The organism is Paractinoplanes ferrugineus (assembly GCF_016862195.1).
Taxonomy (GTDB): domain Bacteria; phylum Actinomycetota; class Actinomycetes; order Mycobacteriales; family Micromonosporaceae; genus Actinoplanes; species Actinoplanes ferrugineus.
Map to the genome: position 1 here is coordinate 1 of NZ_BOMM01000004.1, position 57,119 is coordinate 57,119.

Genomic DNA, 57,119 nt, shown 5'->3' on the forward strand with positions numbered 1-57,119 from the left:
GGCTCATGCCGCCCCGCCCTTACCACTAGGAGTGGCCGTGTCCCTCACCCAGCTCCGGCCGCCGCCGCAGCAAGCGTCGCCCCCGGCCAAACCGAGCCCGGCCAAGCTGTGGCTCTACCGGTTCGACATCAAGGCGACGCCGTACGTCTTCATCGCCCCGTTCTTCATCATCTTCGCGATCTTCGGGTTGTTCCCGATCGTCTACAACGGGGTCGTCTCGTTGCGGACCTGGCGGCTGACCGAGCCGGAGAAGGACGGATGGGCGGGCTTCGGGAACTTCAGCCGCCTTCTCTCCGACTCCGACTTCTGGAACGCTCTCTACAACACCCTCGGCATCTTCATCCTGTCGACGGTGCCGCAGTTGCTCGCCGCGCTGATCATCGCCAACCTGCTCAACCGCAAGCTGCGCGGGCAGACGTTCTGGCGGATCGGCATCCTGCTGCCCTACCTGACCCCGGTGGTCGCGTCGACGCTGGTCTTCGCGGTGTTCTTCGCCCGGGACAACGGCATGGCGAACTGGTTCCTCTCGCTCGTCGGTTACGGCCAGGAGCAGCCGATCGACTGGCGGGCGTCCAAGTGGAGCAGCTGGATCGCCATCGCCACGATGGTCAACTGGAAGTGGATCGGCTACAACGCGTTGCTCTATCTGTCCGCGATGCAGGCCATTCCCAAGGACGTGTACGAGGCGGCCGCCGTCGACGGTGCCGGACCGTGGCGGCAGCTGTGGCGCATCACCGTCCCGATGATCCAGCCGGTGGTGGTGTTCACCGTGATCCTGTCGACCATCGGCGGCCTCCAGCTGTTCAACGAGCCGATGATGTTCGACGAGAACCCGCAGTCGGCCGGCGGTGGCTCGGCGCACCAGTTCCAGACCATCGCCCAGCTGATCTACAAGGTCGGCTGGAAGGACCTCAACCTCGGGTACGCGGCCGCGATCTCGTGGGCGTTGTTCATCATCATTCTGATCGTCGCCGCGATCAACGCCATGCTCACCAAGCGCATCGGAGGGGACCGGTGACCACGTTCGTGACCCGGGCGCCGCAGGAGACCCGCGGCAGTTGGAAGACGTACCTCGGCCTGGTTCTGGTCCTGGTCTTCTCGGCCTTTCCCGTGTACTGGATGTTCGTCATCGCGACGAGCACCGACGCGGCCGTCTCGCAGATCCCGCCGTCGGTGATCCCCGGCGGCGAGCTGATGAACAACCTGCGCGAAGTCTTCACGATGAACGAGGTCTACTTCACCGCCTCGTTGATCAACAGCTTCATCGTGTCTTCGGTGATCACCCTGTCGACGCTGTTCTTCTGCTCGCTGGCCGGGTTCGCCTTCGCGAAACTGCACTTCCCGGCGCGTAACGCGCTGATGTTCGTGGTGATCCTGACCCTTACCGTGCCCAACCAGCTCGGCGTGGTGGCCCTCTACATCCTGATGGGCAAGCTCGGCTGGAACGGCACTCTGCTCGCGGTCATCGCCCCGGGTCTGGTCAGCGCGTTCGGCGTCTTCTACATGCGGCAGTTCATCGCCCACGCGGTGCCGGACGAGCTGGTCGAGGCGGCCCGGATCGACGGCGCGATGACCCTGCGGGTCTATTGGAGCATCGTGCTTCCGGCGATCCGGCCCGCGCTCGCCGTGCTCGGCCTGCTGACCTTCGTGATGGCGTGGAACGACTTCCAGTGGCCGCTGATCACGCTGAACGGCACCGAGTTCCCCACCTCGATGGTCGCGCTCAGTGACCTGGCCAGCGGTAACTATGTGATCTACCGCCGGGTGCTGGCCGGCGCGTTCGTGGCTACGGTTCCGCTTATCGTTCTGCTCCTTCTCGGTGGCCGGCAGATCGTTCGCGGGATCATGGAAGGCGCTGTCAAGTCCTGATCTTCGGGGCTGACCAGGTCAAAGGGAGAACTGTGAAACACCTGCACGAAGGCTGGACGATCGCCGGTGGCGAGATCACCGACCTGCCGGCGACCGTGCCCGGGTGCGTGCACACCGCGCTGCTCGCCGCCGGCCGGATCGAGGACCCGTACCTCGACGAGAACGAGACGAAGCTGGCCTGGATCGGGCGCACGTCGTGGGAGTACTCGACGACGTTCACGCCCGACCTCGACGCACCCCGGATCGATCTTGTCTGCGCCGGCCTCGACACGGTGGCCTCGGTCGAGCTGAACGGTGCTCCGGTCGGCCGGACCGCGAACATGCACCGGGGCTACCGCTTCGACGTGCGGCCACTCCTGCGGGCGGGTGCCAACTCCCTGAAGATCAAATTCGACAGCCCTTACGCGTACGCCGAGGAAGTGCGCGCGGATCTCGGGGAGCGGCCCAACGCGTACCCCGAGCCGTTCAACTTCATTCGGAAGCAGGCCTGCAATTTCGGCTGGGACTGGGGCCCGACGCTTGTCACGTCGGGCATCTGGCAGCCGATCGGGCTGCACTCCTGGTCGGTGGCCCGGTTCGCCGAGGTCCGCCCGCAGGTGACGGTGGCGCCCGACGGTACCGGCCGGGTCGAGGTGCGGGTGCGACTCGAACGGGCGGCCGAGGAACCGGTGACGATCACCGCCTCGGTCGCCGGTCGTCGCGCCCAGGCCACCGTCGACGGCATCGAGGCGCTGCTGATCCTCACCGTCGACGAGCCCGCCCTGTGGTGGCCGCGCGGTCTCGGCGACCAGGCCCGTTACGACCTGGACGTGGTGCTGTCGTCGGCGGCGGGCGAGCTCGACTCCTGGTCCCGCAAGATCGGCTTTCGCTCGGTGCGCGTCGACACCACCGGCGACGCGTTCACGCTGCACATCAACAACACCCCGATTTTCGTACGTGGGGTGAACTGGATCCCCGACGACGTGTTCGCGGACCGGATCGTCGCCTCCCGGCTGCGCGAGCGGTTCGTCCAGGCGGCCGACGCGAACGTCAACTACCTGCGCGTCTGGGGCGGCGGCCGGTACGAGTCGGAGGACTTCTACGACCTCGCCGACGAGATGGGTTTCCTGGTCGGGCAGGACTTCCTGTTCGCCTGCGCCGCGTACCCCGAGGAAGAGCCGCTGCGCGGCGAGGTCGAGGCCGAGGCCCGCGAGAACGTGGTGCGCCTCAGCTCGCACCCCAGCCTCGTCATGTGGACCGGCAACAACGAGAACATCTGGGGCCACGAGGACTGGAACTGGAAGGCGCCGCTGGCCGGCCGCACGTGGGGGGCCGGCTACTACTTCGACCTGCTGCCCCGCCTGATGGCCGAGCTCGACCCGGCCCGCTTCTACTGGCCCGGCAGCCCGTACTCCGGTGATTCGAAACGGCACCCCAACGACCCGGTGGCCGGCACCACGCACATCTGGGACGTGTGGAACACCGACGACTACACGAAGTACGCGGCCTACCGCCCCCGCTTCGTGGCCGAGTTCGGCTTCCAGGCCCCACCGACCTACGCGACGTTGAAGCGCGCCCTCTCGGACGACCCGCTGGCGCCCGACTCGCCCGGCATGGCGCACCACCAGAAGGCGATCGGCGGCGACCAGAAACTCGAACGCGGCCTCGCCAACCACCTGCCGGCACCGCGCGACTTCGACGACTGGCACTACCTGACCCAGCTCAACCAGGCGCGCGCGGTGTCCTTCGGCATCAGGCATTTCCGCTCGCTCCGTCCACTGTGCATGGGCAGCATCATGTGGCAGCTCAACGACTGCTGGCCGGTGACCTCCTGGGCGGCCATCGACGGCGACGGGCGCAAGAAGCCGCTGTGGTACGCGATGCGCGACGCCTACGCCGACCACCTGTTGACGTTGCAGCCCCGTACGGCCGAGGCCCCGAAAGCCGGCGGCCCCGACCCGGTGGCACCCGGCGCGGTTTTCGTGGCCGAGGGTGCCCCCGCCCTGGTGGCCGTGAACGACGGCGGCACCCCCTGGGTCGTCGCCGCCACGGTCACCCGGCGCAGCCTGTCCGGCCATGTCCTGGCCGCCTCGTTCCTGAACGCGACGGTCGCCCCCGGCAGCGCGGTGACGATCCCGCTTCCGGTCGACCTGACCACCCCCGAGGACCCGACCCGCGAGCTGCTTCTGGCCGAATCCGGCTCGGAACGCTCGTTCTTCCTCTTCGCCGCGGACAAGGACATCGACTGGCCGGCGCCAAACTTCACCACGCGGGTGACGACCGAGGGAAAGTCCACAAAGGTCGCGGTGACCGCCACGTCGATCCTGCGGTCGCTGACCCTCTTCCCGGACCGCCTCGACCCGTCTGCCTCCCCGGACCGGGCCGACGTGACCCTGCTCCCCGGCGAAACCGTCACTTTCACCGTCACCTCGGAGGAGTCCCTCGACGAAAAGGCGTTGGTCGGCCGTCCCGTCCTGAGGTGCGTCAACGACCTGACCTGAGGCACCCCGAGCCGAAGCCGACCCGGGGGTCAGGTGTTCGGCGAAGCGTGGACCGGTGGCCGGCCGCCCAGCAGAATGTCGTGGTCGGTGCGGTCACCGGTCATCTCCACCCGGCTGGCCACCGGGGCGTGGCCGCTCGCCGCGATCGTGTAGACCCCCGGGGGCAGATCCCGCATCTCGTACCGTCCGTCGCCGTCGGTGGTGGTCGAACCGGAGACCTCGCCCAGCTCGTTCACCGCGACCACCGACGCCTCGGGGATCGGCCGCCCCGACGAGGCCGCCCGGACCGTGCCGGTCAAGGTTCCGCCGATGGTCAGGACCAGATCGGCCGGACGCGTACGGCCCGCCGAGATGATTCTGGTGGCCGGCCGGGCATGCTCGGCCGTCGCCGTGAGCAGGTAGTCGGCCGGTTCCAGCCCCGCCAGCCGATAGCGACCCTCGGAGTCGGTGCGCGCTGTCGCCACCACTGTGCCCGCCAGATCGGTGAGCGTCACCGGCGCGCCGACCACCGGCCGGCCGCGGCGATCAGTGATGCGACCCACGACGTGGCTGGCCCCGGCCAGCGACAGCACCCGGCGGATCTCCCCGGAGCCGGCGTTCACCAGCACCGCCGCCGGCTGGTGGTCCACCGCCGCGCAGATCAGCATGAACGTGCCGCCGTGCGGCAGCTCCAGCCGGAACTCGCCGTCCGGCTCAGTGATGGTGTGCGCGACGTGCCCACCCTCGAAGTCGGCCACCGTCACTGTCGCCCCGGCCAGCACGTCCCCGTCGGGCCCGTCGATCCGCCCGCTGATCACCGGCCCGGGAACAGCGCGCTGCTGGGCTTGCGGCGGCACCGCAGCCGCCGCCGCTCGCGAAGCCGCCCCAGCACGCGCCGAAAAGAATGATCCAGGCCCGGACCGCGACGCGGATGCCGCACCGGTGAACGGTGTGGACCCGGCTTGCGGCGCCGAGGCGGCGACAGCGGCGTCGGGCTGCGCGGCGACGGCGGCGTCGGGCTGCGCGGCGACGGCGGCGTCGGGCTGCGCGGCGACGGGCGAGTGGGGCTGGCCGGAGGCGGCGGCGTTGGGCGGGGCGGAGACGGGCGGGTTGGGTGGGGCGGAGGCGAAGGCGGCGGGGGTGCGCGGTGCGGGGGCGGGGTATGGCGCGGAGGCCGCAGCGGTGGAGGCGGGCCCGGAGAGCGAGGCGGACGGCGCGGGGGTTGAGCGGGCGGAATCCGCTGCGGCGGAGTGGGTTTCAGCGGCGGTGACGGGCGCCGGGGCGAAGTCTGCCGGGGTTGCGTCGCTGTCGGTGGCCGGGACTGTGGCCGCCCCGATGGGTGTGGGTAATTGGGCGGGTGTGGGTGGTTGGGCGGGTGTGGGTGGCTGGGCGGGTGTGGGTGGTTGAGCCGGGGACGGCGGTGCGGTGGGGGCGTCGGGGTGGGTGGCTTTGTGGGGCTGGGCGCGCAGGGGGGCGTTCGGCAGGAGCAGGAACAGGACGAAAGCTACGACCAGGATGGCGGCGGCGAGCAGGAAGATGTGGTCCATCGCTGTCGAGAAGCCGGACTGGAACGGGCGGGCCAGTGCGGGGGACGCCTTCGCCAGGAAGGAAGTGTCGTCGAGCGAGGTGTGGCCGCCGCTGTGCAGGGTGTCCAGCAACGGCTTGTTGGCGGGTAGGGCGGCCAGGGCCGGGTCGGTGGTGGCGCGGCGGGCGGCGTCGGTGGCGAAGGCGTCGGCGATCCGGTCGCCGACCGTACCGAACAGGATGGAAAGGAAGATCGCGGTGCCGGCGGTGGCGCCCATCTGGCGGAAGAACGTGGCGGAGGCGGTGGCAACGCCGATCTCGCTGGGGGCCATCGCGTTCTGCACGGCCAGGGTGATCGGCTGGAGCACGAAACCGAGGCCGAGGCCGAAGAGGCCCATGAAGACGCCGGTGCGCCAGAACGGGGTGTCGACGCCGAGGGTGGCCAGAAGCAGCAGACCGAAGACCATCAGAAGGGCACCGACCATGGGGTACGGCTGGTAGCGCCCGGTCCGGCTGATGAGCTGCCCGGACCCCAGCGAGCCGACCATGATGCCGGCGGTCAGCGGCAGGAGTTGCAGGCCCGACTCGGTGGGCGTGGCCCCGCGCACGATCTGCAGATAGAGGGGGAGCAGCGCGAGTCCGCCGAACATCCCCATCCCGATCACGAAACCGCCGGCCGAGGTCAGCGCGAACGTGCGGTTGCGGAAGAAGCGCAGGGGGATCAGCGCCTCCTCCTTCATGTGCGCCTCGGCGACCAGGAAGGCGAGCAGGCCGACCAGGCCGACGGCGAAGCAGGCGATCGAGCGCAGGTCGGTCCAGCCCCAGGTGCGGCCCTGTTCGGCCACGGTGAGCAGCGGTACGAGGCAGACGCAGATGGTGGCCGCGCCCCACCAGTCGATGCGGTGGTCGCGCCGGTTGTGCGGCAGCTTCAGGACGCGGGCCACGACGAACAGGGCGACGGCGCCGATCGGCACGTTCACCAGGAACACCCAGCGCCAGCCGGCGATGCCGAGGATCTGGTCGGCGCCGGCGAAGAAGCCGCCGATGACCGGGCCGAGAACGCTCGACATGCCGAAGACGCCGAGGAAGTAGCCCTGGTAGCGAGGACGGTCGCGAGCGGGAACGACGTCCGCGATGATCGCCAGGGCGAGGGAGAACAGGCCGCCGGCGCCGAGTCCCTGCAGCGCCCGGCAGCCGGCGAGGGTGTACATCGAGGTGGCGAACGAGCAGGCGGCCGACCCGACGACGAAGATCGCGATGGCGGCCAGGAAGAAGCGCTTGCGGCCGTAGATGTCGGAGAGCTTGCCGTACAGCGGGGTCGAGATGGTCGCGGTGATCAGGTATGCCGTGGTCACCCAGGCCTGCATCGACAGCCCGTGCAGGTCGTCGCCGATGGTGCGGATCGCCGACGCCACGATCGTCTGGTCGAGGGCCGCGAGGAACATGCCGAGCATCAGTCCGGCGAGCACCTCGAGAATCTGGCGATGACTTAGTTGGGGTGCTTCATCAACGCTCACCACCACGCAACGAGCCATCCCGCCGGAAGTTGCCCGGCGGGAACGAACTTCCCGCCGGGCGGCCGGCTCAGCTGGTGTACGCGCCGGCGTCGAGGTCGGCCAGCAGGCTCGGACCGGTCGGGTTCCAGCCCAGGGCGTGCCGGGTGTGGTCGCTGGACACCGGCATGTCCATCGCGAAGAACCGGGCCAGCCACTCGAAGTGCTCGTCGGCGACGGGCTTCACCGGGAGGTCGAGGGCCTGGCCGATCGCCTCGGCGATCTCCTTGGTGGTGACGCCCTGGTCGGCGACCGCGTGCCAGGACGTGCCGGCCGGGGCCTGTTCGACGATGAGCCGGACCAGGACCGCGGCGTCCGACACGTGGACGGCGGACCAGCGGTTGGTGCCGGTGCCGGGGTAGCCGCTGACCCCGGTGCGGCGGGCGATGTCGACGAGGGCGGCGGTGAAGCCGTAGTCGCCGCGGCCGTGCACGGTGGGGGCGAACCGGACGACCGTCGCGCGGACGCCCCGGTCGGCGTAGGAGAGGCAGGCCGCCGCGTTGGCCATCCGCGGGTAGGCATCCGGGTCGGGGCGGTCCTGCTCGGTGGCCACCCGGCCGGTGGCCAGGCCGGCCACGCCGGACGCGATCACGAACGGCTTGCCGCTGCCCTCGAGGGCTTGGCCGAGCGCGTCGATCGCGGCCCGGTCGGTGCGGGCGCCCTCGGCGATCCCGGCGGGGGAGAAGTCGTGTTTGTAGCCGAGGTGGATCACGCCGTCGGAGTCGGCGGCGGCGGCCCGCAGGCCGTCGAGGTCGTCGAGGTCGCCCCGGCGGACCTCGGCGCCGGCCGCCTCGAGTTTGGCGGCGGAGGCGTCCGAGCGGGCGAGACCCACGACCTGGTGGCCGGCCCGCAGAAGCTCGGCGACGGTGGCGGAGCCGATCCAGCCGGAAGCGCCGGTGACGAAGATGCGCATGATGGGGTCCTTCCGTGATGTCACTTAATGACATCACTGACGCTAGCACAGGTGATGTCACTTGATGACATGACTAGAATCATCCCGTGGCTAGATGGCAGGAAGGTGCGGCGGGTCGCCTCCAGGGGGCGGCACTGCGGCTCTACGCGGAGCGCGGCTATGAGCAGACGACGGTGGCCGAGATCGCGAGCGAGGTCGGCCTGACCGCGCGCACGTTCTTCCGCTACTTCGCCGACAAGCGCGAGGTGCTCTTCGCGGGCTCGGCGCAGCTGCGCGACGGGATGGCCGCCGCGGTTGCCGGGGCGCCGGCGACGGCCGGGCCGATGGCGGCGGTCTCGGCCGGTCTGGAGGCGTCGCTGGCCTTCCTCGGGGGAGACCACGCGCACTCGAGCGCCCGGCACTCGGTCATCACGGCCAACGCCGAACTGCGCGAACGAGAGCTGATCAAGATGGCGTCGCTGGCCGAAGCCATGGCCGAGGCGCTGTGCCGGCGGGGCGTGCCGGCCGCCGACGCGAGCCTGGCCGCCGAGGCCGGCACGGTGGTGTTCCGGGTGGCGTTCGAGCAGTGGGTGACCGGCCCGCCGGACGCCTCACTGCCGGACCTGATGCACGCGACGCTCGCCCGGCTGACCGAGGTGACCGCGCCCCGCTGACCGGGGTTCCGCCGCCCGGGTTTCCGCCGCCCGGGTTCTGCGGGCCGGGTTCCGCGGGCCGGGTTCTGCGGACCGGCAGCGGCGCCGGGCCGGCAGCGGGCCGACGGCCGTGGCCACGCACCCGGCCAGTGCGTGGCCACGGAACTGTCGTTTCTGCGGTTGTGGGCGTTTATGCCCGTATCATTCAGGCACTTTGCGGTAGGCGCCGTCGCTGGCGCTGGTGGCCATCGAGGCATAGGCCCGCAGGGCCGCCGACACCGGGCGGACGCGGTTCTCCGGGGTGTACGGCTTGGGGCGGCGTTCCTGTTCGTGGCGACGCTGCGCGAGTGTCTCGTCGTCGACGTTCAGCGAGATGCCCCGGCCGGGGATGTCGATGGTGATCTCGTCGCCGGTCTCGATGAGCGCGATCAGGCCGCCGGAGGCCGCCTCCGGCGAGACGTGGCCGATCGACAGGCCGCTGGTGCCGCCGGAGAACCGGCCGTCGGTGATCAGGGCGCAGGCCTTGCCCAGGCCACGGCCCTTGAGGAAGCTCGTGGGGTAGAGCATCTCCTGCATGCCGGGGCCGCCGCGCGGGCCCTCGTAGCGGATCACCACGACGTCGCCCTCGACCACCTGCTTGCCGAGGATGCCGTCGACGGCGGCGTCCTGGGACTCGAAGACCCGGGCCGGGCCGGTGAACTTCCAGAGCGTTTCGTCGACGCCCGCCGTCTTGACCACGCAGCCGTCGGGGGCGAGGTTGCCGAAGAGGATCGCCAGGCCGCCGTCGACCGTGTAGGCGTGGTCCATGCTGCGGATGCAGCCGTTCTCGCCGTCGGTGTCGAGCGTCGCCCAGCGGTTGCTGGTGCTGAACGGCTGGGTGGTGCGGACGCCGCCGGGGGCCGCGTGGAAGAGTTCCAGCGCCTCCTCGGACGGCGAGCCGCCGCGGATGTCCCACTCGCCGAGCCAGCCGGCCAGGTCGGGCGAGTGGATCGAGCGCACATCGGTGTTGAGCACGCCGCCGCGGTAGAGCTCGCCGAGCAGGGCGGGGATGCCACCGGCCCGGTGCACGTCCTCCATGTGGTATTTCGGGCTGTTCGGGGCGACCTTCGACAGGCACGGGACCCGCCGGGAGATGGCATCCATGTCGGCCACGCTGAAGTCGAGCTCGGCCTCGCGGGCCGCCGCCAGCAGGTGCAGCACCGTGTTGGTGGAGCCGCCCATCGCCACGTCGAGCGCCACCGCGTTCTCGAACGCGCTGCGGTTGGCGATGTTGCGCGGGAGCACGCTCTCGTCGTCGTTCTCGTAGTACTGCTTCGCGATGTCGACGATCAGGGCGCCGGCCTTCTCGAAGAGCGCCCGGCGGGAGGCGTGCGTGGCGAGCGTCGAGCCGTTGCCCGGCAGCGCCAGGCCGATCGCCTCGGTGAGGCAGTTCATCGAGTTGGCGGTGAACATGCCGGAGCAGGAGCCGCAGGTGGGACAGGCCGACCGCTCGATGGTGCCGAGTTGCTCGTCGGTGACGTTCTCGTTCGCGCTGGCGCTCATCGCGTCGACCAGGTCGAGTTTCTCGTGCACGACGCCCTCGATCGCGACCGTCTTGCCGGCCTCCATCGGGCCGCCGGAGACGAAGACCGTCGGGATGTTGAGCCGCAGGGCGGCGATCAGCATGCCGGGCGTGATCTTGTCGCAGTTCGAGATGCAGACCAGGGCGTCGGCGCAGTGCGCGTTGACCATGTATTCGACCGCGTCGGCGATCAGCTCGCGGCTGGGCAGGGAATAGAGCATGCCGCCGTGGCCCATCGCGATGCCGTCGTCGACGGCGATGGTGTTGAACTCGCGGCCGACGCCGCCGGCCGCGGCGATCGAGTCGGCCACGATGCCGCCGAGGTCTTTGAGGTGCACATGACCCGGTACGAACTGGGTGTAGCTGTTGGCGATCGCCACGATGGGCTTGCCGAAGTCGTCGTCGGTCATCCCGGTGGCGCGCCACAAGGCGCGCGCGCCGGCCATGGTCCGACCGTGGGTCGAGGTCCGGGAACGCAGGTCAGGCATCCCCTCAGTGTGCCACTGCGGCTTGCGAGAAAAGCCAGTCGAGTCCACTGCGCGGGATTTCCATTCGGCGCGAGATCGGGCACAGTGTTCCCGTGCAATCACCGTCCGGCGTGGAGCTGGCGGGGCTCGCCGGTCTTCTGATCGCCGTCCCGGCCGTCGCCCTGCTGGGCAATTCCGGTCGCCGGCACACCGGTGCGGCCCGCCGGGCCCACCTCATCCTGGCCCTCGGCGGCGCGCTGGCCACCGCGGCGGCCCTCGCCGGCGTGCTGAGCGCGCTGATCACCGACGCGCCGGTCCCGCGCATGCACCTCGGCTCGGCGGTGGCCCTCGGCACCGCGATCGGCACCCTCACCCTGCTCGTGGGCACCGCCCTGTTGCCGGGCGCGGCGGAAAGCCCGGGCGCGGCCCTGCGCCACCTGCTCGACGGGGTGGTGATCGCGGCGGCGCTCTGGTTCGTCGGCTGGGTGCTGCTCAGCCAGCCGACCCACCTGCTGGGCGGGGCCACCCCGATCGCCTGCCCGGCGATCCTGCTGCCGGCCGGGCTCGCGGTCATCTCCCTGGGCCTGACCGTCGTGCTGGCCCTGCACGCGCACCGGCCCCGGCTGACCACCGTGCGGGTGGCCGGCGGGGTGACCGTGGTGGCCGCCGCGGCGATGGCCGTGGGCGGCGGCATCTGCCAGAACCTCGACGTCGACGTGCTCCTCGGCGCGTTGCTGCTGCCGGGCGGGCTGTTCATGATCGGGCGCGCGGTGAAGGTGGCCGACCGCCCGGTCGAGGTGGTCGGCGACGTCAGCGAGCGCGGCACGGCGTACGCGGTGGTGCCGATGTTCGCCATGGTCGTCGCGCTCGGCTGGCATCTCGCCCGGGGCGGCGAGTTCGACTTCTACGGTTATCTGGGCGCGAGCGTCGAGGGCTTCGCGCTGGTCGCCCGGCAATACCTGGCCCTCGGCGACGTGAAGCGATACACCTTGCGACTGCGGCAGAGCGAGGCCCACTTCCGCGAGCTGGCCCACACCGACCCGCTGACCGGGCTGGCCAACCGGCGCGGCCTGCAGCGGGCGCTCAAGGAGTGCAACGGCCCGGCTGAGCCGCTCGTGCTCGTCGGCATCGATCTCGACGGCTTCAAGACGGTCAACGACATGCGCGGCCACGACGTGGGCGACGCGGTGCTCGTCGAGGTGGGCGAGCGGCTGCGGCGCAACCTGCTGGCCGGTGACGTGGCGGCCCGGCTGGGCGGCGACGAGTTCGCCATCCTGATGCGGGGCACCGCCGAGGAGGCGACCCTCACCGCGCATCGGCTGCTGGCGGTGCTGGGCGAGCCGTACGAGGTGGAGGGCATTTCCATCTTCCTGTCGGCCAGCCTGGGCGTGGCCGACACCGGCGAGCTGATCCGCGACGCCGACCTGGCGCTGCGGTACGCGAAACAGCGCGGCAAGAACCGGGTCGAGCGCTACCAGGCCCGTTACGACGAGCTGCTGCGGCGCCGCGGCACCCTGGAGAGCGAGCTGCGCCACGCGATCGACCGCGAGCAGCTGCGCCTGGTCTTCCAGCCGGTGGTGGCGCTGCCGTCGATGCGGCCGGTCGGCGCCGAGGCGCTGCTGCGCTGGCACCACCCGACGCTCGGTGCGGTACGGCCGGACGAGTTCATCCCGGTGGCCGAGGAGTCCGGCCTGATCAACCGGATCGGCTCGTGGGTGCTCGACAACGCCTGCAAACAGCTCGCCGACTGGCTGAGCAAGGGCCACGACGTCTGGGTGTCGGTGAACCTGTCACCCAAGGAGTTGCACGCCGCCGACTACGCCGGCCAGGTCGCCGACGTGCTGGCCGAGCACGGTGTGCCGGCCCAGCGGCTGGTGCTGGAGGTCACCGAGCACGCCGTCGCCACCGACATGGAGGAGCTGATCGGCCGGCTGACCGAGCTGCGGACCACCGGCGTCCGGATCGCGCTCGACGACTTCGGGGCCGGCTATTCCTCGCTCAGCCAGCTGCGCACCCTGCCGGTCGACATCCTCAAGATCGACCGGCTGCTGGTGGCCGAACCGGAGTCGCGCACCGGCGAGGCCGCCCCCCTCGTCGACGTGGTGGTCCGGCTCGGGCACCGGCTCGGTCTCGAGGTGCTGGCCGAGGGGATCGGCACGCCCGCGCAACGGTCCGCGGTCGAGGAGGCGGGGTGCCGGCTCGGGCAGGGCTCGCTGTTCGGCTGGGGCGTGCCGGCCGAGCATCTGGAGGCTCAGTTGGACGGACTCCGCACCGGCACCCGGCCGGTGCCGCAGCCGCGCAACGAGCCGCCGAAGGGCGCGACCGCACGCAGCCAGGTGGTGACCCTCGGGCCGGGAATGAGGCAGCTCAGGGCTGTTCTGCCGACAGATCCCGCGTTCGGGGCATTGACAGCTGACCAAAATGTGGGATCAGTTGACTCGCCGAGTGAGATGGGGCAACCTTAGGCGCATGTGCTTCGCGTCCCGAGTACTTAGTTGAGCGCACTCCTGCCGTAGCAAGTCGGCAAGGGTGCGCTAGGTCCCGTGCTTCTACAGCACGCGGGCCTTTTTTGTTGCTCTGATTACGACGGACGACTACCGAGAAGGTTCGAATAAGCCATGACGAGACCCACTCCTGAGACGCTTGCCCACCGAGCCAACCCCGCCACCGTCGCGGCCGGCACCCCGGCCTCGGCCGTAGTCGCCCCGGTGCCCACCTCCGGTGCCGGCGCTCTCGTTCGGTCGCTCGAGGCGCTCGGGGTCGAGGTCGTCTTCGGCATCCCGGGCGGGACCATCCTGCCGGCGTACGACCCGCTGTTCGACTCCAAGGTCCGGCACATCCTGGTCCGGCACGAGCAGGGCGCGGGGCACGCCGCCACCGGCTACGCCCAGGCCACCGGCAAGGTCGGGGTCTGCATGGCGACCAGCGGGCCGGGTGCCACCAACCTGGTCACCGCGATCGCCGACGCGTACATGGACTCGGTGCCGATCGTCGCGATCACCGGCCAGGTCTCCCGCTCGGCGATCGGCACGGACGCCTTCCAGGAAGCCGACATCCAGGGCATCACGCTGCCGATCACCAAGCACAACTTCCTGGTGCAGACCCCGGAGGAACTGCCCCGGGTGCTCGCCGAGGCGTTCCACCTGGCGGCCACCGGCCGGCCCGGCCCGGTGCTCGTCGACATCCCCAAGGACGTGCAGCAGGCGCAGACCACGTTCGCCTGGCCGCCGACCCTGGACCTGCCCGGTTACCGGCCGACCCTGCACCCGCACGGCAAGCAGATCCGCGAGGCGGCCCGGCTGATCGCGGCGGCCCGGCGCCCGGTGCTCTACGTCGGCGGCGGCGTGCTGAAGGCCGGTGCCACCGAGGGATTGCGCAAGCTGGCCGAGCTGACCGGCATCCCGGTGGTCACCACGCTGATGGCGCTCGGTGCGTTCCCCGACTCGCATGAGCAGCACCTGGGCATGCCCGGCATGCACGGCACCGTCCCGGCGGTCTACGCGCTGCAGAAGTCGGACCTGCTGATCACCCTGGGCGCCCGCTTCGACGACCGGGTGACCGGCCAGCTGGACTCGTTCGCGCCGGACGCCAAGGTGGTGCACGCCGACATCGACCCGGCCGAGATCGGCAAGAACCGGCACGCCGACGTTCCGATCGTGGGCGACGCGCGGCACGTGATCGACGAGCTGATCGCCGCGGTCTCGGCGTCGGCCGGCGGCAAGGCGCAGTACGAGCCGTGGTGGGCGGCCCTGAACGAGCTGCGGGACCGTTACCCGCTGGGCTACGAGGAGCCGACCGACGGCACCCTGGCCCCGCAGTACGTGATCGAGCGGATCGGCGAGCTGGTCGGCCCGGACGCGATCTACGTGGCCGGCGTCGGTCAGCACCAGATGTGGGCCTCGCAGTTCATCAAGTACGAGAAGCCCGGCACCTGGCTCAACTCGGGCGGCGCCGGAACGATGGGCTACGCGGTCCCGGCCGCGATGGGCGCCAAGGTCGGCCGGCCGGAGACGGCGGTGTGGGCGATCGACGGCGACGGTTGTTTCCAGATGACCAACCAGGAGCTGGCCACCTGCGCCCTGGAGGGCATCCCGGTCAAGATCGCCGTGATCAACAACGGCAACCTGGGCATGGTCCGGCAGTGGCAGACGCTGTTCTACGAGGGCCGCTACTCCAACACCGAGCTGGGCACGCACAAGCACCGCATCCCGGATTTCGTGAAGCTGGCCGAGGCGCTCGGCTGCGTGGGGCTGCGTTGCGAGTCCAAGGACGATGTCGACAAGATCATCAAGCAGGCCATGGAGATCAACGACGCCCCCGTGGTCATCGACTTCACGGTCGGCAAGGACGCCATGGTCTGGCCGATGGTTGCCGCCGGAAAGAGCAATGACGAGATCATGTTCGCCCGCGACGTGCGCCCCGAGTTCGAAGAGGACGACCTCTAGTTGTGGCCGCCCGCACCGAGTGGCAATCAGCCCAAGCTGACAACGGCCTCGCAGACGAGGGCCAGAAGGACATGACCAGGAGGCTCAGATGAACAAGCACACGCTTTCGGTGCTGGTCGAGAACAAGCCCGGTGTGCTGGCCCGGGTCAGTGGGCTGTTCTCCCGGCGTAGCTTCAACATCGATTCGCTGGCGGTGGGCGAGACCGAGAACCCGGACGTCTCCCGCATCACGATCGTGGTCAACGCCGACTCCTCACCCCTGGAGCAGGTGACCAAGCAGCTCAACAAGCTGGTGAACGTGCTGAAGATCGTCGAGCTGGACCCCCAGCAGTCGGTTCAGCGCGAGCTCCTGCTGGTCAAGGTGCGCGCCGACCGTGCGCAGCGCGGCCAGGTCCTCGAGACGGTGGAACTGTTCCGGGCGAAGGTGATCGACGTCGCCCCGGACACCCTCACTATCGAGGCGACGGGTAACCCCGACAAACTGGACGCGTTGCTGCGCGACCTCGAGCCGTACGGCATCAAGGAGATGGTGCAGTCGGGCCTGGTGGCCATCGGCCGCGGCTCCCGCTCCATCACGACCGGCCCGGCGCTCCGCGCCGCCTGATTCACAAAGGAAAGAAATGACCGCGGAAGTTTTTTACGACGACGACGCCGACCTGTCGATCATCCAGGGCAAGAAGGTCGCCGTGATCGGCTACGGCAGCCAGGGCCACGCCCACTCGCTGTCGCTGCGCGACTCGGGCGTCGAGGTGGTCGTCGGTCTGCAGGAGGGCTCGAAGAGCCGGGCCAAGGCCGAGGAGCAGGGCCTCGAGGTCAAGACGCCGGCCGAGGCCTCGGCCTGGGCTGACGTGATCATGGTGTTGGCGCCGGACACCGCCCAGCGCAAGATCTACACCGAGTCGATCGCCCCGAACCTGACCGCCGGCAAGGCGCTCTTCTTCGGCCACGGCCTCAACATCCGGTTCGAGCTCATCAAGCCGCCGGCCGACGTGACCGTCGCGATGGTCGCCCCCAAGGGCCCCGGCCACCTGGTGCGCCGCCAGTACGTGGACGGCAAGGGCGTGCCGTGTCTGGTGGCGGTCGAGCAGGACCCGACGGGCGACGGCCTCGCGCTCGCGCTCTCCTACGCGAAGGCGATCGGTGGGGCCCGCGCCGGCGTCATCAAGACCACCTTCAAGGAAGAGACCGAGACCGACCTGTTCGGCGAGCAGGCCGTGCTCTGCGGCGGCACCGCGGCGCTGGTGCAGACCGGTTTCGAGGTGCTCACCGAGGCCGGTTACGCCCCGGAGATCGCCTACTTCGAGTGCCTGCACGAGCTCAAGCTGATCGTCGACCTGATGTACGAGGGCGGCATCTCCCGGATGCGGTACAGCGTCTCGGACACCGCCGAGTTCGGTGACTACGTCAGCGGCCCGCGGGTCATCAACGCCGAGACCAAGGCCGAGATGAAGCGGATCCTCGCCGACATCCAGTCGGGTGAGTTCACCCGCCAGCTGATCGAGGACGACGACAACGGCCGCCCGCTCATGACCAAGTACCGCGAGCAGGGCGCCAACCACCCGATCGAGGTCACCGGCAAGAAGCTGCGCGACATGATGAGCTGGGTCGACCGGCCCATCACCGAGACCGCCTGACGCTTCCACCGCGGCGCCCGCCTTTGTTACAAAGGCGGGCGCCGACGCATTTTCGAAACGTCCAAGTTACATGCCGCTAACCTGCTTGGTGCCGAAATAGAATTGTGCGTCGTTCAGGCACTTAGGAGTGCTCCGATGCGGGTACATTCCCCGCATGCGACTGGCTGAATCTTTCCGGAGTGAGCGTTTCGGCGCGGTTCGGATTCACGAGCTGCAGCGCGTGATTGAGCTGGACTCGGGCATGTCGGCGGCGGCCGGCAGTCGTATCGTCGGAGCGGATGCTTTGCACGCGGTCGAATCGCAAATGGTAATCGTCGTGCCTTGCATGAATGAGACACGAGGCGTCATCGAGGGCGTGCTCTCCGGCATTCCGCACGACTGCCTGATAGTTCTGGTGTCGAACAGTGACCGCGCCCCGGTCGACCGCTACGAGATCGAGGCGCAGACCGTCGAGCAATACTGCCGGCTGGCCGGGCGCCCGGCGATCACCGTGCATCAGCGCGACCCGGGCGTGGCCGGAGCGTTCAAGGCGGCCGGCCTGCCCGAGCTGATCGACGACTCGGGCCTGGTGCGCAGCGGCAAGGGCGAAGCCATGCTGATCGGCATGGCGCTGGCGGCGATGAGCGGTCGGCGATACATCGGATATGTGGACGCCGACAACTACGTGCCGGGTTCGGTCCACGAATACTGCAAGGTCTACGCGGCCGGCCTGCACCTGGCCGACTCGCCGTACGCGATGGTCCGCATCTCCTGGCACTCGAAGCCGAAGCTGCGCGACAACCGGCTGTTCTTCAGCCGAAAGGGACGCAGCTCGCAGATCACCAACGAGTGGCTGAACCGGTTCCTCGCGGAGTACTCCGGTTTCGGCACGGAAGTGATCGCCACCGGCAATGCCGGCGAGCACGCCATGTCTCTGGACCTGGGCCTCAAACTGCGTCTGGCCGGTGGTTTCGCGGTCGAGCCGTACGAGTACATGGACTTGTTCGAGCAGTTCGGCGGCATTCTCGAGAGCACGAGTGCGGACGTCATGGCCAACTCCGTACCGGTCATGCAGATCGAGACCCGGAACCCGCATTTCCACGACAACAAGGGCGAGGAGCATGTGCAGGGCATGCGGATGCAGGCCCTCAACGTTCTCTATCACTCGCCGGTGACGCTGCCGGCGATCCGGCAGCAGATCCTCGAGTTCATGATCGAGCAGGGCGCGCTCGGGCCCGGCCAGGAGCCGCCACGTGAGCGGATCTACCCCCCGGTCGGCACGCTCGACCTGGACCTTCTCTACGACGCGCTGGACGCCGAGGCGCTCAGCTTCCGACAGCCGGACGGGCTCGCGGCGGCCGGGATGCCGGCTTCGCCACCGGTCGACCGGGCGCGAATTCCTCGGCGCATAATGTGACGCCGGTCACAAATATGTGACAGGACGGCGGGAGTCAGCGGCACGATACGTTCGCGGCACGCGTCGCGAAAACGTATGGAGGCGCATTGACTCCCGTCGTTCTGATCGCCGAGGAACTCGCCCCGTCCGCCATCGATGTCCTTGCCTACGATTTCGACGTCCGCCACGTCGACGGGACCGACCGAGCCGCCCTGCTGACCGCCGTCGCCGCGGCCGACGCGCTCATCATCCGCAGCGCCACCAGCGTCGACGCCGAGGTGTTCGGCGCCGGGCGTCAACTCAAGGTCGTCGCGCGGGCCGGCGTCGGCCTCGACAACGTCGACGTGCCGGCCGCCACCGCCCGCGGGGTCATGGTGGTCAACGCGCCGACAAGCAACATCGTGTCCGCCGCCGAACAAGCCATCGCGCTGCTGCTCGCGGTCGCCCGCAACACGGCCAGCGCCAGCCGGTCGCTCAAGAGCGGCGAGTGGAAGCGCGCCCGCTACACCGGGGTCGAGGTGCAGGGCAAAACCGTCGGCGTGGTCGGGCTTGGCCGCATCGGGGTGCTGTTCGCCCAGCGGATGGCGGCGTTCGGCACCCGGCTGATCGCCTACGACCCGTACATCCAGCCGGCCCGCGCCGCCCAGCTCGGTGTGCGCCTGGTCGGGCTCGAGGAACTGCTGCGCGAAAGCGACTTCATCTCGGTGCACCTGCCGCGTACGCCGGAGACCTTCGGCCTGATCGGCGAGAAGGAGCTCGGCCTGGTCAAGCCGGGCGTCCGCATCGTCAACGCCGCCCGCGGTGGCCTCATCGACGAGCAGGCGCTCGCGGTCGCACTGGCCGAGGGCCGGGTGGCCGGGGCCGGACTCGACGTCTTCGTCACCGAGCCGACCACCGAGTCGCCGCTGTTCGCCTTCGAGAACGTCGTGGTCACCCCGCATCTGGGCGCGTCGACCGCGGAGGCGCAGGACAAGGCCGGGCTGTCGGTGGCGCGCAGCGTCAAACTCGCGCTCCAGGGCGAATTCGTGCCGGACGCGGTGAACGTGCAGGCCGGCGGGGTGGTCGACGAGGACGTACGGCCACTGCTCTCGCTCGCCGAAAAGCTCGGCCGGGTGTTCACCGCGGTGGCCGGCGGGGTCGCCGCCGGCGTCACGGTCGAGGTGCGGGGCGAGATCGTCACCCACGACGTCGGCGTGCTCAAGCTGGCGGCCACGAAAGGGCTGTTCGCGTCGGTGGTGGACGAGCGGGTGACCTATGTGAACGCGCCCCAGCTGGCCGCCGACCGTGGTGTCGACGTCGAGCTCGCGATCAGCGAGGAGCCCTGCGAACACCTCAACCTGGTGACCGTACGAGGTGCGCTGCCGGACGGGCGCCGGGTGAGCGTGGCCGGCACACTCACCGTCACCGGCACCCGGGAGATCTGCCGGCTGACCGGGGTGGACGACTTCGACATCGATCTGACCGCCGACGGGGTGCTGCTCTTCTTCCGCTACAGCGACCGGCCCGGCGTGATCGGCGCGATCGGCACCCTGCTGGGCGAGTCGGGGGTGAACATCGCGGCCATGCAGGTGGCCCGCACCGAGGCGGGCGGTGCGGCGCTGATGACCCTCACACTGGACTCGTCGGTCGACGCCGACCTGCTCACCTCGGTCGCCGAGGCGGTCGGGGCGGCGCGCGGCGCGCTCGTCGACCTACGAAGCGAATGACCGGGTGGGCGGCGGATAGACGGTGCCGTCCTGCAGGTCGAGCAGGTCGAGGTTGAGCTCGGCGGCCAGCCGCTCGATCGTCTCGAGCACCACGTCCGGGCAGTTCTCGTCCAGCCGCATCTCGATGTGGTCGGCCGCGGCGTGCAGCGGAGCGTGCGCCCACGGCGAACCGGGGGCCGAAGCGCGCGGGCCGCGGTCGGGGTAGTTACTGGTCAAGGCATCATAGAAGGCGACGACGCGGGGGTCGGCCGGGCGCTGCGGGTGCTCTCCGCGCGCGCAACGCGCGTTGGCGTCCCGCACCGCGTACGGCGGGTCCGTCTTGTTCATCGCCCAGACCACTAGGTCGAAACTCACCGGCGCATGGTGCCATCACGACGGGCGACACGCGGGAAGAACGGCGCCGACACGCGGGGGATGCGTCTTGCGCGTCTTTAGTCCGCATCGCTAGCGTTGTCCCTGTCGTGCAGTCCGCCGGTGGACTCGTCTTCGGGTGACGTGTCTGCCCCGCGAGCCGTGCGACGGTGAATCCGGCGGGACCGAGCCACGCGTCATCGTCGCATCAGCCCCCGTGATCGTTTGCCGCGATCCGGGGGCTGTTCGCACGTCCTCCACTCCACCCGCCACCCTTGAGCGGACTGAAGGCCGACCAACCGGCCTTTCATCCCTTGGGACCGCGTTACCGTAATCCGGGACGCGGGGCTAGCCTGTCTCGCAACAAACGACGTGAGGGAGCGAAAAGTGAGCGTGGCGCGCATCGCGGTGGTGGCCGGGGACGGCATCGGGACCGAGGTGACCGCGCAGGCCCGAAAGGTGATCGAGGCCGTGCTCCCCGGCACCGAGTTCGACGACTACGACCTCGGCGCCCGCTTCTACAACCGCACCGGCGAGGTGCTGCCGCAGGCCATCGAGGACGAGCTGGCCCGGCACGACGCCATCCTGCTCGGCGCGATCGGCGACCCGAGCGTCCCGCCCGGCGTCCTCGAGCGCGGCCTGCTGCTCAAGCTTCGCTTCGACTTCGACCAATACGTCAACCTGCGCCCCTCCAAGCTGTGGCCGGGCACCACGAGCCCGCTGGCCGGCATCAAGCCCGGCGAGATCGACATGGTGGTGGTCCGGGAGGGCACCGAAGGTCTCTACGTCGGCGCCGGTGGCGTCCTGCACAAGGACACCCCCGCCGAGATCGCCACCGAGGAGAGCCTGAACACCCGGTACGGCGTCGAGCGGGTCATCCGCGACGCGTTCGCCCGCGCCGAGCGCCGCGACCGCCGCCACCTCACCCTGGTGCACAAGACCAACGTCCTGACCAAGGCCGGCAGCCTCTGGGCGCGCACGTTCGCCGCCGTCGCCGCCGAACACCCCGACGTCACCACGGAATACCAGCACGTCGACGCGGCCAGCATGTTCATGGTCAGCAACCCGCAGCGATACGACGTGATCGTGACCGACAACCTCTTCGGTGACATCATCACCGACATCGCCGCGGCCGTGACCGGCGGCATCGGCATGGCAGCCAGCGGCTCGGTCAACCCGGAACGCAAATACCCGTCGACGTTCGAGCCGGTGCACGGCTCGGCGCCGGACATCGCCGGCAAGGGCATCGCCGACCCGGCCGCCGCCATCCTCTCCGCCTCGCTGCTCCTCGAGCACCTGGGCCATGCGGACGAGGCCCGCCGGGTTTCCGAGGCGGTCGCCGCCGAGGTCGCGTCCCGCACGCCGGGCGCCGACCTGCGCACCGCCGAGGTCGGCGACCGGATCGCCACCGCACTCTGAGCGTTGTCTTAACGGCCGTTCGGGGTATCTTCGGGGAACAATTTTCCGCACGCCAGAAAGCAGGTCCCCGACGCCATGAGCGGTGGTGACAACCTCGATTTCGAGATCCGTCCGAACCCCGCACCGGTAGCCGCCGCCGAGCGCGACGCGTTGCTGGTGAACCCCGGGTTCGGCCGCATCTTCACCGACCACATGGCGACGGTGCGCTACGCCGACGGCAAGGGTTGGTACGACGCCCGCGTCGAGGCCCGGGCGCCGATCTCGGTCGACCCCGCGTCGGCGGTGCTGCACTACGCGCAGGAGATCTTCGAAGGCCTCAAGGCGTACAAGATGGCCGACGGTGGCGTGGCGATGTTCCGCCCCGACGCCAACGCGGCCCGGTTCGCCCAGTCGGCCCAGCGGATGGCCATGCCGCAACTGTCGGAGGGCACGTTCCTCCAGTCGCTGCGCGAGATGATCCGGATCGACCAGGAGTGGATCCCGCAGAGCGAAGAAGGCAGCCTCTACCTACGCCCCTTCGCGTACGCGAGTGAGGTCTTCCTCGGGGTGCGCCCCGCGCTCGAATACCTCTACCTGGTGATCGCCTCGCCGGTCGGCGCCTACTTCTCGGGCGGCGTCAAGCCGGTGTCGGTGTGGGTCAGCCCCGACTTCACCCGCGCGGCCCCCGGCGGCACCGGCGCGGCGAAGTGCGGCGGCAACTACGCGGCCGGCTTGTCGGCCCAGGCCGAGGCCATCGAGAACGGCTGCGACCAGGTCGTCTACCTCGACGCGGTGCAGCGCAAATACGTCGACGAGCTGGGCGGCATGAACGTCGTCTTCGTCCTCGACGACGGCAGCCTGGCCACCCCGCCGCTGACCGGCACGATCCTGCCCGGCATCACCCGCGATTCGGTGCTGAAACTGGCCCAGCGAGCGGGCCGCAAGGTGGCGGAGCGACCGGTCAGCATCGACGAGTGGCGCGACGGCGCGGCGTCCGGCCGGATCCGCGAGGCGTTCGCCTGCGGCACGGCCGCGGTGATCACGCCGATCGGCGTGGTCAAGTCCCCGGATTTCGAGTTCACCGTGGCCGATGGCGGTCCCGGCTCGGTGACCATGGGGCTTCGCAAGGAGCTCGTCGATATTCAGCGGGGGCGGGCTGCTGACCCGTTCTCCTGGGTGCATCGGGTGCTCTGAGCGGTGTCTCCTTGCGGTTGGACCTGGCTCGCTCACGGCCTGGCGCATGGTCGGGCTGAGCGGGCCCGCTGCGCTTAGCGGTCTGGCTGCCGCGCTGTGTACGCGGTGGGGGTGGTGGGTCCGGCAGGCCGGGCTGGATGCCAATTGAGCGAACATTCCGCGCCGGTGGCGGCCGTATCCGCGCCTCCGGCTGCCGGCGGCTGCGCCGGGCCGACCAGACCGGGTTTCCTACGGCCCCGAGCCATTGGTCGATGGCGGCGATGGTGCGGGGCGTGGCCGATCACGATCTGTTCTCGCGGGCAGCACCGCCGCACGCCCCGCCCCACCGCACGTCGGTCGGATCATGGCGCCTCGCTGCCACGTCGCGGCGTCGACCCACTACGAAAGCGGGGACAACAGGTGGGCTCGCAGGGCGGTGATTTCGGCGGGGAGCAGGCCGATCTCGCGTACGTAGTTCTCGATCGAGCCGTGCAAGGCCCGCAAGTCGGACAGGAACAGCAGCATGGCAGCGGGCGGGGAGTCGAACATGTGCTCGTTGCCCAGGACCGCTGACGGGTGATTCTCGAGCAGGTAGTCGGTCAGGCGCTTCATCGACGACGTGGTGAGCGCGTAGTCGGCGGCTATGTCCGAGTCGGACACGCCCAGCAGGGACAGGGTGAGCGCGCAGACGGTGCCGGTGCGGTCCTTGCCTGCCATGCAGTGCACGATCACCGGCGCCCGGGACGGGTCGGCGATGATCCGCAGGGAGGCGAGCAGGGCCTCGTGGCCGTCCTCGGCGAAGTTCAGGTAACGGTCGGCGAGCCAGCGTTCGTGGACGACGTCGCTCGAGTGCTCGACCTGTTCCCAGTCGACGTGCTCGAGCACCAGGTTGCGGTAGTCCAGGCCGTAATGTTCGGCCACCCGGCCGTACTTCTCGATCTCGAACGGCCGCCGCAGGTCGATCACCGTGCGCACGCCGAGCTCGGTGAACGCGGCCGCGTCCTGCTCGCCGAGGCGGTGCAGCGCGTCCGAGCGGAACAGCTTGCGCCAGCGCACCGTGCGACCGTCGAGGCCGGCGTACCCGCCGACGTCACGGAAGTTGTAGGTCTTCGAGAAACCGAGATTCCGGGGGTACGAGTCGGCCACCACGAACCCAACCTAGTCTCGAAAGGTGGAACAACGCTTCCCACGAGAGCCGAGAGTGGCATGCTTCATGTCGTGACCCACCCCGTGCTGATTATTGGCACCTAGCGCGCCGGCTGACGATTCGCCGACGTGCTGACCTCCCGCATCCGCGGGGGGTCTTTTTGTTGGGCCAGCCAAACCATCCTCGGAAAGGGATCTCCCCCATGGACTACCAGGTCTTCGACACCACGTTGCGCGACGGCGGGCAACGCGAGGGAATCAGCTACTCGGTCGCCGACAAGCTCGCGGTCGCGAAGCTGCTGGACGAGTTCGGTGTGGGTTTCATCGAGGGTGGCTGGCCCGGCGCCATGCCCAAGGACACCGAGTTCTTCGAACGGGCCAAGACCGAGTTGGACCTCAAGAACGCGCTGCTCGTCGCGTTCGGCGCGACCCGTAAGGCGGGCGTGGCGGTCGAGCAGGACAAGCAGGTCAAGGCGCTGATCGACGCCGAGACACCGGTTGTCTGCGTGGTCGCCAAATCCGACATCCGGCACGTCGAGCGGGCGCTGCGCACCACCGGCGAGGAGAACCTGGCGATGGTCCGGGACACGGTCCGGTTCCTGCGGGCGAACGGCCGGCGGGTGTTCGTGGACTGCGAGCACTTCTTCGACGGTTTCCGCCACGACCCGGCGTACACGGCAAGCGTGGTGCAGGCCGCGTTCGAGGCCGGCGCCGAGCGCGTGGTCATGTGTGACACCAACGGCGGCATGCTCCCGTCGATGATCACCAAGGCGATCGAGGAGGTCGTCGAGCGCACCGGGGTCAGCGCCGACCGGCTCGGCATCCACTGCCAGAACGACACGTCCTGCGCGGTCGCCAACACGATCGCCGCCGTCGAGGCGGGCGTGAAGCACTTCCAGTGCACCGCGAACGGCTACGGCGAGCGCCCCGGCAACGCCGACCTGTTCGCCACGGTCAGCAACGTACAGCTCAAGCTCGGGTTGAACGTCCTACCGGACGGCTGCCTCGAGAAGGCGACGCGGGTCTCCACCGCGCTCGCCGAGATCGCCAACATCGCCCCCGACACCCACCAGGCCTACGTCGGGGCCGCGGCTTTCGCTCACAAGGCGGGGTTGCACGCGAGCGCGATCAAGGTGGATCCGCTGCTCTACAACCACGTCGACCCGTCGGTTGTCGGCAACGACATGCGGATCCTGGTGACCGAGATGGCCGGCCGGGCCAGCATCGAGCTCAAGAGTCGCGAGCTCGGGCTGGACCTGGCCGGCCACCCGGACACCCTGACCACGGTCACCCAGAAGGTGAAGGACCTGGAGGCCGGCGGCTGGTCGTTCGAGGCCGCGGACGCGTCGTTCGAGCTGCTGGTACGCGGTGAACTGCCCGGCGCCGGCTACGTCCGCCCGTTCAACCTGGAGTCCTACCGGGTGCTCGTCGAGCACCGCGAGGACGGTTCGGTGGTGTCCGAGGCGACCGTCAAGGTGCGGGTCCGCGGCGAGCGGGTGATCGCCACCGCCGAGGGCAACGGCCCGGTGAACGCGCTCGACGAGGCGCTGCGGGTCGCGCTCTCGCAGCACTACCCGCAGCTCAAGACCGTCGAACTGACCGACTACAAGGTGCGCATCCTGGAAGGTACGCACGGCACCAACGCCGTCACCCGGGTGCTGTTGGAGAGCGGCGACGGCAACCGCGACTGGACCACCGTCGGCGTCCACGAGAACATCGTCGAGGCGAGCTGGGTCGCCCTCGTCGACGCGCTCACCTACGGCCTCGCCCGGACGACCACCGCGGCCTAGAGCGGCAGCCGCGCGGCGGCGGCGATCAGCGCGATCGCCTCCGCCGCCGGACCCGGGGGCAACTGTCGTCCGTCCCGCAGCCGCAGCGCGACCAGGTCGTCCGCGGCCTCGCGGTCGCCGATCACCCCGAGGTACGGGATCTTGCGCTCGGCGGCCGCGCGGATCCGTGCCCCGATCGACCCGTCGTCGTGCACCTCGGCCCGCAGGCCGGCGTCCATCGCGGCGTCCGCCAGCCGGCGGGCCGCCCCGGCATGCTCGGCGCCGATCGGGAGCACGTCGAGCTGCACCGGGGCGTACCAGGCCGGAAAAGCACCACCGTGCACCTCGATCAGGTGCCCGAAGAGGCGTTCCATCGAGCCGACCAGGCTCTGGTGCACCATCACCGGCCTCTCCCGCCCACCGTCCGCGGCCGCGAACTCCAGCCCGAACTGTCCGGGCTGGTGGAAGTCGACCTGGATGGTGGCGAGGGTCCAGTCGCGGCCGGCCGAGTCCTGGATCTGCACGTCGATCTTCGGCCCGTAGAACGCCGCTTCGCCGGGCGCCTCCGCGTATTCGAGCCCGGCCAGCGCCCCGCGGAGCAGACCCTCGGCGCGTTCCCACATGGCGTCGTCGCCGGCGTACTTGCCGGACGAGCCGCGCAACGACAGGCGGTACGCCGACGGCTCGAAGCCGAGCGCGGCGTGCGCCTTGCGCATCAGCCGGAGCACCGCCTCGACCTCGTCACCGACCTGGTCGAGGGCGCAGAAGTTGTGGGCGTCGTCGAGCTGGATGTGCCGCACCCGGGCCAGGCCGCCGAGCACCCCGGACCGTTCGGCGCGGAACATCGGCCCGATCTCGGCGATCCGCAGCGGCAGGTCACGGTACGACCGCTGGCGGGACTTGAAGATCAGGGCGTGGTGCGGGCACTGGGACGGGCGCAGCACCAGTTCGTCCCCGCCGAGCTGCATGGGCGGGAACATGTCGTCGGCGAAGTTGCGCCAGTGACCCGACATCTCGTACATCTGGCGTTTGCCCAGCGCCGGGGAATGGACGTGCCGGTAGCCGTTGCGGCGCTCCAGCTCGCGAAGATAGGACTCCACGGCGTGCCGGGCGGCCGCGCCGTCCGGCATCCAGAACGGCAGACCGGCGCCGATCAGCGGGTCGGAGTCGAAGAGGTCGAGCGCACGCCCGAGCTTGCGATGGTCGACAGACATGGTGGGGTCTCCCTGCGGAAAGAGGGCGAGACCCCAGCACTCCGGGCATCTCGCCCGGAGTGATCAAGTCAGTGCGGATCAACGCCGGGAACAACCGGCGTCGTCGTCACGAACCTGCGCATCATGCGGCCAGGTTAGGCCGCCCGGAGAGATGGCCGCATCCGAATTAGGCTGGCCCGGTGACGCCCCGCTTGGAGATCGAGTACTGCACCCAGTGCCGCTGGCTGCTGCGCGCCGCGTGGTACGCCCAGGAAGTCCTGACCACGTTCCCGCGCGACCTCGGCGAGGTCGCGCTCGTCCCCGGCATCGGCGGCGTCTTCGAGATCCGCCTGGACGGCGAGACGCTGTGGTCCCGCAAGGCCGACGGCGGCTTCCCCGAGCTGGCCGACCTCAAGCGCCAGGTCCGGGACCGGGTCGCCCCGGACCGCGACCTCGGCCACACCGACCGGGCCGGCTGACCGCACCCACCCCGCGGGCCTCAGGCGGCCGGAACGATCAGCTCGGCGATCAGGGCGCGGTGGTCACTGCCGGGGATGCGGTGCGCGGCCAATTTGCGGGCGCCGATTCGCTCGTCCACCAGAACATGGTCGATCGTGACCCGCGGGATGCCCGGGTGCTCCAGGTACGGCCAGGTGGGGACGAGTCCGCTGCCGGTGGCGTCGCCCGCATCCCGATAGCCGGAACCGACAAGCGCCCGCAACGAACGGTGGTCGAGCGTCGCGTTGAAATCCCCGAGCAGGACGCGGGGCGGTCCACCCGGATCGGGCTTCGGCTCGTCCTTGAGATCGGACTGCCACAGCTTGTTCTCGGCCGGACTCACCGGCGCCCGCGTGTGCACCGACTCGAACACGAGCGGCGCCGCACCCGGGGGCTGAACCGTCCCGTACGCCTGCCGGAAGCCGCCGCCGTTTCGCTTGTCCCCGCCCCCGGAAATCGGAAAGCGTGCGTAAATTCCCGAGCCGGACGCACCGGGCTCGTCGCCCAGCGCAGAATAGGGAAGCAATTTCAGAAGGCCGGCGTTCTCCAGCGCCCGCCGCCCGTTCGGGGTGAACTCTTGCAATGCCAGAACGTCGATCTGCCGATCCTCGACAAGCCGCACAATCGTCGCCGGATCGGCGCCGCCGATTAACATGTTGCTTGTCATGACGTGTAATTCCACCCCACGCGACGGCCCCGAGTCGCCGGTGCGCGCCCGCGGCAACACCACAATCGCATAGGCGAGCACCACGACGAACGCGACCAGCGCGGTGGTCCAGCGCCGCCCCACGACCGCAAGCACGACGGGCACAAGGCTCCAGCCGGCAACGTACGGTGTGAAGGCCATCAGCTGCACGAGCGCTCCCCGCTCCCAGCCCCCGAGCCGAAACACGAGCCACCCCACAGCCGGCACGATCAGCAGCCACAACAGCACACTGACCATCTTGCGCCGCTTTCTCGGTACGCTCATCGGCCGCACCACCGCCGCCGTGCTGACGATCTTCACACTGCCGAGGCTAGCCGCGCGTGGCCCACCCAGCCCTGGTCATCACCACCTCTGCACAACCTCTTCACGCGTCCGGTTCCTCTGCGCTTTTGGTTCCTCTGCGCTTTTGGTTCCTCTGCTGTCGGTCCTCCCGCGCCTGGTCCTCCTCCCGCGCCCGCCCCGCCCCGCGCCGCGCCCGTCCCGCCCCGCGCCGCGTCCCGCCCCGCGCCGCGTCCCGCCCCGCGCCGCCGCGTCTGGTCCTCCTTCCGCGCGGCCGGTTCTGCTCCTGCTGCCGCGCTTCCCATCGCTACCCCCGCTTCCCTGGTTCTCCGCTTCCCTTGTTCTCTGTGTGCCGTTTCTCCGGGCGATGCCGGTTCTCCCGCTGTTGGTTCCTGCTGCTGTGGTCCGCTGCGATCGTTGCCGGCGTCCTTCGCGGGTTGCCGTCGCCTCCTTGGGGCATTTCCTCCTCTTCGCGAGTCTTGCCGACTGTTTTGGGTGTTTCTTCACGAGGCGTTGCCAGCCACTGGGCCCGGCTCGAAAATTGTTCATTGATTCGTCGAACAAATTGCCTCCTTTCTGATTTTGGCATGATCGAAAACATGTCTGGCGATTGTCGGCGCGAGAAAATATAGCCATGCGGCAGCTGCAGCTATTCTCGGTCTCGGCAACCGCCGCCATGCGCGATCGAAGCAAGGCCCGCAATTATTCACCAGCCGGTGAAGCATTCCGCCGTGAGCACGAGCGGCATCGGCGGTGGGGCCTGACTCAGCGCCACGCCCGCAAGCTGTGCCGTTTGCACGGATGCTCCACCGGATGCCGCGCCGTTGGCCTGCACGACGACAGCGAGCGCATCCCTCCCTTGATCTGGGATGACGACATGCTCCCGACCCGCCCGCTGGCGCCCGAATGCCGCGACGCCGCGAGCAGCCATGACCTGCCTTCGCTTGAGGTCCGACCTCGCCCCGCCGAGCAGTTCGCGAGCGCAGACAGTTCCGCGTCGGCAACTCAGGAGCCAGAAGCCGCCCCGACCCGCCGCCCTCGCCCCGCCGGCGCCGCCCTGTCCGACGGGACCCGGGCCGACCACCAAGCGGAAGTTGTAAACCGGGCCAAAGTGGTCAGTCGGCCCGGAACGACGAATCCTGCCGAGGTGGCCCGCCCAGTGGAGGTGGCCGGCCCTGAGGTGGCCGGCCCTGAGGTGGCCGGCCGACCGGAGATGGCTGGTCCTGCCGAGGTGGTCGGCCGAGCGGAGGTGGTCCGCCTTGTGGAGGTGGCCGGCGCTGCCGACGTGGCCGGCCAGGGCGAGGTGGCCGGCCAGGGCGAGGTGGCCGGCCAGGGCGAGGTGGCCGGCCAGGGTGAAGTGGCGAGCCCAGCCGAAGTGGCCTGCCGTACTGAAGTAGCGAGTCATGTGGAAGCGGCCAGCCGGATGGAAGTGGTGAGGCGGCTCCAAGTGGCCGGCCGTGCTGAAGTGGCGAGGCTGCCGAAAGTGGCGAGCCCGCCGAAAGTGGCCAGTTGTGCTGAAGCCGCCAGCCAAGCGGAAGTGGCAAGCCATGTGGAGGTGGAGGGACCGGCGGAGGTAACCAGCCGAGCCGAAATAGCCGGCCGGGTGCAAGTGGCCAGGCAAGTACAGGCCGTTGCCGGCGGGCCAGTGGTAGCCCCGGCGCAGCCGGACCGGCGGGAAGCAGCAGCTGGCGAGGAGTTCGCTGACTCGGTGGAATTGGCCGGTCCGGTGGAGCCGGCCGATGGGGCTGGTCATGCGAGACCAACTGGCCAACCAGAAGCGGTCGGCCAACCAGAAGCGGTCGGCCAACCAGAAGCGGTCGTCGGACTACAGGAAGCGGCCCCTCGTGCAACAAAGGCCACCCGGGCGCCGCCGCCTCGTCCCGCCTTCCCCGGCGGCCGCAAAGCGGCTGACTGGGCGTTTGTTGCTGGCTGGGCGATTGTTGCTGGCCGAACGGGGACGCTGGGCTGGGTGGAGACGCTGGCTGAGGGAAGGCGCCGGACCCGGGCGGAGGCCGTTCCTCTGGCGAGAAGACAGGCAGCCGACCCGAGGCAGCAGGCCGGGTGGGGTCGACCGAGTGGGGGCCCAGCCGAGCCGAGGCAGGGCGGCGGGGTGGGACAGGTGGTCAGGGTCTGCGGCGTCTCGAAGGTCGGCGTCTCGGCGGCGGCTGCTGGTAGGGCGAAGGGCGTCGGTGGCACGGCCTGGCGGGAGAGGAGGTGGGTCTGGCGGCGGCTGGGGGCGCGAAGGGGTCGGTGGCACGGCATCGGCGGGGAGAGGGCGGGGCTCGCGGCGTTATGTCGAAACCGGGGCGGATCGGGGTGTGGCCTGCGGCCGAGATGCGATTACCGGGCTGGCGCGGAGGGGTTACCGACGCGCGAAGGATCAGGGTTCACGGCGGCGCTGGGGCCGGCGAGGCAGCGGGCTAGTCGCCGGGGAAGGAGCGGCGGTTCTTCTTGGTTTCGCCGCGGCGTTTTTTGCTGGCGATGCGGCGTTCCACGGAGCCCTTGGTGGGGCGGGTGGCGCGGCGCAGGCGGGGTGGGGCGGCTACGGCGGCGGCTACGATGCCGCCCAGGCGGGCGGCTGCGGCTTCGCGGTTGCGCAGCTGGGAGCGGTGTTCGGAGGCGACGACGGTCAGCACGCCCTGGACCAGGCGGGGTTCCAGTCGGGAGAGTGCGCGCTCCCGCAGGGCCGGCGGCAGCAGTGGGGAGCCGGCCAGGTCCCAGGACAGTTCGACGCGCGAATCGGTGGTGTTGACACCCTGGCCGCCCGGTCCGCTGGAGCGGGAGAAGCGCCAGGAGAGTTCGGCGGCCGGAATCGTCAGACGGTCGTTGACCCGGACATCCTCAAGCACGCCGCCCAGCATGGCACTCGGGGCGGCAAGACCGCCACGCGGTTATCGATCAAGCGCGGCAGGCGTTGACCCACGAGGCAGTATGGGTGGGTGACGTCCCCAAGTGCGCCGGTTGTCACCACCGGCTATCCGTGGCCAATTGAAACCACGCGACTGGCGAACGGCCTGCGGGTCGTGGTCAGTGCGGACCGGAGCTCGCCGGTCGTCTGCGTCAACCTCTGGTATGACGTGGGCTCGCGGCACGAGCCGGCCGGGCAGACCGGCTTCGCGCATCTCTTCGAGCACCTGATGTTCGAGGGCTCGGTGCACGTCCGGAAAACCGAGCACATGCGGCTCGTGCAGGGCAACGGCGGGTCGCTCAACGCGACCACCAACCCGGATCGGACGAACTATTTCGAGACCCTGCCGGCCGAGCACCTCGAGCTCGCCCTGTGGCTGGAGGCCGACCGGATGGGCGGCCTCGTTCCGGCCCTCACCCAGGAGACGTTGGACAACCAGCGCGAGGTGGTGAAGAACGAGAGGCGGCAGAGGTACGAGAACGTCCCGTACGGCGATGCCTGGTTGCGCCTGCTGGAGCTGCTCTATCCGCCCGGCCACCCCTACCATCACGCCACGATCGGGTCGATGGCCGACCTGAACGCGGCGAGCCTGGACACCTTCAAGGCGTTCCACCAGCAGTACTACGCGCCGAACAACTGCGTGCTCACGGTCGTCGGCGACACCAGCAAGGACGAGGTGTTCGCCCTCGCCGAGAAATACTTCGGGGCCCTCGAGCCGGTCGCGGACATCCCGCCGGCGCCTTCCGGGCACCTCACCGGGCCGGCGACGACCCCGGTGCGGGAAACGGTGACGGCGGCGGTGCCGGCTCCGCGGATCTACCTTTCGCACCGTACGCATCCCTTCGGCACCGCCGGCTACGACGCGGTGACCGTGCTCGCCACCATCCTCGGCAACGGTCGGGGCAGCCGCCTCTACCAGCGTCTCGCCGACGGCAAACGGATCGCCCAGCCGGACTATGTGGGCTCGTACGGCGTCGACCTCGCGCACGCCGCCGCGCCGCTGATCATCACGGCGACGGCGAAGGACGGGGTGGACGTGGCCGAACTCGAGGACGGCCTGTCCGAAGTGGTGGCGAGTCTGGTCACCGAGCCGGTCACCGAGGACGAACTGTCCCGGGCCAAGGCGCTGCTGACCACCGCTTGGTGGCGGTCGATGTCCACGGTGGGCGGCCGGGCCGACACCCTGGGCCGGTATGCGACCCAGTTCGGCGATCCCGCCACGGTGGCCTACCGGCTCCCGCAGTGGCTCGCGGTGACCGCCGACGACGTGACCGAGGCCGCCGCGTACGCGCTCAAGCCCGAATCCCGGGTGACGCTCACCTATCTCCCGGAGGACGACAAATGACCCTCGTGGCAACCCGACCCGGGACGGGCGAGGCTCGCCCGTACACCTTCCCGGAGATCCGCCGGGTGAGCGTGCGTGGCGGCACCGTGATCGCCGCCCACCTGCCGGGCCAGCTCCTGGCCAGCGCGATGCTGATGCTCGACGCCGGCGCCGCGCACGAGCCGGACGGCCGTGAGGGCACCGCGACGGTGCTCGCCAAGTCGCTCGAGGAGGGCACGGCGACGCGGGACTCGGCGGCCTACGCCCTCGCCCTCGAGGGCCTCGGCGCCGAGCTGTCGCCGTCGGTGGACTGGGACTCGTTCCGGGTCGGCGTGTCCGCGCCGGTCCCGCTGCTGTTGGACGCCGTGCGCCTGGCCGCCGAGGCGGCCCGCACGCCCCGGCTCGATCCCGCCGACGTGCTGCGGGTGCGCGACGACGAGGTGACGGCGCTGCGGATGGACTGGGCGCAACCGGGTCCGCGCGCCGACGCCACCCTGCGCTCCGACCTGTTCGGCACCGGTCGGTTCGGCCGTCCGCTGCACGGTGACCCGGCGTCGGTGGCCGCGGTGACCGTTGCGGACGTGCTCGCGTTCCACCGGTCCTGGCTGCTCACCCCGGGCGTGCTGCTGATCGCCGGCGACCTCGACACCCTCGACCTGGCCGCGCTCGGCGAGGCGGCGTTCGACGGCACCACCGCCACCGCGCCGGCGGCCGGCGGAACGCTGCCGTGGACGACCCGCGACCAGCGCCGGGTGATCCTGGTCGACCGGCCCGGTTCGGTGCAGTCGACGCTGCGTCTCGGGCACCGCGCGCCCGAGCGGGCCAACCCCGACTACGTCCCGATGACGCTGGCCGCCACGGTGCTGGGCGGGGCGTTCACCTCCCGGCTCAACCACCTGATCCGTGAGGTGAAGGGCTACACCTACGGGATCCGGGGCAGTTATGCGATGTCGCGCCGGTTCGGTCGTTTCGAGGTGGCGGCCGGCGTGCAGACCGCGGTGACCGTGCCGGCCATCGTGGACACCCTCGGCGAGATCGACCGTACGCAGGTCGACGGGGTCACCGAGGACGAGTTGGCGGTGGCCCGGTCGTGGCGGGCCGGGCAGCTGTCGGTGGAGATGCAGACGCCGGGGGCGATCGTCGGGGCGCTGGGCACGCTGGTGCTGCACGGCCTGCCCGACGACTACTATCCCGCGGTGCGCCGCGAATATCTGGAGGCGACGGTCGACCAGGTGTCGGCGGCCGCGGCTGCCCACCTCAACCCCAAGGGCCTGACCCTGGTGGTCGAGGGCGACGCGGCGGCCTTCCGGGACGAGCTGATCGCGGCCGGCGTCGGCGAGGTCGTGGACGCCGAGATCTGACCGGACGACGGCGGGGCTATCCCGGCCCCGCCGTCTCCCGGTAACCACGGAAGCCGCCGGCGCCGGTCGCGGCCAGCATGCCGTGCACGATCGCCCGGCTGACGGCGTCGGCGGCGACTTCGAGCAGCCGGTTGAACGCGGTCAGCCCGAGCGCCGGCCCGTCCCCGGTCGCCAGCACGAAAATCGTGTCCCCGTCGAACATCGAGTGCACCGGCCGAACGGCGCGGGCCATCCCGTCGTGCGCGACCCCGGCGAGTTTCTGGCACTGAGCCTTGGTGAGAGCGGCGTCCGTCGCCACCACTCCGATGGTCGTGTGCAGGCCCACGCCCGGACCGTCGCTCCGCGCCGTTGCCGGCATCCCGGAAACGGGCGGGAAGTCGGCAACGGCCAGTTCGTCGGGCAGCAGCAGCGGCAAACCGTGGAGGGCCCCTGTTGCCGGGTCGACGCAGGAGCCGACGGCGTTGACCGCGACCAGCGCCCCGACCGTGATCTCCGTCGGCGAGGTGGGGTCGGGCGGGAGGACGGCGCTGGCCGAGCCGACCCCGCCCTTGAGACCGCCGGCCACCGCGCCGGTGCCGGCGCCGACCGTGCCCATCGGCACCGGGCCCGCGCTCGCGGCGTCGAACGCGGCGGCGCCGAAACTCGCGTCCGGGACCGCCGACCAGTCACCGCCGCGACCGAGATCGAACAGCACCGCGGCCGGCACGATCGGCACCACCTGGCCGGGCTCGGACCCGACCGGGAACCCGATGCCGGCCGTCGCCAGCCGGCGCATCACGCCGCCCGCCGCGTCCAGACCGAACGCGCTGCCACCGCCCAGGACCACCGCGTTGACCCGGTCCACCAGATTGCGGGGGTCCAGCAGGTCGGTCTCCCGGGTGCCGGGACCGCCGCCGCGGACGTCCACCCCGCCGGTCGCGCCGGCCGGTGGCGCCAGCACCACGGTCGTCCCGGTGAGCCATCCGTCGCCGATTCGCTCGTAATGGCCGACCCGGATGCCCGCCACATCGGTGATGCCGTTGAGCCGTCCGGGTCTGATTCCGGTCACGCCACTCACAGTAGCCGGATTCCGCGCCGGGGGACCGCTAGGTTCGGCCCCATGACGATCACCAGCACACCGGCCGGGGTGCGGCCGGCCCGGCGGGTGACCCGCGCGGTGCTGCCGGCCCTGCTGGCGCTGCCCGGCCTGCTGTGGGCGGTCGTGCGCCTGTTCGGCTGGGAGCGGGGCCCGCTGGTGCAGTTGCTGGCCTTCACCCCGTACGTCGTCGTCTGGGCCTTGGTGCCGTTGCTGATCGCCCTGGTGGCCCGCAAGTGGCTGGTGGCGGCGGTGGCCGCGGTCGTGGTGGCGGTGCTGGCGGCGTGCGTGCTGCCGCGAGCCCTGCCGGACGCCGACCGGGGACCGGCAGGCGGGGTGCGACTGACGGTGATGACGATCAACGTGTACATCGGGCGGGCCGATCCGGCCGCGGTGGTGCGGCTGGTCCGCGACAACGACGTGTCGGTGCTGGCATTGCAGGAGTTCACCCCGGTCGAACGCAACGGATTGACGGCGGCCGGCCTGGATCGGCTGTTGCCCTACCACGCGCTGGCCGACGTCGCCGGGACCACGGGTTCCGGTCTGTACTCCCGTTTCCCGGTCACCGGGCCGGGCTCGGTGACCGGGAAAGGCCAGAACCGGCAGGCGTACGCGACGGTCGAGCCGCCCGGCGCGACCCCGCTGACCGTCGAGTCGGCCCACCCGCTCGCCCCGTACGCGGTGTCCGCGCTCGCCGACTGGCGCGCGGACCTGGCCGCCGAGCCGGTCCCGGCGCCGAACGGTAATCCGGTGCTCCTGATCGGCGACTTCAACTCCACCCTCGACCACGCCCCGGTGCGCGCCCTCATCCGGCAGGGCTACCGGGACGCTGCCGACGCGGTGGGCAAGGGCCTGGTGCCGACCTGGGGACCGTACGGCGCGGAGAAGCTGCCCCCGGTGACGCTGGACCACGTCCTGGTGGACAGGCGCGTCGGCGTACGCGAGGTCGCCGTGCACGGGGTGGCCGGCAGCGACCACCGCGCCGTGATCGCCGAGCTGACCGTGCCGGCGGCCGGGGCGGTCCCGACCGCACGGTGACGGCGGCCATCGGCGCCACACCTTCGTCTCGGTATTACTCAGCGTGGACCCTCAATGTTCAATGAGCCGGTGGCTATCCGGGCTATCGGACCGTCCACCTTGCTTAGACAACGGTGAAGAATATTGAGACTCATATTTGTGATGGCTACCTTCGAAATCAAGTCGAGCCCCAAATGCGGTTCGACCTGACGGGGGATATTTCATGAGAATCAAATCAGGGTTGCGGTCGGCCGTCACTATTTTCACCACCACTGCGGTGGTGTCGACGATGGCGATTGTCGCAACTGTGGTGCCGGCCTCGGCATCGACCACGGTTTCGGCGGCGTCGGGCTCGGGATTCGTCTCGTCCCCGCCGGTCAACCTCTCCGACGATGCACTCGCGGCGGGGGTGAAGCATCTCGCCGAGGTGAACGCGTCGGCCACCCGGACGTCCGGTAAGCAGGCCGAAGGTCTCGTTCGGGCCGTTCGTTCGCAGGTCAACTCGAGGGCGGTCCGGCTCGTCGCGGTCGATCCGGCCGAGTTGGCCTGGTCCGGTGCCGAGCTGATCCAGGCCAAGGAAGGCGGTGTCGCGGTCCGCGTGCCGGCAGGCGAGGACAAGGCCGACCCGAGCGCGGTGGCATTCATCCTCGACGGCCATCGCGTCACCTCTGTCATGGAGCAGAAGTTCAGCCCGGTCTCGTCCACCGCGCTGCGACTCCAGTTCTACGTCAACGGCCACAATCGCCTCGACAAGGTCGCCGACTCGGCCACGAAGGTCGTCTCGGACTATGCCGACTGGACGCCCGGTGGAACCCCGACCCTGTCGCTGAGCTGGAGCAAGCTGAACAACTGCCTCGCCTCGATGGGTATCCCGTGGGCCGTCATCACGCTCCTCTCCGTGGCGTGCGGCATAGCGTGTGCGCTCACGGCCGGCTTCGCGTGCGCCGCATGCCTGCTCGAGGCCGGCGCGGGAACGTTGAGCACGATCCAGTACTGCCTCAGCAAGTCCTGAGAACCAGGGGAACCGCGGCCTGCCTCCTGACGGCGGGCCGCGGTCTTTCTCTTGCGCGTACGCGACCGGCGAAGGACTTCGCTCCGACCACAGGTGACCGATGTGCGAACGCTGTCGGTAGACTGCCGGGCGAGAGATTTCGCGCCGTTGCGATTCACCGAGATGTGAAGAGGTAGAGCATGCGACCTCGCCGATTGAACATCACGTTCGGCTGTATATTCGCAGCTTTGGCCGCTTCCATTCCGTTCGTGCATGTTCCCTATTACGCCATCATCGCCGCTGTCGGGCTCATCGTTATTTTGGCCATCTGGATGACAATTCTGGCCAAGAATTCCTGAGTACCGCTCCCGATTTTTCGGTCGCCAACTGCTGGCTGGTTGCACATAGTGACATCGGCCGCCGGCCGTCCGAAGCCGAGCCCTTGCGGGGCGCCGCTAGCGTTCGGCTCGGGAGGCGGACATGGGGGCAGCGGGTTCGGCGGGACGACGGGGAATGGCTTTCCTCGGGTACGTGGTGACGGTGGTGCCGTTGGCCGGGATCGTCGCGGCGTACCAGAACCGGGCGTTCGAGGGTGTGGGCTGGCACGGCGGTCAGTACGCCGAGGCGTTCGTCGTCGGCACGCTGGTCCTGCTGGTTGCGGGGGCGGTGCTGCAGGCCTGGCCGGCGGGTTCGGCGTGGCGGTCGGTCGGGCGTGGCATCCTGTTGGCCGGCGTGACCGGCATCTTCCTCACGCTGATCTTCATGGTCCTGGTGGGCTATGCCCTGTCCCACATGCGGTTCGTCTGATTGGACGTTTTGTACAGGCTGGTGGCGTTATAGGTGCCACCCACGACCTGTGCGAGTGCCCCGGCAAACCCAGGGCGTCGACGCCGGCAAAAGATCGCCCTGCCCGACCAGGCCGCCACCATTGACCCGAGCCTGACCAAGACCTGGGTCGATGCCGGCTCACCGGTGGTTGAACGGGGCGACCGCCTCGCGGCTGCGGGCGGCGCCTTCCGGGCCGAGCAACTCCTCGCACACCCGGATCAGCCGCGCCCGCAGCGCGGCCGCCCGGCGGGCGAACTCGCGCTGACGAGCGACGTACTCCGCTTTGCCCTCCGGGGTTTCGATCTTCACCGGGTCGTGGCCGTAGGAGGTCAGGTCGTAGGGGCTGGCCTGCATGTCGAGCAGGCGGATGTCGCCGGCCAGGGCGAAGCAGTCGAGGGCCAGCGCGCCCGGCACGGCGGGACCGAGCTTCTGCGCCCACTTGTGCACGTCCATCGCGGCGTGCAGGCAGCCGGGCTGGTCGAGGTCGACCTGGGTGGCCCGGGTGGGCTGCAGCCGGTTCAGGCCGACCGCCTCGGGAGTGAAGAAGCGGAACGCATCGAAATGCGTACACCGGATGGGGTTCTGCTCGACCACGCGGTCGGTCTCGGCCTGGCCGAGACGCAGGGGCAGCGGGTGGCGGTGGTCGGGGTCGCGGTAGACCATGGCCCACTCGTGCAGCCCGAAGCAGCCGGAGAACACCGGGCGGGACGCGGTCGCGGTGAGCAGGCCGTGGATGTAGCGGACGCTCTCGCCGCGCGCCTGCAGGAAGGCGGCTTGGTCGAGGGTGACCACACCGTCGGGGTAGGTCATGTAGAACTTCCACGCGGCCTGCTCGGCGAGACCGGTGGGGGCCGGTGCGAGGCCCGCGCCGACGCCGGGGTGCCACCGGCGCAGTTGGGCGGGCCGGGTGCCGTAGTAGTCGTAGAGGAAATCCTCGATCGCGTGCTTCTCGCCGGTGGCCCGACGCGCGCGGTGACCCGCGGTCATCTCGTCGGCCCGCTCGGCGTGGGCACTGGCGAGGGGAATCCAAGTCACCGAGGGCAGCGTCGTGGTGAGCGCCCTCACCTGCTTGATCCCCATCGCATCAGCGTATCCAGCCGACGCGATCAACACGATCACCGTTAGGCGCGAATGAGGTCCGCCACGGGTGCCGGAGCACTCAAATCTGGTGCATTGTGGTCGAATTCCGGCGTCATGATCAGCTTGGCATCGGGAATCGTCTCGACAAGCAAGGGCAAGATCCGACTGAGGTACGCGGGGGAGCGCCCGCCACCGAGCAGCAGAACCGGGGCGGTGATCCCCGCGTAGCGCTCGCCGCCGGAGTCCAGCGCCTTCGTCGCCCCGGACTCGGCCAGGACGGTCGGCAGCAGCTCACGGGTGGCCCGGCCCTCGGCGGTGAACCGGGTCATCGCCCAGGCGACCGCCGTGGCGAGCGGCCCGCCGGGCAGGAACTCCATCGAGTGAAAGAAACAAATCATCGCGCGGGCGTCCTTGCCCTCGCTGAGCAGCCGCTCGTAACGGGGCATCCAGCCGCTCGGCATGGAGCCGTCGATGCTGACCGCCGGCTCGTAGGCGATGACCCGGTCGAGGTCGGTGCGCAGGCCGGTGTGCAGAGCGATCAACCCGCCGTAGCTGTGCCCGAAGATCTGCCGCGATCCGGTCTCGGACAGCACCTCGAGCGCGTCGGAGATCTCGACGTCGAGGCTGTAGGCCGCGTCCTGCGCGGGGCTGCGCCCCCGACCGCGCCGTTCGACGACGTGCACCGTGTAGCTGTCGGACAGGGCCTCGGCCAGGGCGGCGTAGTGGCGCGCCCGCCGTGTCGAGCCGGGCAGGACGACCAACCCGGGTCCTTGACCGACGGTCGTTACATCGACAGAAGACATGCGCGTAAATGTAGTACACCTACTACATCTTTGATAGACTGCTGGACATGGGAGGAATGACTTTGACGGGGGAGCTCGATGCCGGCGCTGTGCTGCCGGTCGACGAGCGGGTCATTGACGTCCGTGACCTGCGCATGCGTTATGGCACCAAGGACGTGCTCGATGGGGTGAGCTTCACCGCCCGGCGCGGCGAGGTGCTGGCCCTGCTCGGGCCCAACGGAGCCGGCAAGACCACGACCATCGAGATCCTCGAGGGTTTCCGCATGCGGTCGGCCGGCCAGGTCAGTGTGCTGGGCCTCGACCCGGCGTCCGGCGGCGAGGGCTGGCGCGCCCGCCTCGGGGTGGTGCTGCAGTCGTGGCGCGACCACGGCAAGTGGCGGGTGCGCGAGCTGCTCCAGCACCTGGGCACCTATTACGCGCCCTATTCCACGGCGGAGATCCGCAAGCCGTGGCCGGTCGACGAACTGCTCGACGTCGTGGGCCTCACCCCGCAGGCGGGCCAGCGGGTGATGCGGCTCTCCGGCGGTCAGCGCCGTCGCCTCGACGTGGCGATCGGCATCGTCGGCCGGCCCGAGCTGCTGTTCCTCGACGAGCCGACGACCGGCTTCGACCCGGCCGCCCGCCGTGAGTTCCACGACCTGGTGCACCGGCTGACCGATGTGGACGAGACGACGATCCTGCTGACCACCCACGATCTCGACGAGGCGGAGAAACTGGCCGACCGCATCGTGATCCTCAACGGCGGCCGGATCATCGCGGACGGCTCGGCCGACGAGCTGTCCCGCCGGGTGACCGGCCTCACCGAGGTCCGCTGGACCCGCGACGGCCGGCGGTTCATCCACTCCGCGCAGGACGCGACCGGGTTCGTCCGGCAGCTCTTCCTGCAGTACGGCGAGGACATCGACGACCTCGAGGTGCGCCGCAACAGCCTCGAGGACACCTACATGAAGCTCGTGCTCGACGCCGAGGGAGGCGCGCGATGATCTCCGGCCTGCGCACCGGCCTGTCCCGTGGCGTGATCGAACTGCGCCAGACCCTGACCACACCGGTCGACCTGTGGACGTACCTCTTCCCGGCCCTCATCCTGCTCGGGACGATCTTCTTCATGCGGGACGCGGATGTGCCGGGCACGTCGTTCTCGCTCGGCGCGAGCACCCTGCCCGGCGTGCTGGGCATGGGTCTCGCCTTCGGCGGGCTGATGACGGTGTCGCAGCAGCTGGTGGTCGAGCGGGAGGACGGCACGCTGCTGCGGGCCAAGGCCACGCCGAACGGGATGAGCAGCTATCTGCTCGGCAAAGCCGTGTCGGTCGGCGGGATGACCCTGGTCAGCCTGCTTCTCCAGCTGATTCCCGGGGCGTTGCTGGTCGACGGTCTGCACGTGGGCCCGCTCGGCTGGCTGACCCTGGTCTGGCTGGTCCCGCTGGCCTTCCTGGCCACCATGCCGATCGGTGCGGTGCTCGGCTCGATCTTCGAGAACCCGCGCAACATGGCGGCGGCGATCCTGCCGATCTTCGGGCTGGTCGCGATCTCCGGCATCTTCTACCCGATCACCAGCATGCCGGGCTGGGTGCAGGCCATCGGGCAGCTCTTCCCGATGTACTGGCTAGGGTTGGGCATGCGCTCGGTGTTCCTGCCCGACTCGATGGCGGCGGTCGAGCTGACCCACTCCTGGCGCCACTTCGAGACCTTCGGTGTGCTCGCGGTCTGGGTGCTCCTCGGCCTCACGCTGGCGCCGGTGGTCCTGCGGCGGATGGCCCGCCGGGAGTCGGGTTCGGCGGTCGCGGCGCGCCGGGAGCGGGCGATGGCGACGATGGGTCGTTGAGGGAGCAATGGGCAACAGCGAAGTCACGTACAACCGGATCGCGATGCTGCGCGCCGAGCGCGGCATCTCGCGGCGGCAGCTCGCCGACGCCCTGGGGGTGCACTACCAGACGGTGGGCTACCTGGAGCGCGGCGAGTTCAGCCCGAGCCTGCACCTGGCGCTGCGGATCTGTGCGTACTTCGAGGTGCCGGTCGAGGTGGTCTTCTCGCTCGACCCGTTCCCGCGGCTGGGCGCGGAGTCGAACAGCGCGGCCCGACCGGCGTAGATTTCGGGGAAGACCTCTAGAGATGGGGATTTTTCCGTGCGTTTCGCCCGCTTTGTTCATGCTGGTGGAGTTTCGTTCGGCGTCGTCGAGGGCGCCGAGGGCGAGGGCCAGACGATCGCCGAGATCGACTCGATTCCGTTCGCCAACGTCAAGTTCACCGGTCAGCGCTGGGCGCTCGCCGACGTCCGGCTGCTCGCCCCGATCTTCGCGAGCAAAGTGATCGGAGTCGGCCGCAACTACGCCGATCACGCCGCCGAGCTCGGCAACGAGGTGCCCAAAGAACCGCTGATCTTCCTGAAGCCGTCCACCTCGGTGATCGGCCCCAACGACGCCATCCGGCTGCCACCGCAGTCGAAGCGGGTCGAGGAAGAGGCCGAACTCGCCGTCGTGATCGGCGCGAGCGGCGCCCGCCGGGTCGACCGGGCCGGCGCCGAGGCGGCCATCTTCGGCTACACCATCGGCAACGACGTCACCGCCCGCGACCTGCAGCGCAGTGACCCGCAGTGGACCCGGGCCAAGGGCTTCGACTCGTTCTGCCCGATCGGCCCGTGGATCGTCACCGACCTCGACGTGAGCGACGTGGAGATCCGCTGCGAGGTCGGCCGCGGCCCGGACAGCATGGAGATGCGCCAGATCGGCCGCACCAAGGACATGGTGTTCGACATCCCCACCCTGGTGTCGTACGTGTCGCACGTGATGACCCTGCTGCCCGGCGACATCATCCTCACCGGCACCCCGGCCGGCGTCAGCGAACTCGCCGCCGGCGACACCTGCTCGATCTCCATCCAGGGCATCGGCGAACTGCGCAACCCGGTGGTCTCACTGGAATAGCGCCACCGCCGCCGCCCACGTGAGGTCGTTCGCCGCCCGGTACGCCCGGGCCACCTCCTCGGTGGTCAGGGCGAGCCGGGCGTTCTTCTCGGCAGCGTCCCGGTCGCGTACCTCATCCGGGGTGAAGATCGCCGAACCGAGGGTCGACCGCTCCCGTTCGGCGACCGCCAGCAGCGTCAGCGCCAGCTCCGGTTCCGCCAACTGGGCGAGCCCCTCGACGGCGTCCAGCTGACCCTCGGTGATGCCCAGCCCGGTGTAGATCGCCAGCGACTCCCGCAGGTAACCGCCCGCCGCCTCGACGTGACCCCGGCGGCGGGCCACGATGCCGAGGTTCGCCAACGCGGCGGCCTCGCCCCGCTTCTCGCCGATCGCCCGGAACGCCCCGAGGGCCCGCTCGAACAGCGGCCCGGCCTCGTCCAGGCGATCCAGGCAGCGCAGCGTCCCGGCGGTGTTGTTCAGCCCGGCCGCGATCATCCGGGCATCGTCGGCCGCCTCGGCCCGGTCCAGCGCCTCGCGGCCGTACGCCAGCGACGCGGCGAAGTCACCCTGGCCCTGGGCCGTGATCAGCAGATTGTTCAGCGCGGCCAGCACCCCGGCGCGGTCGTCGAGTTGCCGGAACGTCGCCAGGCACTCCTCGCCCAGCCGCCGCGCCTCGGTCAGGTCACCGCTGTTGCGGGCCAGCGCGGCCGCCGCCCGCAGCGCCTTCCCCCGGGCGGCCGACGGCTCCACCGACCGGGCGAGCCCGTGCCGCAGCCAACCCCGCCCCTCGGCCATCCGCCCGGTGATCCACCAGTACCACCACATGGCGGCGGCCAGCGTCAATGCGTCGTCCTCCGCGCCGTCGGTCAGGGACCACTCCAGCGCGGCCAGGATGCTCGGGTGCGCGGCGTCCATCTCGGCCAGCCAGGCGGTGTGCGCGGGGCCGTCGGGCGGGGGCGGAGCAGCGAGCCGATCGAGCCAGAGACCGGTGAAGCGGGACCGGGCGGGATCGCCGGCTCCGAGGCGCTCCGCCGCGTACTCCCGGATCGTCTCGGTCAACCGATAACGCGAACCGTCCCACTCCACCATCGAGCGGTCGGTGAGCCGGGCGAGCGCGTCGAGCGCATCGGACCCGTGCACCGCGGTCGCGGCGGCCGGGTCGAACGGGCCGGCGAAGAGGCTGAGCCGGTCCAGCAGCCGCCGCTGGGCCGGATCGAGCAGGTCGTAACCCCAGTCGATGGCCGCCCGCATGGTGCGATGGCGTTCCACCGGGGAAGCGCCCACCAGAAGGTCGAGCCGGGCCAGGGCCTCGGTGAGCGGCAGCGATCGCAGCCGCGCGGCCGCCAGCTCCAGGGCCAGCGGCAGGCCGTCGAGCCGGCGGCACAGCGCGGCGGCCTGCTCCCGCTCGGCCGCGCGCAGCCCGCTGCCGCCGCGGGCCGCGCTCACCCGCTCGGCGAACAACCGCATCGCATCAGCCGAGCTCAGACCGGACAGCGGCCACACCGCCTCACCGGTCACACCCAGCGGTTCCCGGCTCGTTGCCAGGACCCGCAACCCCGGCACGGCCCCGATCAGCTCGTCCACCGTCGCCGCGGCCGCCGCCCGCAGGTGCTCACAGTTGTCCACCACGAGCAGCGCCCGGCCGTCCCCGAGGTGCCGGGCCAGTGCCTCGATCGGGGTGCCGCCGGGCTCGTCGCGCACCCCGGCCGCGGCCGCGAACCGGGTGGCGTCGGCCGACGCGTAACCGGCCAGCTCGACCACGACCACGGTGTCGTACTCGGCGGCGACCTCGCGAGCCAGCTCGTAGGCGAACCGGGTCTTTCCGCAGCCACCCGCGCCGGTCACGGTCAGCAGCCGGGTCTCGCCGGCCAGCCTGTGCGCGCGGTCCAGCTCGGCGCGCCGGCCGATGAACCGGCTGCGTGATCCGGGCAGCCGGGGCGCGGGGCGATCCAGCGTCGGGTCCCGCCGCCGGATTCCCGCGGCCAGAGCCACGAGAACCGGTCCGGCTTGCATGCCGTACGACCGGAGCACCGTGACCGCCCGATCGAACACCGCCAGCGCCTCGGTCGAGCGCCCGGCCCGGTGCAACCCCAGCATCAGGCGCTCGACCAGTGGCTCGGACGCCGGATCGGTCGTCACCCAGGCGCTCAGCTCGGCCAGCACCGGGCGCCCGGCGGCCACCTCGCGGTCGGCCCAGTCGCGGCGGGCCGACCACAGCAACTCGGTGAGCCGGGCCGCGGCCGCCTCGACGATCGGGCCGGTGCCGCCACCCTCGTACGCCGGTCCGCGCCACAGCCGGAGATCGCCGCTCGCCTCGAACTCGGCCGCGTCCAGCTCGCCGGGGCGCACGGCGTAACCGGCGGCGGTCGAGAGCAGCCGGTCGCCGACGACCCGGCGCAGCGCGGACGCGTGCACCTGCAGGGCCGGCCCGGCGGTCGGCGGCGCCCCCTCCGGCCACAACTCGGCGATCAGTCGCTCGGCTGACAGCACCCGGCCGTCCGCCGCGATCAGCGCCGCCAGCAGGGCACGCGGCCGGGGAGCCAGGGCCGCGGCGGTTCCGTCGGCCGTCCTCACCCGCACCGGGCCCAGCACCTCGAAGCGCATCGCTCTCCGTCTTAAGCGTTTGTTTGGCGGCCGCCTCCACGCTAGCGGGCGCACAACAGCGAGAGCAGGGGGCGAAAAGGCATGACCAAGGGGACTCGGCTCGCGATTGCGGGCTGTCTGCTGGCGATGACGGCGGCGTGCGGGAACGACGGCACGGCCGCGGCCGGCGGCGGGGGAGCGGCGGACACCGGGCCGGTGGCGGGATCGCCGGTCATCGAGATCACTGTGGACGTGACCGGCGACGTGACGGTCAAGGGCAGCACGACCGCGCTGGCGGCCACCAACAACGGCGTCGACTACACCAGCTGCGAGCAGTACGCCAACGGCGAGGACGGCAGCAACGGCAACAAGTACTTCGTCCTGCCCAAGTTTCTCAGCGGCCCGATCAGCGGCAAACAGGTGTTCGTCGGCGCCATGGTCAAGGGCTACCACGGCCCGGCCGGCTACCGGGCCAACCAGATGACCGACGCCGGCTCGCCGCCCGGGGTCAGCTTCGACGGCAACCTGTACTTCATGGGCGAGGACTCGGGTGCGTCCGTCACCGTCGACGGCAACGGCGGCGGCCACTGGGACTTCACGTCGCTGTCCGTGCAGAACGCCGATGGAACCCGGACCAACGGCAAGCTGGCCGGCAGCGTCACCTGGACCTGCAAGAATCCCTGACCGGAAGAGGGGGTTCGAGGTGAAGATCCTGGTAACCGGAGCTACCACGAACATCGGCCGGATGGTCGTGGACGAACTGCTGGCCCTCGGTGCGGGCGACGTGCGCGCGCTGACCATCGACCCGGAGCGGGCCGCCCTGCCGCCCCAGGTCGAGGTCGCACGCGGGTTCCTCGGGCGGCCGTCGACGCTGCCCGCCGCGTACGCCGGGGTGGATGTGCTCTACCTCGCGCCCCACCTGCCGACCGCGACCGAGGCGTGCCGGCTGGCCGCAGAGGCCGGTATCGGGCGCATCGTCGACCTGGCCGGCCCCAAGGGCGCGCACTGGCAGGGCATCGAGGACGCGGTCGAGGCATCCGGGCTGCCGTTCACCCACCTCGAGCCGGGCGAGTTCATGGCCAACTCGGCGATCTGGAGCCGGCAGATCCGGGCCGGCGACGAGGTACGTGATGGGCACGGCGATGCCGCCAACGCCCCGATCGCGCAGGAGGACATCGCCGCGGTCGCCGCCCGCGCCCTGCTCGACAACTCGCTCGCCGGGCGGTCGCTCGAGCTGACCGGGCCGGAAAGCCTCTCCCGGCGCCGCAAAGTGGAGATCATCGGTGCGGCGCTCGGCCGTGAGCTTCGTTACGTCGAGTTGCCCCGCGACGAGGCGATCGCCGAGCTGTCGAAAGACATGGGTGAGCACGCCGCCTGGTACCTGGACGGCCAGGCGGCCTTCGTCGACCACCCCCAGCAAGCCGTCGCCACGGTCGCCGAAATCGCGGGCCGACCTGCGACGACGTTCCTCACGTGGGTGCGCGCGAACGCCTCTCTGTTCCAAGACCCGTAACCCGATTTGGTTGGCCCGGGGTGGTCGGGTAGAGTTCCTTCTCGGCGCGGGAAACCGGGCCAATGGGGTATGGGGTAATTGGCAGCCCGACTGATTCTGGTTCAGTTAGTCTAGGTTCGAGTCCTGGTACCCCAGCGCTACCGCTCCTGCGAAGGAGGGTGGAGCTGGACTTCTGATAGAGTTCGGCCCGCCACTCACGCGGAAGCGGAAGTGAAATAGCAAGTCCTGGCCCCGTCGTCTAGCGGCCTAGGACGCCGCCCTCTCAAGGCGGTAGCGAGGGTTCGAATCCCTTCGGGGCTACATTCGCAGGTGAGCCCTGCCAGCACACCACGCTGGCAGGGCTCATTTCGTATTTCTGCCGGGGGGCCGAGCCCCCCGAGCCCCCCACGGTGTGAAGGTTGCGCTGGGTGGTGGGCGAGCGCATGGGCGAGCGTGGCGGGTGGGGCGAGCGGGGCCGGTGGGGCGAGCGGGGCCGGTGGGGCGAGCGGGGCGGGTGGGGCGTGGCGACTTTGTCGGATTCGCCGGGGGGCTGGGACCGCGTCGGGCCACGGACCGGGCCGGGAGCGACGCACCAACTAGAACGCCGCCTGCGAGCTTTCGCGATTGTGGGACCGGTGGGCGGTGAGCTCGGAGGCGCCTTGCCGGGTGCAAGGTTGCGGGTCTGGGTCGAGGCGGTTGGGTGCGCCGGCAAGCCTCGGGGAGCGCCGTGTCGCCTGGATACAGACCACGGTGGATGAGCCGGGGAAGTGCGGGGCGCACCCGGGGTGGGCCGAGGGTGGGTGCCGGACTTGGCGGCGCCATCCACTGTGCCCCGCCTCGCGGCGGGGCTGTCGGTTACGCGGTCACAGCCCGGAAAGACGCTGACCCGCGCGCACCACGGCCATCGCGTGGCGTTCGCCGGGACGGCGGCCCAGCCGCTCGATCGGACCGCTTATCGAGATCGAGGCGATCACCCGGCCGGTGCGGTCGCGGATCGGGGCGGAGACGCTTGCCACGCCGGCCTCGCGCTCGGCGACGCTCTGCGCCCAGCCGCGCCGGCGCACCTCGGCGAGTGTGCGGCCGGTGAACTTGCAGCGGGGCAGCAGCGGCATGACTGCCTCCGGCGGCTCCCAGGCAAGCAGGATCTGAGCGGCCGAACCGGCTGTCATCGGCAGCACCGACCCGACCGGCACGGTGTCCCGCAGACCGCTCGCGCGCTCGGCCGCGGCGACGCATATACGTTCGTCGGCACGACGCAAGTAAAGCTGTGCACTTTCCCCGGTGGCGTCCCGCAATGCGGAAATCAGGGGCTCGGCGGCGGTCAGCAGAACGTCCGGTGCGGCGTTCGCCAGCTCGCCCAGACGGGGGCCTGGGCGCCAGCGTCCCTGGGTGTCCCGGACCAGCATCCGGTGAATCTCCAAGGCCTGGGCCAGGCGATGTGCGGTTGCGCGCGGCAGTTTCGTGCGATCGACCAACTCGGCCAGGCTCGCGCCGTCAACACACGCCGCGAGAATGACGACCGCCTTGTCGAGAACGCCGACACCGCTCATACTGTGTCCCACAGACCGAAACATACCTCCCAGACTTTAGGATGTCCAGATGGTGGGAGTCACGCCGAGGACCTTGGCGGAGAAGGTGTGGGACGACCACGTCGTCCGTTCCGCCGAGGGCGAGCCCGATCTGCTGTTCATCGACCTGCATCTGTTGCACGAGGTGACGAGCCCGCAGGCCTTCGACGGCCTGCGGCTGGCCGGCCGCCCGGTGCGCCGCACCGACCTCACTCTCGCGACCGAGGATCACAACACCCCGACCGGGTATGACGACCCCTCGTTCAACACCAAGCGCGGCGAGCTCTTCACGATCGTCGACACCGTGTCCCGCACGCAGATCGAGACCCTGCGCAAGAACTGCGCCGAGTTCGGTGTGCAGATCCGCCCCCTCGGCGACGTCAACCAGGGCATCGTGCACGTCATCGGCCCGCAGCTGGGCCTGACCCAGCCCGGCCTGACCATCGTGTGCGGAGACTCGCACACCGCCACCCACGGCGCGTTCGGCGCGCTGGCCTTCGGCATCGGCACCAGCGAGGTCGAGCACGTGCTCGCGACCCAGACCCTGCCGCAGGCCAAGCCGAAGACGATGGCCGTGACCGTGGTCGGCGAGCTGCAGCCCGGCGTCAGCGCCAAGGACCTGATCCTCGCGCTCATCACGCAGACCGGCACCGGCGGCGGCAACGGCCACATCGTCGAATACCGCGGCGAGGCCATCCGCAAGCTCTCCATGGAGGGCCGGATGACCATCTGCAACATGAGCATCGAGTGGGGTGCCAAGGCCGGGATGATCGCGCCCGACGAGACCACGTTCGCCTACCTGGAGGGCCGCGAGCACGCGCCCAAGGGCGAGGCGTGGGACGAGGCCGTGGCTTACTGGAAGACCCTCCCCACCGACGAGGGCGCCGAGTTCGACACCGAGATCATCCTGGATGCCTCGGCGGTCAGCCCGTTCATCACCTGGGGCACCAACCCGGGCCAGGGCGCGGCCCTCGACGGCGTCGTGCCCGACCCCGACGAGTTCATCGAGGAGACCGACCGCGGCGCGGCCCGGCGGGCCCTGGAATACATGGACCTGACGCCCGGCACCCCGTTCCGCGAGGTTCCGGTCGACGTGGTCTTCGTCGGGTCCTGCACCAACGGTCGCCTGGAAGACCTGCGGGCCGCCGCCGACGTGCTGCGCGGCCACAAGGTGCACGACAACGTCCGCATGATGATCGTGCCGGGTTCCTACCAGGTGCGCGAGGCGGCCGAGGCCGAGGGCCTCGACAAGGTCTTCACCGAGGCGGGTGCCGAGTGGCGGTTCGCCGGCTGTTCCATGTGTCTGGGCATGAACCCCGACACGCTCAGCCCCGGCCAGCGCGCCGCCTCCACCTCAAACCGCAACTTCGAGGGCCGGCAGGGCAAGGGCGGGCGTACCCACCTGGTCTCCCCGCAGGTGGCCGCCGCTACCGCCGTCGTGGGCCGCCTCGCCGCGCCCGCGGACCTGTGACAGGAGTTTCCCGATGGACAAGTTCGTGACCCACAGCGGCAAGGTCATGCCGCTGCGCCGCTCCGATGTGGACACCGACCAGATCATTCCGGCGGTCTATCTCAAGCGCGTGACCCGCACCGGCTTCGAGGACGGTCTGTTCAGCGCCTGGCGCGACGACGCCTCGTTCGTGCTCAACAATCCGGCGCACGCCGGCGCCACGATCCTGGTCGCCGGCCCCAACTTCGGCACCGGATCGTCGCGCCAGCACGCGGTTTGGGCGTTGCGCGACTGGGGCTTCAAGGTGGTCATCGCCTCCCGCTTCGGCGACATCTTCCGCGGTAACGCCTTGAAAGAGGGACTGCTGCCGGTCCAGCTCGACCAGAAAGCCATCGAGGCCCTCTGGGAGGTGGCCGACAGCGAGCCGGAGAAGCAGATCACGGTGGACCTGGCGGCCCGTCAGGTGCGCGTGGACGACGCTTCCTGGTCGTTCCCGATCGACGATTTCAGCCGGTGGCGCCTGATGGAAGGCCTCGACGACATCGGACTGACGCTGCGGCACGCCGACTCGATCACCGAGTTCGAGAAGCGTCGGCCCACTTTCAAGCCGGCCGTCGCCTGAGGGCGAAAAGGCTGTCAGTACACGGAATTTCGCCCCCATCGGATCACCGGTGGGGGCGAATTCGTTGCAACACAAGGGTTTTTTTCGACCGAATGTTTGTGTCTGCTGGTCAGAGGGCATACGGTGCGCGCAGAATGGCTCGCATTGGGCCAGTTGTTTCGTTCGGGAGGAAACCGTGAACAAGGCCGAGCTCATCGAGGCGCTCGCCGCCCGACTCGGAGACCGTAAGACTGCGACGGCCGCGCTCGACGCAGTCATCGCCGAGGTCGAAAACGCCGTCACCAAGGGCGACAAGGTCGCGATCACCGGCTTCGGCTCCTTCGAGAAGCGCGTGCGTAATGCGCGTACCGCTCGTAATCCGAGGACCGGCGAAGCGGTGAAAGTGAAGAAAACATCGGTGCCCGCGTTCCGGCCCGGTACCGCTTTCCGGGAGATGGTCGCGAGCGGAAAGGCCGCCAAGGCGGCCGCCCCCGCGAAGAAGACGACCGCGGCCAAGGCCACGACCGCCACCAAGGCGGCTCCGGCCAAGGCGGCCACCAAGACGGCGGCCACCAAGGCAGCGCCGTCGAAGGCGACCGCCACCAAGGCGGCGCCGGCCAAGTCGGCGGCCACCAAGGCGACGGCGGCGAAGGCGACGGCCACCAAGGCCACCACCGCCACCAAGGCCACCGCGGCCAAGAAGACCGCGGCGACCAAGGCGGCACCGGCCAAGAAGACGGCCACCGCCACCAAGGCGACCACCGCCAGCAAGGCCACCGCGGCCAAGAAGACCGCGGCGACCCCGGCCGCGGCCACCAAGGCGGCACCGGCCAAGAAGGCGAACACCGCCACCAAGGCCACCGCGGCCAAGACGACCGCGGCGGCGACCAAGGCGGCACCGGCCAAGAAGGCGGCGCCAGCGACCAAGACGGCGGCGGCCAAGAAGACCTCCGCCCGTAAGACCACGTCGGCGGCCGCCAGCACCCCGGCCCGTTCCCGGGCCACTTCGGCCACTCGCAAGACCCGCTGACGCGCTTCTGAACGCCGCGTGAGGCGTCCACCCGTACGGTGGACGCCTTTCGTGTGTTCCGGCGCGGAAACGCCGCTGAGGCCTACCGTCCGGGGCATGGAGCGCAGAGCGATGCCCCGGGGGCTCGTCAGCCGGTCGCTGATCGCCGCGGTGCTGTTCGCGGTCGCCGTCGTGCCCGGGTGGACGCTCGGCGACCTCTGCGAGGAATGGACCGGCAACGGGCTGCTCGACTGGCTGGTCACGAGCGCCTGGTGCGGCCTGGCCGTACGCGTACTGGCGCCGTGGGTGTCCTACCGCGCGCGTGACGGCTGGCTGGGCGCGATCCCGTTGTACGGCTTCTATCTCACCTGTGTGCTCAGCTGGCGGGTGGCCTATCTGCCGTTCCGGGACTGGGAACCGCGCCCGGACGAGCTTTCCCGGGCCCGCTGGCTCACCGGCGGCCAGCTCGGCCTGTGGCGGGCGGACCAGCTGCCCGCCCGCCGTCCGGTCACAGCCGGGACGCGTCCAACAGCCGGTCCCCGGACCAGGTGAGCAACCAGGCCGCGCCCTTCGCCGTCTTGTAGGGCGCCGGGTCGGACTCGTCGTGCAGGGCGGCCAGCATCGCCGGCATCACCTTGCCCTGCGAGCAGATGACCGGCACGCCACCGGGACGCAGCTCGAGCATCCGCTGTGCGCCCACCTTCGCCTTGGCGGGCGCGTCGTCGGCGTCGGCCGGCTCGGCGAACGCGCCGTCCTGCACGATCGGCAGGCCGCCCAGTCGCGCGGACAGCGGTTCGAGGGTCTGCTTGCAACGCAGCGGGGTGGCCGTGATGAGCCGTTCCGGCTTCAACAGGGCCAGCACCACGGCCATCCGCTCGGCGTCCGCCCGGCCCTGCTCGTCGATCGGGCGCAACGCGTCGTTGCCCTTCCAGGCCTTGCGCTCACCGGCGTGCGCGTGCCGCACCAGACCGGCCACCGCGGTGATCGGCGGCAGCCCGGCCACGTGTTCCAGGATGCGCCGCTCGTCGGCGTAGCTGACCCGTTCGGCCGCCTGGGCCGGCGGCAGCCAGGCCAGCTCGTCGACCTCGTCGGTGTCCTGCACGGGGCCGCCGTCGGTGGCCCGCATCAGCCAGTAGTCGACCGTCTTGGGCCGGCCGTCCGGCAACTCGTAGTCGACGGTGGGCAGCCGCAACTCGGGCACGCCCGTCCAGCCGGTCTCCTCGGCCACCTCGCGCACGGCGCCGGCCAGCGGGTGCTCGTCGTCGTCGAGTTTGCCCTTGGGCAGCGCCCAGTCGTCGTAACGAGGCCGGTGCACGAGGCAGACCTCGATGGTGCCGTCGCCGTCGCGGCGGTGCAGAACACCGCCGGCGGCCTGTACCGCATGTGTCATCAGGCTGCTTTACCGGTTACTCGTCGCAGGAGGGCTTCCTGCAGGTGGATGTGGGCTTCGCCGGGACCGTACGGGCGGCGGTGCCAGGTGCCGTCGCCGGCCAGGTCCCAGCCCTCGCTCTCGTCGCTCATCGACAGTTCGAGGACGTGCCGCAGATCGCGCTGGGCCGACGGCAGGGTGACCCGCACCAGCGCCTCGACCCGGCGGTCCAGGTTGCGGTGCATCAGGTCGGCCGAACCGATCCAGTATTCCGCGTCGTCGCCGGGGCCGAACCGGAACACCCGCGAGTGCTCCAGGAACCGGCCGACGATCGAGCGCACCCGGATGTTGTCGGACAGCCCCGGCACGCCCGGTCGCAGCGCGCACATGCCCCGGATGATCAGGTCGATCCGTACGCCGTCCTGCGAGGCGCGGTAGAGCGCGTCGATCGTCTCCTCGTCGACCAGCGAGTTGACTTTGAACTGCACCAGGGCCTCGCCGCCGGCCCGGGCGATCTCGGCCTGCCGCCGGATGCGGTCGATCAGGCCGGAGCGCACGCCGTGCGGCGCCACCAGCAGGCGGCGGAAGGAACGCTGCCGGCTGTAGCCGGTGAGCACGTTGAACAGATCGGTGACGTCGGCACCGACCTCGGGGTCGGCGGTCAGCATGCCGAAGTCCTCGTAGAGCCGGGCGGTCTTCGGGTGGTAGTTGCCGGTGCCGATGTGGCAGTACCGCCGGATCTGGTTGCCCTCCTGCCGTACCACCAGAGCGGTTTTGCAGTGGGTCTTGAGACCGACCAGGCCGTAGACGACGTGGCAGCCGGCGCGCTCCAGAGTGCGGGCCCAGGCGATGTTGGCCACCTCGTCGAACCGGGCCTTCACCTCGACCAGCACCACCACCTGCTTGCCCGCGGCGGCCGCGTCCACCAACGCGTCGACGATCGGCGAGTCACCTGAGGTGCGGTAGAGCGTCTGCTTGATGGCCAGCACGTTGGGGTCGGCCGCGGCCTGCTCGATGAAGCGCTGGACGCTCGTCGAGAACGAGTGGTAGGGGTGGTGGACCAGGATGTCGCTCTCCCGCAGCCGGTTGAAGACGCTGCGCGGGACCTCGCCGTCGGCGAGCTGCGGGTGGGTGGACGGCACGAACGGCCGGTCCTTGAGGTCGTCGCGGTCGCACTCGCCGAACACCTGCCAGAGCGAGGACAGGTCGAGCAGGCCGGGCACCCGAAGCACGCCCTGGCTGTCCATGTCGAGCTCGCGGACCAGGGTGTCGAGGACGTGGTCGCTGATCGACGCGGCCACCTCGAGGCGGACCGGCGGGCCGAGCCGGCGCTGGGCCAGCTCCCGCTCGAGCGCCTGGAGCAGGTCCTCGTCGCGGTCCTCGTCGACCTCGAGTTCGGCGTTGCGAGTCACCCGGAACAGGTGCCATTCCTGGATCTGCATGCCGGAGAACAGCTGGTCGAGGTGGACCGCGATGAGTTCCTCGACGGGCAGGAAACGCACCCCGCGGCTGTCGTTCTGCACGACCACGAAACGCGGCACATTGTTCGGCACCTTGATCCGGGCGAACAGCTCGGACGCGCCGCCGTCCGGCTCACGCAGGACGACGGCCAAGTTCAAGGACCGGCTCGAGATGTACGGGAACGGGTGCGCCGGGTCGACCGCGAGCGGTGTCAGCACCGGGAAGACCTGCTCCCGGAAGTACGTACGCAGGCGCTCCTTCTCGGCCGGCCCCAGCTCGCCCCAGCTGACCAGCTCGATCCCCTCGGCGGAGAGCTTGGGCCGGACCTCGTCGGCGAAGCAGGCGGCGTGCCGGGTGACCAGGTCGGCCGCGCGCTGGCTGATCATCTCGAGCTGGCTGCGCAGCGAGATCCGATCGCCGCCCCGCATCGGCAGCCCGGCACTCAGCCGCCGCTTCAGCCCGGCCACCCGCACCATGTAGAACTCGTCGAGGTTGCTGGCGAAGATGGCCAGGAACTTGGCCCGCTCCAGCAGCGGGGTGCCCGGGTCCTCGGCCAGCGCGAGCACCCGCGCGTTGAAGTCGAGCCAGGACAGCTCACGGTTGAGGAAGCGATCCTCGGGCAGCTCGGGAGCGCTCTCCGACTCGAAAGGCGTCGCCTCCACCGGCTTGTCCTCGGTCAGTTCCGGCACGATCTGCTCCAAGTCGGTCGGGCCGGCCGGAGCAGGAACTGCATCCTCGCCCAGGGGGAGAAAGCGGCCGTTCGGGCCGCGCCGGCGGGTTTCGGGGATCCGGGGCGGGGTTTGCATCGGTCCATCATCGCGGTTTCCAGGGAAACGTGAAACGAACTACAACTTGATCAACTCAACCGATTCCGGGAATGGTGACCCGGCGCACAACCCCCGACGGATCGGTGTCGATATCCACCCGCTGCCCGAGACGGAGCAGGCGTAAACCCGACCGATCGAACGCGACCGAATCGAACGCCAGCTCAGCACCGTTGTCGAGGAGCAGCCGGCCGCTGCGGGTGTCGGGGTCGAAGGTCGCGATCGTGCCCTGCATGAGTTGCACGCTACCGGGTCTAGGCGGCCGGGACGCAGCTCACCGTGAGTCCAAGGTCACGCAGCAGGTCACAGGTGTGCCGACCGGCGCCCAGGGCGAGCACCCGCTGCAGGTCGGCCGGGGTGTCGACGTCCTGCCGCAGGCCCGGCCAGGCGCCGTCGAGAGCCCGCGCGCCGGACGCCGCGTGCGCCACCGCCGAGCCGAGACCGAAACGCGGGTCGAGCGGCTCACCCGGGCCGGCCGCCAGCAGAACCGTTCCGGTGCCGGCCGCGTCGGCCACGAAGCTTCGCCGCTCGGCCCGGCCCAACGCCTCGTCGAGCTGCTCCGGGTGCAACGCCGGCAGGTCGCCGGCCAGCACCGCGCGGAACCGGGTCAGCCCGGCGACCTCGTCGGCGCCGAACCGCATCGCCGCGTTCAACTCGGCGGCCGGGGTGTCCGGCACCACGCGGGCGCCCAGCTCGCCGACCGCGGCCGCGGCCTCCGGGTCGTCGGTCACCACGATCAGCTCGGCCACCGCCTCGGCCGTCAGCACCGCCGAGGCCGTGTCGCGCACCATGGCCAGCACCAGCTCGGCGTGCCGTGCCGGGGGCACCGCGCCACGCAGCCGGCTCTTCGCCGCGCTCAGCCGCTTGACGGGGATCACAGCCGTCCAGTCCCGCACCATGCGGCCAAGTCTGCCAGCGGCGACCGGACCGGCCCCTGCCTGGTACCGCAGCCCGCGAGCAGGCATGATTCGTCCGAGGTATGGGACCGCGGTGGGGACACGCCGTGGCTAGGGCAGGAGGGGCCGTGGCTCGGCGCAAGCTGGGATTCTGGCGACGGTTCGTGGCGGTGGTGCTCTGCATCCCGGTCCTGAAGGTGTGGACCAAGCGGACGTGGCTCGCGATGGAGAACATCCCGCCGTCGGGCGGCATCATCGTGGTGCCGAACCACGTGTCGCACTTCGATCCGCTGGTGGTGGCCCACTACATCTACGGTGCCGGCCGCTGGCCGCGTTTTCTGGGCAAGGCGAGCCTGTGGCGGGTGCCGGTGATGGGGTCGTTGCTGCGCAAGGTCCAGCAGATCCCGGTCGAACGCGGCAGTGTGGATGCGGTGAAATCGCTCGACGTGCTGATCGACGCACTCCACCAGGGCGGTGTCGTGGTGATCTACCCCGAGGGCACCACCACCAAGGACCCCGACCTGTGGCCGATGCGCGGCAAGACCGGCGCCGCCCGGCTGGCCCTGGTCACCGGGGCGCCGGTGATCCCGCTGGCCAACTGGGGCGCCGAGCGCATCTTCGATCCCCGTACCGGCAGGCTCAGCCTCCGGCCCCGCGTCCCGGTGACGGTCACCTCCGGAAAGCCGATCGACCTCACCCGGTGGGCGGGCGCCACCCCCGGCCGGGCCGTCCTCGACGAGATGACCGAGCACATCATGCTCGAGGTCCAGCGACTGCTCGGCGAGCTGCGCGGCGAGGAACCACCGGCCGGACTCTACGAAAGGCCGGGCAAGCGGGCCGGCGCGGCGGGTGAGGCGTGATGGGCCGCGCGACCGTGCTCGGCTCCGGCGCCTGGGGCACCGCCTTCGCCAAGATGCTCGCCGAGGCCGGC

Annotated in this window: 50 protein-coding genes and 2 tRNA genes (1 of these 52 running past the window's edge); 33 read left to right on the forward strand and 19 right to left on the reverse strand. The window is 70.3% G+C overall.

Going from position 1 to position 57,119, the window contains the following annotated elements; translation table 11 throughout:
• Window positions 1–37 precede the first annotated feature (37 nt).
• From Afe05nite_RS04285 to Afe05nite_RS04295, 3 genes are read left to right on the forward strand one after another with little or no spacing between them, the layout of a single operon-like run.
• Window positions 38–1,018, forward strand: a complete 981-nt coding sequence (locus Afe05nite_RS04285; protein ID WP_203815642.1) for a carbohydrate ABC transporter permease — start codon at window positions 38–40, stop codon at window positions 1,016–1,018.
• Window positions 1,015–1,869 (forward strand): carbohydrate ABC transporter permease, encoded by an 855-nt coding sequence (locus tag Afe05nite_RS04290; RefSeq protein ID WP_203815643.1) that lies wholly within the window; start codon window positions 1,015–1,017, stop codon window positions 1,867–1,869. Before Afe05nite_RS04285 ends, Afe05nite_RS04290 begins: the two co-directional genes overlap by 4 nt.
• A 32-nt stretch (window positions 1,870–1,901) precedes the next feature.
• Window positions 1,902–4,349, forward strand: coding sequence for a glycoside hydrolase family 2 protein (locus Afe05nite_RS04295; RefSeq protein WP_203815644.1), 2,448 nt, complete (start codon window positions 1,902–1,904; stop codon window positions 4,347–4,349).
• Window positions 4,350–4,378: 29 nt separating this feature from the next.
• Here Afe05nite_RS04295 and Afe05nite_RS04300 read toward each other — a convergent pair whose 3' ends face one another.
• Complete coding sequence (locus Afe05nite_RS04300) at window positions 4,379–7,321, reverse strand: MFS transporter (protein ID WP_239117545.1); 2,943 nt, start codon at window positions 7,319–7,321, stop codon at window positions 4,379–4,381.
• Window positions 7,322–7,436: 115 nt separating this feature from the next.
• On the reverse strand, window positions 7,437–8,318 hold the full coding sequence (locus tag Afe05nite_RS04305) for an SDR family oxidoreductase (RefSeq protein WP_203815646.1): 882 nt from the start codon (window positions 8,316–8,318) through the stop codon (window positions 7,437–7,439).
• A gap of 86 nt (window positions 8,319–8,404) precedes the next feature.
• Between Afe05nite_RS04305 and Afe05nite_RS04310 the strand changes: the two genes are divergently transcribed.
• Entirely contained in the window at window positions 8,405–8,971 is a 567-nt protein-coding gene (locus Afe05nite_RS04310; RefSeq protein ID WP_239117546.1) for a TetR/AcrR family transcriptional regulator, read from the forward strand.
• Window positions 8,972–9,151: 180 nt separating this feature from the next.
• On the opposite strand, the gene ilvD is transcribed toward Afe05nite_RS04310, so the two are convergent.
• On the reverse strand, window positions 9,152–10,999 hold the full coding sequence (ilvD, locus tag Afe05nite_RS04315; RefSeq protein ID WP_203815647.1) for a dihydroxy-acid dehydratase: 1,848 nt from the start codon (window positions 10,997–10,999) through the stop codon (window positions 9,152–9,154).
• 92 nt (window positions 11,000–11,091) lie between these two features.
• Here ilvD and Afe05nite_RS04320 point away from each other — a divergent pair, with 92 nt between their 5' ends.
• From Afe05nite_RS04320 to serA, 6 genes are all read left to right on the forward strand, one after another.
• The gene (locus Afe05nite_RS04320) at window positions 11,092–13,443 is read left to right on the forward strand and encodes a putative bifunctional diguanylate cyclase/phosphodiesterase (protein ID WP_239117547.1); all 2,352 of its coding nucleotides are present in this window, start codon (window positions 11,092–11,094) and stop codon (window positions 13,441–13,443) included.
• Between the two features lie 153 nt (window positions 13,444–13,596).
• Complete coding sequence (locus Afe05nite_RS04325) at window positions 13,597–15,423, forward strand: acetolactate synthase large subunit (RefSeq protein ID WP_203815648.1); 1,827 nt, start codon at window positions 13,597–13,599, stop codon at window positions 15,421–15,423.
• Between the two features lie 88 nt (window positions 15,424–15,511).
• Window positions 15,512–16,027, forward strand: coding sequence for an acetolactate synthase small subunit (gene ilvN / locus Afe05nite_RS04330; protein ID WP_020518072.1), 516 nt, complete (start codon window positions 15,512–15,514; stop codon window positions 16,025–16,027).
• 16 nt (window positions 16,028–16,043) lie between these two features.
• Window positions 16,044–17,057: a ketol-acid reductoisomerase gene (gene ilvC, locus Afe05nite_RS04335; RefSeq protein WP_203815649.1), complete on the forward strand. Its 1,014-nt coding sequence runs from the start codon at window positions 16,044–16,046 to the stop codon at window positions 17,055–17,057.
• A gap of 154 nt (window positions 17,058–17,211) precedes the next feature.
• A complete protein-coding gene (gene mpgS / locus Afe05nite_RS04340; protein ID WP_203815650.1) occupies window positions 17,212–18,453 on the forward strand; it encodes a mannosyl-3-phosphoglycerate synthase in 1,242 nt (413 codons plus the stop codon).
• Between the two features lie 86 nt (window positions 18,454–18,539).
• Window positions 18,540–20,138, forward strand: a complete 1,599-nt coding sequence (gene serA / locus Afe05nite_RS04345; protein WP_203815651.1) for a phosphoglycerate dehydrogenase — start codon at window positions 18,540–18,542, stop codon at window positions 20,136–20,138.
• Here the strand turns inward: serA and Afe05nite_RS04350 are convergent.
• Window positions 20,124–20,465, reverse strand: a complete 342-nt coding sequence (locus Afe05nite_RS04350) for a hypothetical protein (protein ID WP_438867584.1) — start codon at window positions 20,463–20,465, stop codon at window positions 20,124–20,126. The genes serA and Afe05nite_RS04350 overlap by 15 nt on opposite strands.
• A 411-nt stretch (window positions 20,466–20,876) precedes the next feature.
• On the opposite strand from Afe05nite_RS04350, the gene Afe05nite_RS04355 reads away from it, so the two are divergent.
• On the forward strand, window positions 20,877–21,908 hold the full coding sequence (locus tag Afe05nite_RS04355) for a 3-isopropylmalate dehydrogenase (RefSeq protein ID WP_203815653.1): 1,032 nt from the start codon (window positions 20,877–20,879) through the stop codon (window positions 21,906–21,908).
• Between the two features lie 75 nt (window positions 21,909–21,983).
• A complete protein-coding gene (locus tag Afe05nite_RS04360) occupies window positions 21,984–23,081 on the forward strand; it encodes a branched-chain amino acid aminotransferase (protein ID WP_203815654.1) in 1,098 nt (365 codons plus the stop codon).
• Window positions 23,082–23,459: 378 nt separating this feature from the next.
• Here the strand turns inward: Afe05nite_RS04360 and Afe05nite_RS04365 are convergent, their stop codons facing one another.
• Window positions 23,460–24,209, reverse strand: coding sequence for a tyrosine-protein phosphatase (locus Afe05nite_RS04365; protein WP_203815655.1), 750 nt, complete (start codon window positions 24,207–24,209; stop codon window positions 23,460–23,462).
• 200 nt (window positions 24,210–24,409) lie between these two features.
• Here Afe05nite_RS04365 and cimA point away from each other — a divergent pair, with 200 nt between their 5' ends.
• Window positions 24,410–25,996 carry a citramalate synthase gene (gene cimA, locus Afe05nite_RS04370; RefSeq protein WP_203815656.1) on the forward strand — a complete coding sequence of 529 codons (1,587 nt, stop codon included), beginning with the start codon at window positions 24,410–24,412 and terminating at the stop codon, window positions 25,994–25,996.
• Here cimA and thrS read toward each other — a convergent pair.
• Entirely contained in the window at window positions 25,993–27,189 is a 1,197-nt protein-coding gene (gene thrS / locus Afe05nite_RS04375) for a threonine--tRNA ligase (RefSeq protein WP_203815657.1), read from the reverse strand. The genes cimA and thrS overlap by 4 nt on opposite strands.
• 179 nt (window positions 27,190–27,368) lie before the next feature.
• On the opposite strand from thrS, the gene Afe05nite_RS04380 reads away from it, so the two are divergent.
• A complete protein-coding gene (locus tag Afe05nite_RS04380; protein ID WP_203815658.1) occupies window positions 27,369–27,647 on the forward strand; it encodes an Rdx family protein in 279 nt (92 codons plus the stop codon).
• A 20-nt stretch (window positions 27,648–27,667) separates the two neighbouring features.
• On the opposite strand, the gene Afe05nite_RS04385 is transcribed toward Afe05nite_RS04380, so the two are convergent.
• The 3 genes from Afe05nite_RS04385 to arfB form a co-directional block, all read right to left on the reverse strand.
• Window positions 27,668–28,672 carry an endonuclease/exonuclease/phosphatase family protein gene (locus Afe05nite_RS04385; protein WP_239117548.1) on the reverse strand — a complete coding sequence of 335 codons (1,005 nt, stop codon included), beginning with the start codon at window positions 28,670–28,672 and terminating at the stop codon, window positions 27,668–27,670.
• Window positions 28,673–29,357: 685 nt separating this feature from the next.
• Entirely contained in the window at window positions 29,358–30,056 is a 699-nt protein-coding gene (locus Afe05nite_RS04390) for a hypothetical protein (RefSeq protein ID WP_203815659.1), read from the reverse strand.
• Between the two features lie 1,015 nt (window positions 30,057–31,071).
• Window positions 31,072–31,512, reverse strand: coding sequence for an alternative ribosome rescue aminoacyl-tRNA hydrolase ArfB (gene arfB, locus Afe05nite_RS04395; protein ID WP_203815660.1), 441 nt, complete (start codon window positions 31,510–31,512; stop codon window positions 31,072–31,074).
• A 78-nt stretch (window positions 31,513–31,590) separates the two neighbouring features.
• On the opposite strand from arfB, the gene Afe05nite_RS04400 reads away from it, so the two are divergent.
• Window positions 31,591–32,904 (forward strand): M16 family metallopeptidase, encoded by a 1,314-nt coding sequence (locus Afe05nite_RS04400; protein WP_203815661.1) that lies wholly within the window; start codon window positions 31,591–31,593, stop codon window positions 32,902–32,904.
• Window positions 32,901–34,244, forward strand: a complete 1,344-nt coding sequence (locus tag Afe05nite_RS04405; RefSeq protein ID WP_203815662.1) for a M16 family metallopeptidase — start codon at window positions 32,901–32,903, stop codon at window positions 34,242–34,244. Before Afe05nite_RS04400 ends, Afe05nite_RS04405 begins: the two co-directional genes overlap by 4 nt.
• Window positions 34,245–34,260: 16 nt before the next feature.
• Here Afe05nite_RS04405 and Afe05nite_RS04410 read toward each other — a convergent pair whose 3' ends face one another.
• Window positions 34,261–35,292, reverse strand: coding sequence for a P1 family peptidase (locus Afe05nite_RS04410; RefSeq protein WP_203815663.1), 1,032 nt, complete (start codon window positions 35,290–35,292; stop codon window positions 34,261–34,263).
• A gap of 51 nt (window positions 35,293–35,343) precedes the next feature.
• Here Afe05nite_RS04410 and Afe05nite_RS04415 point away from each other — a divergent pair, with 51 nt between their 5' ends.
• A complete protein-coding gene (locus Afe05nite_RS04415; RefSeq protein ID WP_203815664.1) occupies window positions 35,344–36,357 on the forward strand; it encodes an endonuclease/exonuclease/phosphatase family protein in 1,014 nt (337 codons plus the stop codon).
• Window positions 36,358–36,408: 51 nt separating this feature from the next.
• Here Afe05nite_RS04415 and Afe05nite_RS04420 read toward each other — a convergent pair whose 3' ends face one another.
• Complete coding sequence (locus Afe05nite_RS04420; protein WP_203815665.1) at window positions 36,409–36,717, reverse strand: hypothetical protein; 309 nt, start codon at window positions 36,715–36,717, stop codon at window positions 36,409–36,411.
• A gap of 28 nt (window positions 36,718–36,745) precedes the next feature.
• On the opposite strand from Afe05nite_RS04420, the gene Afe05nite_RS04425 reads away from it, so the two are divergent.
• Window positions 36,746–37,348, forward strand: a complete 603-nt coding sequence (locus Afe05nite_RS04425) for a hypothetical protein (protein ID WP_203815666.1) — start codon at window positions 36,746–36,748, stop codon at window positions 37,346–37,348.
• Window positions 37,349–37,840: 492 nt separating this feature from the next.
• Entirely contained in the window at window positions 37,841–38,134 is a 294-nt protein-coding gene (locus Afe05nite_RS04430; RefSeq protein ID WP_203815667.1) for a hypothetical protein, read from the forward strand.
• Window positions 38,135–38,293: 159 nt separating this feature from the next.
• Here the strand turns inward: Afe05nite_RS04430 and Afe05nite_RS04435 are convergent, their stop codons facing one another.
• Both Afe05nite_RS04435 and Afe05nite_RS04440 read right to left on the reverse strand, forming a co-directional pair.
• Complete coding sequence (locus tag Afe05nite_RS04435) at window positions 38,294–39,235, reverse strand: 3-methyladenine DNA glycosylase (RefSeq protein WP_203815668.1); 942 nt, start codon at window positions 39,233–39,235, stop codon at window positions 38,294–38,296.
• A gap of 41 nt (window positions 39,236–39,276) precedes the next feature.
• Window positions 39,277–40,038, reverse strand: coding sequence for an alpha/beta fold hydrolase (locus Afe05nite_RS04440; protein WP_203815669.1), 762 nt, complete (start codon window positions 40,036–40,038; stop codon window positions 39,277–39,279).
• Between the two features lie 56 nt (window positions 40,039–40,094).
• Between Afe05nite_RS04440 and Afe05nite_RS04445 the strand changes: the two genes are divergently transcribed.
• From Afe05nite_RS04445 to Afe05nite_RS04460, 4 genes are read left to right on the forward strand one after another with little or no spacing between them, the layout of a single operon-like run.
• Window positions 40,095–41,021 carry an ABC transporter ATP-binding protein gene (locus Afe05nite_RS04445; RefSeq protein WP_203815714.1) on the forward strand — a complete coding sequence of 309 codons (927 nt, stop codon included), beginning with the start codon at window positions 40,095–40,097 and terminating at the stop codon, window positions 41,019–41,021.
• The gene (locus tag Afe05nite_RS04450) at window positions 41,018–41,860 is read left to right on the forward strand and encodes an ABC transporter permease (RefSeq protein WP_203815670.1); all 843 of its coding nucleotides are present in this window, start codon (window positions 41,018–41,020) and stop codon (window positions 41,858–41,860) included. Before Afe05nite_RS04445 ends, Afe05nite_RS04450 begins: the two co-directional genes overlap by 4 nt.
• Before the next feature lie 7 nt (window positions 41,861–41,867).
• Window positions 41,868–42,125, forward strand: a complete 258-nt coding sequence (locus tag Afe05nite_RS04455; protein WP_203815671.1) for a helix-turn-helix transcriptional regulator — start codon at window positions 41,868–41,870, stop codon at window positions 42,123–42,125.
• A 36-nt stretch (window positions 42,126–42,161) separates the two neighbouring features.
• Complete coding sequence (locus Afe05nite_RS04460; protein ID WP_203815672.1) at window positions 42,162–42,956, forward strand: fumarylacetoacetate hydrolase family protein; 795 nt, start codon at window positions 42,162–42,164, stop codon at window positions 42,954–42,956.
• Here the strand turns inward: Afe05nite_RS04460 and Afe05nite_RS04465 are convergent.
• Window positions 42,945–45,539 carry an ATP-binding protein gene (locus tag Afe05nite_RS04465; RefSeq protein WP_203815673.1) on the reverse strand — a complete coding sequence of 865 codons (2,595 nt, stop codon included), beginning with the start codon at window positions 45,537–45,539 and terminating at the stop codon, window positions 42,945–42,947. The two genes, Afe05nite_RS04460 and Afe05nite_RS04465, sit on opposite strands and share 12 nt — an antisense overlap.
• 81 nt (window positions 45,540–45,620) lie before the next feature.
• Here Afe05nite_RS04465 and Afe05nite_RS04470 point away from each other — a divergent pair, with 81 nt between their 5' ends.
• The 4 genes from Afe05nite_RS04470 (at window position 45,621) to Afe05nite_RS04485 (ending at window position 47,331) form a co-directional block, all read left to right on the forward strand.
• The gene (locus Afe05nite_RS04470; protein ID WP_203815674.1) at window positions 45,621–46,202 is read left to right on the forward strand and encodes a hypothetical protein; all 582 of its coding nucleotides are present in this window, start codon (window positions 45,621–45,623) and stop codon (window positions 46,200–46,202) included.
• A 19-nt stretch (window positions 46,203–46,221) separates the two neighbouring features.
• Window positions 46,222–47,031: an NAD(P)H-binding protein gene (locus Afe05nite_RS04475; RefSeq protein WP_203815675.1), complete on the forward strand. Its 810-nt coding sequence runs from the start codon at window positions 46,222–46,224 to the stop codon at window positions 47,029–47,031.
• Between the two features lie 63 nt (window positions 47,032–47,094).
• A tRNA-Gln gene (locus Afe05nite_RS04480) sits at window positions 47,095–47,166 on the forward strand.
• Window positions 47,167–47,258: 92 nt separating this feature from the next.
• A tRNA-Glu gene (locus Afe05nite_RS04485) sits at window positions 47,259–47,331 on the forward strand.
• Window positions 47,332–47,873: 542 nt separating this feature from the next.
• Here the strand turns inward: Afe05nite_RS04485 and Afe05nite_RS04490 are convergent.
• Entirely contained in the window at window positions 47,874–48,560 is a 687-nt protein-coding gene (locus Afe05nite_RS04490; protein WP_203815676.1) for an IclR family transcriptional regulator, read from the reverse strand.
• A gap of 49 nt (window positions 48,561–48,609) precedes the next feature.
• Here Afe05nite_RS04490 and leuC point away from each other — a divergent pair, with 49 nt between their 5' ends.
• The 4 genes from leuC (at window position 48,610) to Afe05nite_RS04510 (ending at window position 52,190) form a co-directional block, all read left to right on the forward strand.
• A complete protein-coding gene (gene leuC / locus Afe05nite_RS04495; protein ID WP_203815677.1) occupies window positions 48,610–50,049 on the forward strand; it encodes a 3-isopropylmalate dehydratase large subunit in 1,440 nt (479 codons plus the stop codon).
• A 13-nt stretch (window positions 50,050–50,062) separates the two neighbouring features.
• Window positions 50,063–50,650 carry a 3-isopropylmalate dehydratase small subunit gene (gene leuD, locus Afe05nite_RS04500; protein WP_203815678.1) on the forward strand — a complete coding sequence of 196 codons (588 nt, stop codon included), beginning with the start codon at window positions 50,063–50,065 and terminating at the stop codon, window positions 50,648–50,650.
• Window positions 50,651–50,825: 175 nt separating this feature from the next.
• On the forward strand, window positions 50,826–51,659 hold the full coding sequence (locus Afe05nite_RS04505) for an HU family DNA-binding protein (RefSeq protein WP_203815679.1): 834 nt from the start codon (window positions 50,826–50,828) through the stop codon (window positions 51,657–51,659).
• Between the two features lie 96 nt (window positions 51,660–51,755).
• Window positions 51,756–52,190: a hypothetical protein gene (locus tag Afe05nite_RS04510; RefSeq protein WP_203815680.1), complete on the forward strand. Its 435-nt coding sequence runs from the start codon at window positions 51,756–51,758 to the stop codon at window positions 52,188–52,190.
• Here Afe05nite_RS04510 and Afe05nite_RS04515 read toward each other — a convergent pair.
• Genes Afe05nite_RS04515 through cofC form a run of 4 tightly spaced genes read right to left on the reverse strand, consistent with a single transcriptional unit; the run spans window position 52,147 to window position 56,191 of the window.
• Window positions 52,147–53,028, reverse strand: a complete 882-nt coding sequence (locus tag Afe05nite_RS04515; RefSeq protein WP_203815681.1) for an NUDIX hydrolase — start codon at window positions 53,026–53,028, stop codon at window positions 52,147–52,149. The two genes, Afe05nite_RS04510 and Afe05nite_RS04515, sit on opposite strands and share 44 nt — an antisense overlap.
• Window positions 53,028–55,274 carry an RNA degradosome polyphosphate kinase gene (locus tag Afe05nite_RS04520; protein WP_203815682.1) on the reverse strand — a complete coding sequence of 749 codons (2,247 nt, stop codon included), beginning with the start codon at window positions 55,272–55,274 and terminating at the stop codon, window positions 53,028–53,030. Before Afe05nite_RS04520 ends, Afe05nite_RS04515 begins: the two co-directional genes overlap by 1 nt.
• A gap of 55 nt (window positions 55,275–55,329) precedes the next feature.
• On the reverse strand, window positions 55,330–55,527 hold the full coding sequence (locus tag Afe05nite_RS04525) for a cold-shock protein (RefSeq protein ID WP_203815683.1): 198 nt from the start codon (window positions 55,525–55,527) through the stop codon (window positions 55,330–55,332).
• A gap of 19 nt (window positions 55,528–55,546) precedes the next feature.
• Entirely contained in the window at window positions 55,547–56,191 is a 645-nt protein-coding gene (cofC, locus tag Afe05nite_RS04530) for a 2-phospho-L-lactate guanylyltransferase (protein ID WP_203815684.1), read from the reverse strand.
• Between the two features lie 125 nt (window positions 56,192–56,316).
• Between cofC and Afe05nite_RS04535 the strand changes: the two genes are divergently transcribed.
• Both Afe05nite_RS04535 and Afe05nite_RS04540 read left to right on the forward strand, forming a co-directional pair.
• Window positions 56,317–57,048 carry a lysophospholipid acyltransferase family protein gene (locus Afe05nite_RS04535; RefSeq protein ID WP_203815685.1) on the forward strand — a complete coding sequence of 244 codons (732 nt, stop codon included), beginning with the start codon at window positions 56,317–56,319 and terminating at the stop codon, window positions 57,046–57,048.
• Window positions 57,045–57,119: the start of an NAD(P)H-dependent glycerol-3-phosphate dehydrogenase gene (locus tag Afe05nite_RS04540; RefSeq protein ID WP_438867574.1), read on the forward strand. Its footprint extends 924 nt past the window's final position; 75 of the gene's 999 nt are visible here — the first part of the coding sequence; its start codon is at window positions 57,045–57,047; the stop codon falls past the right edge of the window. Before Afe05nite_RS04535 ends, Afe05nite_RS04540 begins: the two co-directional genes overlap by 4 nt.

Coding starts and splice junctions, on each gene's coding strand:
- Afe05nite_RS04360 (WP_203815654.1), top strand. CDS start 21,984: ATGAGCGGTGGTGACAACCTCGATTTCGAGATCCGTCCGAACCCCGCA.
- Afe05nite_RS04520 (WP_203815682.1), bottom strand. CDS start 55,274: ATGCAAACCCCGCCCCGGATCCCCGAAACCCGCCGGCGCGGCCCGAAC.
- thrS (WP_203815657.1), bottom strand. CDS start 27,189: ATGTCTGTCGACCATCGCAAGCTCGGGCGTGCGCTCGACCTCTTCGAC.
- Afe05nite_RS04430 (WP_203815667.1), top strand. CDS start 37,841: ATGGCTTTCCTCGGGTACGTGGTGACGGTGGTGCCGTTGGCCGGGATC.
- Afe05nite_RS04510 (WP_203815680.1), top strand. CDS start 51,756: ATGGAGCGCAGAGCGATGCCCCGGGGGCTCGTCAGCCGGTCGCTGATC.
- mpgS (WP_203815650.1), top strand. CDS start 17,212: ATGCGACTGGCTGAATCTTTCCGGAGTGAGCGTTTCGGCGCGGTTCGG.
- leuD (WP_203815678.1), top strand. CDS start 50,063: ATGGACAAGTTCGTGACCCACAGCGGCAAGGTCATGCCGCTGCGCCGC.
- Afe05nite_RS04470 (WP_203815674.1), top strand. CDS start 45,621: ATGACCAAGGGGACTCGGCTCGCGATTGCGGGCTGTCTGCTGGCGATG.
- cimA (WP_203815656.1), top strand. CDS start 24,410: ATGGACTACCAGGTCTTCGACACCACGTTGCGCGACGGCGGGCAACGC.
- ilvN (WP_020518072.1), top strand. CDS start 15,512: ATGAACAAGCACACGCTTTCGGTGCTGGTCGAGAACAAGCCCGGTGTG.
- Afe05nite_RS04450 (WP_203815670.1), top strand. CDS start 41,018: ATGATCTCCGGCCTGCGCACCGGCCTGTCCCGTGGCGTGATCGAACTG.
- Afe05nite_RS04465 (WP_203815673.1), bottom strand. CDS start 45,539: ATGCGCTTCGAGGTGCTGGGCCCGGTGCGGGTGAGGACGGCCGACGGA.
- cofC (WP_203815684.1), bottom strand. CDS start 56,191: ATGGTGCGGGACTGGACGGCTGTGATCCCCGTCAAGCGGCTGAGCGCG.
- Afe05nite_RS04435 (WP_203815668.1), bottom strand. CDS start 39,235: ATGGGGATCAAGCAGGTGAGGGCGCTCACCACGACGCTGCCCTCGGTG.
- Afe05nite_RS04490 (WP_203815676.1), bottom strand. CDS start 48,560: ATGAGCGGTGTCGGCGTTCTCGACAAGGCGGTCGTCATTCTCGCGGCG.
- Afe05nite_RS04440 (WP_203815669.1), bottom strand. CDS start 40,038: ATGTCTTCTGTCGATGTAACGACCGTCGGTCAAGGACCCGGGTTGGTC.
- Afe05nite_RS04455 (WP_203815671.1), top strand. CDS start 41,868: ATGGGCAACAGCGAAGTCACGTACAACCGGATCGCGATGCTGCGCGCC.
- Afe05nite_RS04445 (WP_203815714.1), top strand. CDS start 40,095: ATGACTTTGACGGGGGAGCTCGATGCCGGCGCTGTGCTGCCGGTCGAC.
- ilvC (WP_203815649.1), top strand. CDS start 16,044: ATGACCGCGGAAGTTTTTTACGACGACGACGCCGACCTGTCGATCATC.
- Afe05nite_RS04325 (WP_203815648.1), top strand. CDS start 13,597: ATGACGAGACCCACTCCTGAGACGCTTGCCCACCGAGCCAACCCCGCC.
- Afe05nite_RS04390 (WP_203815659.1), bottom strand. CDS start 30,056: ATGACTCGCTACTTCAGTACGGCAGGCCACTTCGGCTGGGCTCGCCAC.
- Afe05nite_RS04350 (WP_438867584.1), bottom strand. CDS start 20,465: ATGAACAAGACGGACCCGCCGTACGCGGTGCGGGACGCCAACGCGCGT.
- Afe05nite_RS04405 (WP_203815662.1), top strand. CDS start 32,901: ATGACCCTCGTGGCAACCCGACCCGGGACGGGCGAGGCTCGCCCGTAC.
- ilvD (WP_203815647.1), bottom strand. CDS start 10,999: ATGCCTGACCTGCGTTCCCGGACCTCGACCCACGGTCGGACCATGGCC.
- leuC (WP_203815677.1), top strand. CDS start 48,610: ATGGTGGGAGTCACGCCGAGGACCTTGGCGGAGAAGGTGTGGGACGAC.
- Afe05nite_RS04515 (WP_203815681.1), bottom strand. CDS start 53,028: ATGACACATGCGGTACAGGCCGCCGGCGGTGTTCTGCACCGCCGCGAC.
- Afe05nite_RS04305 (WP_203815646.1), bottom strand. CDS start 8,318: ATGCGCATCTTCGTCACCGGCGCTTCCGGCTGGATCGGCTCCGCCACC.
- arfB (WP_203815660.1), bottom strand. CDS start 31,512: ATGCTGGGCGGCGTGCTTGAGGATGTCCGGGTCAACGACCGTCTGACG.
- Afe05nite_RS04525 (WP_203815683.1), bottom strand. CDS start 55,527: ATGCAGGGCACGATCGCGACCTTCGACCCCGACACCCGCAGCGGCCGG.
- Afe05nite_RS04415 (WP_203815664.1), top strand. CDS start 35,344: ATGACGATCACCAGCACACCGGCCGGGGTGCGGCCGGCCCGGCGGGTG.